Source organism: Flavobacterium sp. DSP2-3-1 (genome assembly GCF_049896865.1).
GTDB lineage: Bacteria > Bacteroidota > Bacteroidia > Flavobacteriales > Flavobacteriaceae > Flavobacterium.
The window spans coordinates 57,672-115,342 of record NZ_JAFCVD010000005.1; the positions used below are offsets into that span (position 1 = coordinate 57,672).

Annotated in this window: 50 protein-coding genes and 1 riboswitch (1 of these 51 only partly in view); of the genes, 36 read left to right on the plus strand and 14 right to left on the minus strand. The window is 33.2% G+C overall.

Annotated features, from left to right (window positions below; all coding sequences use genetic code 11):
• Window positions 1-275: 275 nt before the first annotated feature.
• The 3 genes from ACP7AT_RS07215 to ACP7AT_RS07225 are packed head-to-tail and all read right to left on the minus strand — an operon-like array spanning window position 276 to window position 2,633.
• Window positions 276-1,109 (minus strand): OmpA family protein, encoded by an 834-nt coding sequence (locus ACP7AT_RS07215; protein ID WP_426063670.1) that lies wholly within the window; start codon window positions 1,107-1,109, stop codon window positions 276-278.
• Window positions 1,110-1,161: 52 nt separating this feature from the next.
• Entirely contained in the window at window positions 1,162-2,166 is a 1,005-nt protein-coding gene (locus ACP7AT_RS07220; protein ID WP_426063832.1) for a glycosyltransferase family 2 protein, read from the minus strand.
• Window positions 2,167-2,177: 11 nt separating this feature from the next.
• On the minus strand, window positions 2,178-2,633 hold the full coding sequence (locus tag ACP7AT_RS07225) for a type I restriction enzyme HsdR N-terminal domain-containing protein (protein ID WP_426063671.1): 456 nt from the start codon (window positions 2,631-2,633) through the stop codon (window positions 2,178-2,180).
• A 49-nt stretch (window positions 2,634-2,682) separates the two neighbouring features.
• Between ACP7AT_RS07225 and holA the strand changes: the two genes are divergently transcribed.
• The 3 genes from holA (at window position 2,683) to ettA (ending at window position 5,689) form a co-directional block, all read left to right on the plus strand.
• Entirely contained in the window at window positions 2,683-3,687 is a 1,005-nt protein-coding gene (holA, locus tag ACP7AT_RS07230) for a DNA polymerase III subunit delta (protein ID WP_426063672.1), read from the plus strand.
• A 62-nt stretch (window positions 3,688-3,749) separates the two neighbouring features.
• Entirely contained in the window at window positions 3,750-3,932 is a 183-nt protein-coding gene (locus ACP7AT_RS07235; RefSeq protein WP_417960094.1) for a CAL67264 family membrane protein, read from the plus strand.
• A 62-nt stretch (window positions 3,933-3,994) separates the two neighbouring features.
• Entirely contained in the window at window positions 3,995-5,689 is a 1,695-nt protein-coding gene (gene ettA, locus ACP7AT_RS07240; protein ID WP_426063673.1) for an energy-dependent translational throttle protein EttA, read from the plus strand.
• Window positions 5,690-5,753: 64 nt separating this feature from the next.
• Here the strand turns inward: ettA and ACP7AT_RS07245 are convergent, their stop codons facing one another.
• From ACP7AT_RS07245 to ACP7AT_RS07255, 3 genes are all read right to left on the minus strand, one after another.
• The gene (locus tag ACP7AT_RS07245) at window positions 5,754-5,882 is read right to left on the minus strand and encodes a hypothetical protein (protein WP_426063674.1); all 129 of its coding nucleotides are present in this window, start codon (window positions 5,880-5,882) and stop codon (window positions 5,754-5,756) included.
• Window positions 5,883-5,960: 78 nt separating this feature from the next.
• Window positions 5,961-6,377 (minus strand): thiol-disulfide oxidoreductase DCC family protein, encoded by a 417-nt coding sequence (locus ACP7AT_RS07250; protein ID WP_426063675.1) that lies wholly within the window; start codon window positions 6,375-6,377, stop codon window positions 5,961-5,963.
• A 94-nt stretch (window positions 6,378-6,471) separates the two neighbouring features.
• The gene (locus ACP7AT_RS07255) at window positions 6,472-8,637 is read right to left on the minus strand and encodes an endonuclease MutS2 (RefSeq protein WP_426063676.1); all 2,166 of its coding nucleotides are present in this window, start codon (window positions 8,635-8,637) and stop codon (window positions 6,472-6,474) included.
• Window positions 8,638-8,783: 146 nt separating this feature from the next.
• On the opposite strand from ACP7AT_RS07255, the gene ung reads away from it, so the two are divergent.
• Window positions 8,784-9,464, plus strand: coding sequence for a uracil-DNA glycosylase (gene ung / locus ACP7AT_RS07260; protein WP_426063677.1), 681 nt, complete (start codon window positions 8,784-8,786; stop codon window positions 9,462-9,464).
• A gap of 201 nt (window positions 9,465-9,665) precedes the next feature.
• Here the strand turns inward: ung and ACP7AT_RS07265 are convergent, their stop codons facing one another.
• The 5 genes from ACP7AT_RS07265 to ACP7AT_RS07285 all read right to left on the minus strand — a co-directional run bounded on the left by ACP7AT_RS07265 (window position 9,666) and on the right by ACP7AT_RS07285 (window position 13,871).
• The gene (locus ACP7AT_RS07265; protein ID WP_426063678.1) at window positions 9,666-10,040 is read right to left on the minus strand and encodes a DUF4258 domain-containing protein; all 375 of its coding nucleotides are present in this window, start codon (window positions 10,038-10,040) and stop codon (window positions 9,666-9,668) included.
• A gap of 36 nt (window positions 10,041-10,076) precedes the next feature.
• On the minus strand, window positions 10,077-11,276 hold the full coding sequence (locus ACP7AT_RS07270; RefSeq protein ID WP_426063679.1) for an alanine dehydrogenase: 1,200 nt from the start codon (window positions 11,274-11,276) through the stop codon (window positions 10,077-10,079).
• A 93-nt stretch (window positions 11,277-11,369) separates the two neighbouring features.
• Window positions 11,370-11,843, minus strand: a complete 474-nt coding sequence (locus tag ACP7AT_RS07275; RefSeq protein WP_426063680.1) for a GNAT family N-acetyltransferase — start codon at window positions 11,841-11,843, stop codon at window positions 11,370-11,372.
• Window positions 11,844-11,851: 8 nt separating this feature from the next.
• Entirely contained in the window at window positions 11,852-12,259 is a 408-nt protein-coding gene (tsaE, locus tag ACP7AT_RS07280) for a tRNA (adenosine(37)-N6)-threonylcarbamoyltransferase complex ATPase subunit type 1 TsaE (RefSeq protein ID WP_426063681.1), read from the minus strand.
• Between the two features lie 58 nt (window positions 12,260-12,317).
• Window positions 12,318-13,871: a PglZ domain-containing protein gene (locus ACP7AT_RS07285; protein WP_426063682.1), complete on the minus strand. Its 1,554-nt coding sequence runs from the start codon at window positions 13,869-13,871 to the stop codon at window positions 12,318-12,320.
• Between the two features lie 404 nt (window positions 13,872-14,275).
• On the opposite strand from ACP7AT_RS07285, the gene ACP7AT_RS07290 reads away from it, so the two are divergent.
• The 17 genes from ACP7AT_RS07290 (at window position 14,276) to ACP7AT_RS07370 (ending at window position 33,501) form a co-directional block, all read left to right on the plus strand.
• Window positions 14,276-14,677: a hypothetical protein gene (locus tag ACP7AT_RS07290; RefSeq protein WP_426063683.1), complete on the plus strand. Its 402-nt coding sequence runs from the start codon at window positions 14,276-14,278 to the stop codon at window positions 14,675-14,677.
• 1,070 nt (window positions 14,678-15,747) lie between these two features.
• Window positions 15,748-16,029 carry a hypothetical protein gene (locus ACP7AT_RS07295; RefSeq protein ID WP_091207736.1) on the plus strand — a complete coding sequence of 94 codons (282 nt, stop codon included), beginning with the start codon at window positions 15,748-15,750 and terminating at the stop codon, window positions 16,027-16,029.
• A 184-nt stretch (window positions 16,030-16,213) separates the two neighbouring features.
• Window positions 16,214-16,753: a GNAT family N-acetyltransferase gene (locus ACP7AT_RS07300; RefSeq protein ID WP_426063684.1), complete on the plus strand. Its 540-nt coding sequence runs from the start codon at window positions 16,214-16,216 to the stop codon at window positions 16,751-16,753.
• A gap of 410 nt (window positions 16,754-17,163) precedes the next feature.
• A complete protein-coding gene (locus ACP7AT_RS07305; RefSeq protein WP_426063685.1) occupies window positions 17,164-17,958 on the plus strand; it encodes a 3-keto-disaccharide hydrolase in 795 nt (264 codons plus the stop codon).
• Window positions 17,959-18,082: 124 nt separating this feature from the next.
• Entirely contained in the window at window positions 18,083-19,312 is a 1,230-nt protein-coding gene (locus ACP7AT_RS07310; RefSeq protein WP_426063686.1) for an HD domain-containing protein, read from the plus strand.
• A gap of 130 nt (window positions 19,313-19,442) precedes the next feature.
• Window positions 19,443-20,486 carry a UDP-3-O-(3-hydroxymyristoyl)glucosamine N-acyltransferase gene (gene lpxD, locus ACP7AT_RS07315; protein WP_426063687.1) on the plus strand — a complete coding sequence of 348 codons (1,044 nt, stop codon included), beginning with the start codon at window positions 19,443-19,445 and terminating at the stop codon, window positions 20,484-20,486.
• Window positions 20,479-21,867, plus strand: coding sequence for a bifunctional UDP-3-O-[3-hydroxymyristoyl] N-acetylglucosamine deacetylase/3-hydroxyacyl-ACP dehydratase (locus ACP7AT_RS07320; RefSeq protein ID WP_426063688.1), 1,389 nt, complete (start codon window positions 20,479-20,481; stop codon window positions 21,865-21,867). Before lpxD ends, ACP7AT_RS07320 begins: the two co-directional genes overlap by 8 nt.
• 86 nt (window positions 21,868-21,953) lie before the next feature.
• Window positions 21,954-22,739, plus strand: a complete 786-nt coding sequence (gene lpxA, locus ACP7AT_RS07325) for an acyl-ACP--UDP-N-acetylglucosamine O-acyltransferase (protein ID WP_091207753.1) — start codon at window positions 21,954-21,956, stop codon at window positions 22,737-22,739.
• A 174-nt stretch (window positions 22,740-22,913) separates the two neighbouring features.
• Entirely contained in the window at window positions 22,914-23,480 is a 567-nt protein-coding gene (gene efp / locus ACP7AT_RS07330; RefSeq protein WP_131910327.1) for an elongation factor P, read from the plus strand.
• Window positions 23,481-23,568: 88 nt separating this feature from the next.
• Window positions 23,569-24,498: a UDP-3-O-(3-hydroxymyristoyl)glucosamine N-acyltransferase gene (locus ACP7AT_RS07335; RefSeq protein WP_426063689.1), complete on the plus strand. Its 930-nt coding sequence runs from the start codon at window positions 23,569-23,571 to the stop codon at window positions 24,496-24,498.
• Window position 24,499: 1 nt separating this feature from the next.
• Window positions 24,500-24,862: a nuclear transport factor 2 family protein gene (locus ACP7AT_RS07340; protein ID WP_426063690.1), complete on the plus strand. Its 363-nt coding sequence runs from the start codon at window positions 24,500-24,502 to the stop codon at window positions 24,860-24,862.
• 94 nt (window positions 24,863-24,956) lie between these two features.
• Window positions 24,957-25,829: a succinate--CoA ligase subunit alpha gene (gene sucD / locus ACP7AT_RS07345; RefSeq protein WP_091207776.1), complete on the plus strand. Its 873-nt coding sequence runs from the start codon at window positions 24,957-24,959 to the stop codon at window positions 25,827-25,829.
• A gap of 217 nt (window positions 25,830-26,046) precedes the next feature.
• A complete protein-coding gene (locus ACP7AT_RS07350; RefSeq protein WP_426063691.1) occupies window positions 26,047-26,469 on the plus strand; it encodes a hypothetical protein in 423 nt (140 codons plus the stop codon).
• 113 nt (window positions 26,470-26,582) lie between these two features.
• Window positions 26,583-28,856 carry a DUF7619 domain-containing protein gene (locus ACP7AT_RS07355; protein WP_426063692.1) on the plus strand — a complete coding sequence of 758 codons (2,274 nt, stop codon included), beginning with the start codon at window positions 26,583-26,585 and terminating at the stop codon, window positions 28,854-28,856.
• A gap of 11 nt (window positions 28,857-28,867) precedes the next feature.
• Window positions 28,868-31,399, plus strand: a complete 2,532-nt coding sequence (locus tag ACP7AT_RS07360; protein ID WP_426063693.1) for a DUF7619 domain-containing protein — start codon at window positions 28,868-28,870, stop codon at window positions 31,397-31,399.
• 11 nt (window positions 31,400-31,410) lie between these two features.
• Window positions 31,411-31,944: a hypothetical protein gene (locus tag ACP7AT_RS07365; protein WP_426063694.1), complete on the plus strand. Its 534-nt coding sequence runs from the start codon at window positions 31,411-31,413 to the stop codon at window positions 31,942-31,944.
• Window positions 31,945-31,977: 33 nt separating this feature from the next.
• Window positions 31,978-33,501 (plus strand): DUF7619 domain-containing protein, encoded by a 1,524-nt coding sequence (locus tag ACP7AT_RS07370; protein ID WP_426063695.1) that lies wholly within the window; start codon window positions 31,978-31,980, stop codon window positions 33,499-33,501.
• A gap of 195 nt (window positions 33,502-33,696) precedes the next feature.
• Here ACP7AT_RS07370 and ACP7AT_RS07375 read toward each other — a convergent pair whose 3' ends face one another.
• Entirely contained in the window at window positions 33,697-37,014 is a 3,318-nt protein-coding gene (locus ACP7AT_RS07375) for a choice-of-anchor L domain-containing protein (RefSeq protein WP_426063696.1), read from the minus strand.
• Between the two features lie 262 nt (window positions 37,015-37,276).
• On the opposite strand from ACP7AT_RS07375, the gene ACP7AT_RS07380 reads away from it, so the two are divergent.
• From ACP7AT_RS07380 to ACP7AT_RS07405, 6 genes are all read left to right on the plus strand, one after another.
• The gene (locus ACP7AT_RS07380) at window positions 37,277-39,682 is read left to right on the plus strand and encodes a DUF7619 domain-containing protein (protein ID WP_426063697.1); all 2,406 of its coding nucleotides are present in this window, start codon (window positions 37,277-37,279) and stop codon (window positions 39,680-39,682) included.
• A 180-nt stretch (window positions 39,683-39,862) separates the two neighbouring features.
• A riboswitch (SAM-I-IV-variant riboswitch) is annotated at window positions 39,863-39,959 on the plus strand.
• 54 nt (window positions 39,960-40,013) lie between these two features.
• Entirely contained in the window at window positions 40,014-41,336 is a 1,323-nt protein-coding gene (locus ACP7AT_RS07385) for a Na+/H+ antiporter NhaC family protein (RefSeq protein WP_426063698.1), read from the plus strand.
• Between the two features lie 182 nt (window positions 41,337-41,518).
• A complete protein-coding gene (gene fabG, locus ACP7AT_RS07390) occupies window positions 41,519-42,265 on the plus strand; it encodes a 3-oxoacyl-[acyl-carrier-protein] reductase (protein WP_426063699.1) in 747 nt (248 codons plus the stop codon).
• Between the two features lie 75 nt (window positions 42,266-42,340).
• A complete protein-coding gene (locus ACP7AT_RS07395) occupies window positions 42,341-44,368 on the plus strand; it encodes a hypothetical protein (protein WP_426063700.1) in 2,028 nt (675 codons plus the stop codon).
• A gap of 14 nt (window positions 44,369-44,382) precedes the next feature.
• A complete protein-coding gene (locus tag ACP7AT_RS07400; protein WP_426063701.1) occupies window positions 44,383-45,279 on the plus strand; it encodes a LysR substrate-binding domain-containing protein in 897 nt (298 codons plus the stop codon).
• Window positions 45,280-45,354: 75 nt separating this feature from the next.
• The gene (locus ACP7AT_RS07405; RefSeq protein ID WP_426063702.1) at window positions 45,355-46,332 is read left to right on the plus strand and encodes a YeiH family protein; all 978 of its coding nucleotides are present in this window, start codon (window positions 45,355-45,357) and stop codon (window positions 46,330-46,332) included.
• Here the strand turns inward: ACP7AT_RS07405 and ACP7AT_RS07410 are convergent.
• On the minus strand, window positions 46,325-47,065 hold the full coding sequence (locus ACP7AT_RS07410; RefSeq protein ID WP_426063703.1) for a YoaK family protein: 741 nt from the start codon (window positions 47,063-47,065) through the stop codon (window positions 46,325-46,327). The genes ACP7AT_RS07405 and ACP7AT_RS07410 overlap by 8 nt on opposite strands.
• Before the next feature lie 97 nt (window positions 47,066-47,162).
• Here ACP7AT_RS07410 and ACP7AT_RS07415 point away from each other — a divergent pair, with 97 nt between their 5' ends.
• Window positions 47,163-48,161: a zinc dependent phospholipase C family protein gene (locus ACP7AT_RS07415; RefSeq protein ID WP_426063704.1), complete on the plus strand. Its 999-nt coding sequence runs from the start codon at window positions 47,163-47,165 to the stop codon at window positions 48,159-48,161.
• A 56-nt stretch (window positions 48,162-48,217) separates the two neighbouring features.
• Here ACP7AT_RS07415 and ACP7AT_RS07420 read toward each other — a convergent pair whose 3' ends face one another.
• Complete coding sequence (locus ACP7AT_RS07420; protein WP_426063705.1) at window positions 48,218-50,317, minus strand: LTA synthase family protein; 2,100 nt, start codon at window positions 50,315-50,317, stop codon at window positions 48,218-48,220.
• A gap of 162 nt (window positions 50,318-50,479) precedes the next feature.
• Between ACP7AT_RS07420 and ACP7AT_RS07425 the strand changes: the two genes are divergently transcribed.
• The 8 genes in view from ACP7AT_RS07425 to ACP7AT_RS07460 are tightly spaced (at most 45 nt apart) and all read left to right on the plus strand, a layout consistent with a single transcriptional unit that may run on beyond the window.
• Entirely contained in the window at window positions 50,480-50,917 is a 438-nt protein-coding gene (locus tag ACP7AT_RS07425; RefSeq protein ID WP_426063706.1) for a thioredoxin family protein, read from the plus strand.
• Complete coding sequence (locus ACP7AT_RS07430) at window positions 50,914-51,897, plus strand: FAD:protein FMN transferase (protein WP_426063707.1); 984 nt, start codon at window positions 50,914-50,916, stop codon at window positions 51,895-51,897. Before ACP7AT_RS07425 ends, ACP7AT_RS07430 begins: the two co-directional genes overlap by 4 nt.
• A 15-nt stretch (window positions 51,898-51,912) precedes the next feature.
• On the plus strand, window positions 51,913-52,125 hold the full coding sequence (locus tag ACP7AT_RS07435; protein ID WP_426063708.1) for a DUF4266 domain-containing protein: 213 nt from the start codon (window positions 51,913-51,915) through the stop codon (window positions 52,123-52,125).
• A gap of 43 nt (window positions 52,126-52,168) precedes the next feature.
• Window positions 52,169-53,617: a DUF3570 domain-containing protein gene (locus tag ACP7AT_RS07440; protein ID WP_426063709.1), complete on the plus strand. Its 1,449-nt coding sequence runs from the start codon at window positions 52,169-52,171 to the stop codon at window positions 53,615-53,617.
• A gap of 26 nt (window positions 53,618-53,643) precedes the next feature.
• Window positions 53,644-54,306 (plus strand): response regulator transcription factor, encoded by a 663-nt coding sequence (locus ACP7AT_RS07445; RefSeq protein WP_426063710.1) that lies wholly within the window; start codon window positions 53,644-53,646, stop codon window positions 54,304-54,306.
• 6 nt (window positions 54,307-54,312) lie between these two features.
• Entirely contained in the window at window positions 54,313-55,701 is a 1,389-nt protein-coding gene (locus ACP7AT_RS07450) for a sensor histidine kinase (RefSeq protein ID WP_426063711.1), read from the plus strand.
• A 15-nt stretch (window positions 55,702-55,716) separates the two neighbouring features.
• Window positions 55,717-57,459 carry an HlyD family efflux transporter periplasmic adaptor subunit gene (locus tag ACP7AT_RS07455; protein WP_426063712.1) on the plus strand — a complete coding sequence of 581 codons (1,743 nt, stop codon included), beginning with the start codon at window positions 55,717-55,719 and terminating at the stop codon, window positions 57,457-57,459.
• A gap of 45 nt (window positions 57,460-57,504) precedes the next feature.
• Window positions 57,505-57,671 carry the 5' end (the start) of a hypothetical protein gene (locus ACP7AT_RS07460; protein ID WP_426063713.1) on the plus strand. 343 nt of this gene lie beyond the right edge of the window, so only the first 167 of its 510 coding nucleotides appear in the window; its start codon is at window positions 57,505-57,507; its stop codon lies beyond the right edge, outside the window.

Genomic DNA, 57,671 nt, shown 5'->3' on the forward strand with positions numbered 1-57,671 from the left:
CAAATCTTTGGCAAAATATTTGCGTATCTATTATAAAACTTTATATTTACCAATAAATAACAATTTCTTTAATTACAATATAATAGCATGTTATTCTTGATTATATTTAATTGGTTATTAAAAAACAATTGAGGATACATTAAGGCAGGTCAATTGGCCTGCTTTTTTTGTTTTTACACCAAATCAGTTTTTGAAAAACAGTTTACCACCTAAAAATAAATCATAAAAAAAACGCCCCAATTTTGAGGCGTTTACTTTTTGATAATTAAAACAAATTACGGTCTTTGTTTTTTCATTTCTTTTTCAATCATTTCATAGAATTGATCAATTTTAGGTAAAACTACAATACGAGTTCTTCTGTTACGAGATCTGTTTTCAGCAGAATCATTCGCCACTAAAGGAATATAAGAACTTCTTCCTGCAGCAATTAATTGCTCTGGTTTAACACCCAATTGATTTGTTAATACACGGATAATAGAAGTAGAACGTTTTACACTTAAATCCCAGTTGTCTAATAAAACACCTGAGCCGTTGTAAGGAACGTTATCAGTGTGTCCTTCTACCATACATTCGAAATCAGGTTTGTCATTGACTACTTTTGCAACTTTCGCCAAAACCATTTTAGCTCTGTCCGTCACTTCGTAGCTTCCGCTTTTAAACAATAATTTGTCTGCAATGGAGATGAAAACGACACCTTTTTCCACATTTATTTCGATATCCGGATCAGATATTCCTACTGAACTTTTCAAGCTGGTAACTAATGCAAGTGTTACGCTATCTTTTTTAGTTAGAGCATCTTGCATTCTACTTATTTTTAAATCTTTCTCTTTGATAGATTCTAATGCTTTTTCAATATTTTGAGCACCTTTAGTCGACAGTACCGTCATGTCTTTTGAAACACTAATTAAACCTTGATTTTGTTCTTTTAAAGCAGCCACTGTTGCTGCAAAACCTGCTTTTTCTTCTAAGCAAGAATTTAATTTTACAGTTGCAGTATTTAATAAATCTTGGGTTTCTTTATTTCTAGTTTCTAAATCCGTGTATTTCTTTTTAGAAACACAAGAAGTTAAAAGGGCTATTACTGATAAGGCAATTACGATTTTTTTCATAGATTGTTTAAATTTAGATAAAGGGTTAGTTACAAATCTAGCTTTTTAAAATTCATTTGATTCTAAATAAATCGTTAAAAACGTTTATTTTTCTAATAAAGTACAAGTAAATGATACTATTGACAGTATAATATGTTGGATGTTGAAACTCATTTCTCTTACTATAATTAATCGAAAAAAGGGTGTAAAAAGCACCATGAGCTTTCAATATTGCCCAAAAATGCTTGAACTTTCCCTGTGTTAAAAATTGAATTCCTGCAATTCCGTCCAAAATCATTCTGACTAAAAGTATCGAATATAATTTTTCTTTTGGAAGGTTTTTGGTTAACATCAGTAATGAATTTCTAAAATTTAAATACGTTTTAGTTGGGTGGCCTTGCTGCAAAGTGGCACCGCCTACATGATATACCACAGATCTTGAAATGTATTTTATTTTATATCCTTTGTTAATCGCACGCCAACACAAATCAATTTCTTCTTGATGCGCAAAAAAATCATCGTCAAAACCTTTTAATGCTTTATAAACAGAGCTTCGAATAAAAAAACATGCTCCTGATGCCCAAAATATCTCTCGTGTGTCATCATATTGTCCGTTGTCTTTTTCTAAAGCATCAAAAATTCGACCCCGACAAAAAGGATATCCGTATTGATCAATAAATCCGCCGGCAGCGCCTGCATATTCAAAATATTCTTTGCGTTTATAATCTAATATTTTAGGTTGGATAATAGCCGTTTTAGATTCATTTTCGAAAGTTTCAAGAATGGGTTGCAACCAATGCTCTGTTACTTCTATATCAGAATTCACTAAAGCATAAATATCTGCGTCAACCTGTTTTAATGCTTCATTGTAGCCACTGGCGAAACCAAGATTACTGTCATTTTTGATAATTGTTACCGACGGAAAAAAAGTTTTGAGAAAAGAAATAGAATCATCAGTAGAAGCATTATCAGCAACATAAATTACAGCTTCCGGAGAATATTGTACAACCGACGGCAAAAATTTTTCCAATAATAATATTCCGTTCCAATTAAGTATGACAACTGCTATTCTCATTATGAGGTTTTGTTTTATAGACTATTTAGTTTGTAATTGGGTAATTCTTCCAGAAAATGATATTTTTCATTCTCAAAATCCATTTGGCAAAAGTAATGATTCAAACCATTGGTCACCATCAAAAATTGGGACTTCATTGTCATATTATAACGGGCAATTTGGTCAAAGGTGGCTTGTGCAATTTTTATTTCGGGTGCTTTACATTCTATCAAAATGAAAATTGAACCATCCGGACTGTAAACCACGACATCGTATCTTTTGCGCAATCCGTTGACTTTTAATACTTTTTCTACATTAATCAAGGAGTGCGGATACTTTTTTTCTTCCAATAAAAATTGGACAACATGTTGTCTAACCCATTCTTCAGGGGTAAGAATGATGAATTTTTTCCTGATTGCATCAAAAATGGAAACTTTATTTTCGCTATTTTTGAACCGAAAGTGATAAAGTTGAAAATTGAGTTTTCGCATGAAGCAAAAGTAAGACTTTTAGATAATAGATTAAAAGAGAATAGATAATATGGACGAAGTATTAAAAATTGTAAATGATATAAAAAGTGGCAACATCAAACCCATCTATTTTTTGATGGGAGAAGAACCGTATTATATTGACAAACTATCGGATTATATTGAGAAAAAAGTTTTATCTGAAGAGGAAAAAGGTTTCAACCAAACCGTTTTATATGGAAGAGATGTGTCTATGGAAGATATTATTTCCACGGCTAAGCGTTATCCGATGATGGCAGATCGTCAAGTGGTTATTGTCAAAGAAGCACAGGATTTAATCCGAACCATCGATAAGCTGGAAAGTTATGCTGATAATCCTATGCCTTCAACCGTTTTAGTTTTTTGCTACAAATACAAAACATTGGATAAACGTAAAAAAGTAACGAAGTTATTGGCAAAAAACGGTGTTGTTTATGAGAGTAAGAAACTATATGAAAACCAAGTAGGAGAGTGGATTAAACGTGTTTTATCAGGCAAAAAATATTCAATTGAGCCTAAAGCAAATGCAATGTTAGTTGAATTTTTAGGGACAGATTTGAGTAAAATAAACAATGAATTAGAGAAATTGCAAATCATCTTGCCGATAGGAAGTACGATAACTCCAAAAGATATTGAAGAAAATATAGGTTTTAGTAAAGATTTTAACGTGTTTGAATTACGAAAAGCACTTGGTGAACGCAACCAGTTAAAAGCGTACACGATTGCTGAAAACTTTGCCCAAAATCCAAAAGACAATCCAATGGTGGTAACGACAAGTCTAGTTTTTGGATTTTTTATTCAATTATTAAAATATCATGGGTTAAAAGATAAAAACCCCAAGAATGTGGCGGCGGTCATAGGTGTTAATCCTTTCTTTTTGAAAGAATATGATGTAGCTTTGAAGAATTATCCGATGAAGAAAGTGAGTCAGATTGTTGGGGCTTTGAGAGATATTGATGTAAAAAGTAAAGGGGTTGGAGCCAGTGCCATGTCACAATCAGATTTATTAAGAGAAATGCTTTATAAAATATTCAATTAAAAGGCAAAATTTCCGATATTTGTATTCCAAAAATTAGTGATTTAAAAATAAATACCAGGACTATGTCAATGAATAAAAATACTATTTTAGGTTGGGCAACTTTGATTATGATTGTAATGGGTTTATTACTGATTGCATTAGGTGCATTTAGATATGATGACGTAGCAGGATGGGGATTCGCTGCAGTGGGTGTGGGTTTTTTGGCTAACGCTTGGGTTTTTAGTTCTCTGAAAGGAAGAGTCTAGAAGGTTTACAAATTGAGAAAAGAGCCTTAATGGCAGAATAGAAATAATTTTAAATTAAAAAAATGGCAGACGATAAAAAAGTGATATTCTCAATGTCAAAATTGAGTAAAACGTATCAAGGAGCAGATAAACCAGTCCTTAAAAACATCTATTTAAGTTTCTTTTATGGAGCTAAGATTGGTATTTTGGGTTTAAATGGTTCTGGAAAATCTTCCTTATTAAAAATTATAGCCGGTGTAGACAAAAACTACCAAGGTGACGTAGTTTTTGCGCCGGGTTATACAGTAGGTTATTTAGAACAGGAACCTATTTTAGATGATAGCAAAACAGTTATCGAAATTGTAAGAGAGGGCGTTGCCGAAACTATGGCAGTTTTAGATGAATTCAATAAAATCAATGATAGTTTTGGTTTGCCGGAAGTCTATGAAAATGCTGATAAAATGGAGCAATTGATGGATCGTCAAGCGCTTTTACAAGATAAAATAGATGCATTGGGCGCTTGGGAAATTGATACCAAACTGGAAATCGCAATGGATGCTTTGCGTACCCCGGAAGGAGACACGCCAATCAAGAATTTATCAGGTGGAGAGCGTCGTCGTGTAGCTTTATGTCGCTTATTGTTGCAACAACCAGACGTTTTGCTTCTGGATGAGCCAACGAATCACTTGGATGCTGAAAGTGTCCTTTGGTTAGAACAACATTTAGCACAATACGCGGGAACAGTAATAGCTGTAACGCACGATAGATATTTTTTGGATAATGTTGCCGGTTGGATTTTGGAATTAGACAGAGGTGAAGGAATTCCTTGGAAAGGGAATTATTCTTCTTGGTTGGACCAAAAATCAAGTCGTATGGCATTGGAAGAGAAAACGGCTTCTAAGCGCAGAAAGAATTTAGAGCGTGAGTTGGACTGGGTTCGTCAAGGTGCCAAAGGGCGTCAAACAAAGCAAAAAGCGCGTTTGCAGAACTACGATAAATTACTGAATGAAGATCAAAAACAATTGGATGAAAATCTGGAAATATACATTCCAAATGGGCCACGTTTAGGAACGAATGTAATTGAAGCCAAAAATGTTGCTAAAGCATTTGGAGATAAATTGTTGTATGATAATTTAAATTTCACGCTGCCACAAGCTGGAATTGTTGGAATTATTGGGCCAAATGGTGCCGGTAAATCAACAATTTTCAAAATGATAATGGGAGAAGAAAAGCCAGATTCAGGAGAATTCTCAATTGGGGATACCGTAAAAATCGCTTATGTTGATCAAGCACACTCGAATATAAATCCGGAAAAATCGATTTGGGAAAACTTTGCTGACGGTCAGGAATTGATTATGATGGGCGGAAAGCAAGTAAATTCAAGAGCTTATTTATCCCGATTTAATTTTGGTGGTGGAGAACAAAACAAAAAAGTGTCCATGCTTTCCGGTGGGGAACGCAACCGTTTGCACCTTGCAATGACTTTGAAAGAAGAAGGAAACGTATTGTTATTGGATGAGCCAACGAATGATTTGGATATCAATACACTTCGTGCATTAGAAGAAGGTCTGGAGAATTTCGCCGGCTGTGCGGTAGTAATTTCTCACGACAGATGGTTCTTGGACAGAATTTGTACACACATTCTGGCTTTCGAAGGGAACTCTGAAGTATACTATTTTGAAGGTGGATTTTCGGAATATGAAGAGAATAAGAAAAAACGCTTGGGTGGTGATTTAACACCAAAAAGATTGAAATACAGAAAATTAATTAGAAGTTAGTCATCTAATTATAGATTTATCAGCCAGAGGATGTCCCATAAAGACATCCTCTTTTTTTATGCTGTTATTTGATTTTTTTATCAGAGTTCATCATAATTAAAACTGCTGCAACCAGTCCTATGATTACTAACCCAAATACAACAACCATTATAATAGTTCCGTTATCCCAAGAAAAAAGTGTAGTGTCTTTCATGATTAATTAAGTTTTAAGATTATCCAAATTTATAATTCCTGCAAAATAAAAGGTATGATAATTATCATGATTATTATTTTATTCTAAAAACTTGGCTTGGATTTCTTTGGTGGGAATCAGACAAGCTTCTTTTTTCCCATACCATTTGTAGCGGTTTTTAGCGACATAATCGTAAATATAGTTGTTAAAAGAAGTGGGTAATATCGTAAACAGTGTCGCAAAATAAAATATTCCTCCCAAATTTCTAGCAATTTCTAAAGCAGCTTCTGATTTTAAGTAGTAAGCAAAACCAGGGTGATACAGGATAATACTGTCTGTTTTTTGAATATCAATTCCCAAATGTTGGATGATTTTTTGACCCAAATCAGATTGTAAAGCTACAAACCGAAAAATATCTTTTATATCATGCTTAATTATCATCTGCACTGCTGAATCACACAGGTTGCAAACGCCGTCAAAGAGGATGATTTTTTTGTCTTTAGGAATATTGAGCATAATTTAAACTTTATAATTCAACCGGATAGATATTTCTCCTTCGTCGAAATGACAAAACGTGAGACGAGACTGAAAACTGCAAACTAAATACTTTTTATTTCTTCCCGGCTTCTACAAACTCCAGCGCTTCCATACTCACTTTTGAAGTAAATACACCATAATTTACAGTTGCTTTATTTTTTTCGATAGCATCAATCGTTCCCACCGCTTTTCCATCAAACATTCTTACGCGATCGCCTAATTTTAGAACTGGTTTTGGTTTTTCAATTACTACTTTTAATTTCTTCTCTTTCTTTTCTTTTCTAATTTCCTCAACCTGAACTGTTATTTCTTCAATTACTTCTTTTTTCTTTTCTGTCAGTGCTTTAGTTTCTTTAACGGTTGCTTTTTTGCGTTTTGAATTTTCTATTTCGATAATTTTCAAAAATTCACCAAGCAACTCTTTCTTGTTTTTATTATTAAAATATTTCTCCGAAATGTCTTCAATTTTTTGACCGATGTATATTGTTTTCTGGTTGCTGTCATATAATTCCTGATAACTTTCCAGTTTTTGTTTTATTTTTACATTGATAGTCTCCATCTTCTTGCCCTCTTCGCGTGCTTTTGTTTCTTCTTCTTTGAGGTTTTGTGATGTTTTTTCCATCTTTGAACGCTCTTTTTGAAGTGTGGCAATCGTTTTATCAAAACGTACTTTTCCAACTTCAATTTTCTTTTTGGCTCGATTTATTAAACTAAATGGAATTCCGTTTTTTAAAGCGACTTCAAAAGTAAAGGAACTTCCCGCTTGACCCATTGCCAATTTATACATGGGTTCTAATGATTTTTCATCAAAAAGCATATTCGCATTGGTGGCAAAAGGCAATTCATTGGCCAGAATTTTTAAGTTTGAATAATGAGTGGTAATAATCCCAAAAGCTTCTCGGTGATAAAACTCTTCTAAGAAAATTTCGGCTAAAGCACCTCCTAATTCTGGATCAGAACCGGTACCAAATTCATCAATCAGGAACATGGTTTTTCTATTGCACTTCTTTAAGAAGTAGTTCATGTTCTTTAGTCGGTAACTATAAGTACTTAAATGATTTTCAATAGATTGATTGTCTCCAATATCTGTTAAAATTCTATCGAATAAAAACGTTTCACTTCGTTCATGAACTGGAATTAACATCCCAGATTGCAGCATCAGTTGCAACAATCCAACGGTTTTCAAAGAGATTGTTTTTCCTCCTGCGTTGGGTCCGGAAATTACAATAATTCTGCTTTCCTGACTGAGTTCAATAGTCTGCGGATGTGTTATTTCGTTTTTCTGTTTGTTATTCAAATATAAAATAGGATGGTACGCATCTCTAAAATAAACACGACGTTCCTCGGTAATTGTTGGCAAAATTCCGTTAATTCTGTTGGCGTATTTTGCTTTGGCAGCGATTACATCAATATCACTCAAGAAATCCTGATATTGAATCAATAACGGTAAAAAAGGACGAATGTAATTGGACAGCTGTTTTAAAATCCGGGTGATTTCTTCTTTTTCTTCATATTCTAAATTACTCAACTCACGAGAATATTGTAAGGTAGCTTCAGGTTCAATATAGGCAATACTTCCAGTCTTAGAACTACCCAAAATAGAACCTTTTACTTTACGACGGTACATTGCCATAACAGCGAGAACACGTCTGTTTTGTACAAAACTTTCTTTAATGTCATCTAAATATCCCAAAGCAGCGTATTGCGTCAACGCAGATCCGAAACTTTGATTGACTTTGCCTCGAACCGCATTCATATTTCTGCGGATATTCAGTAAATCCGGCGACGCATTGTCTTTTATTTCACCATATTTATCAACTACTTCGTCGACCATCGTGATGATTTCTTTAGTAAGTTCGACTTGGTTCGCCCTCGCATTTAAATTTGGATAATAATCCTCGAATTTTCTCAAAAAAGTCAAAAGGAAATTTACCGTTGAAGAAATAGTTGCAATCTTTCGAAAACTGCCCACTTCTAAAAAACTATCCTCTATTGCAAGAAATTTTATCTCGTGCGTGATGGCGTCAAAACCGTGATTGGGAATGGCATTGTTATTTTGAAAAGACGAAACATACTCTGATGTTTGCATTAATGCTTGCATTAACGTTTCCTTATCTTTAAAAGGGGTTATTTCGAAAGCTTTTTGTTTTCCAATATCAGTGTTGCAAATGGTAGAAATGGTTTCGAGTACTGTAGGAAATTGTAAATCTTGTAATGTTTTTTCGGTGATGGATATCATTTATCGTATAATTCTTTTCAAGACAAAAATAGCTAATAGTTAAGACTATTTAACAGACTTTCACAAAGAATTAATGAATGTTTATTATCCTTTTTTAGGATTCAAAAAAAAATTCTCTGTGTATCTTTGCTATCTTATACTTAACTATGCAAATCAATCTCAATCCTTCTTGGAAATCCATTTTATCTGATGAAATCAAGAAACCCTATTTTTTAGATTTAGTGGAAACTGTTGATGAGGAGTATAAAAATCACACTTGTTATCCCTCAAAAGAATTAATTTTTGCTGCGTTTAATTATTGCAGTTTCAAAGACGTACAAGTGGTTATCATTGGCCAGGATCCGTATCACGGCAAGGGAGAAGCCAATGGTTTGTGTTTTTCTGTGAATGAAGGTGTGCGAATTCCTCCTTCGTTGCGCAATATTTTTCGAGAAATGAGTGAGGATTTGGACACTATTTTCATGCCAGCTTCCGGGAATTTAGAAACTTGGGCAAAACAGGGCGTTTTATTGTTGAATGATTCTCTGACCGTTAGAGAAGACAATGCGAACAGCCACAAACACTTAAAATGGAATGTTTTCACGGATGCTGTAATTCAAAAAATTTCCGAAGAAAAAGAACATGTCGTTTTCTTGCTTTGGGGTAATTTTGCCCATAAAAAAGGGCTGAAAATCGATCGAAACAAACATTTAGTTCTAGAATCCGGGCACCCGTCGCCTATGAGCGCAAATCAGAGAAAATGGTTTGGGAATAAACATTTCAGTAAGACGAACGCGTATTTAGAACAAAACGGGTTAGAGTTAATTAACTGGATTTCAGTAGATTAATTACGTGATTTGAAGATGTAAATAATTGTTTTAAACAGCTTTGCGTGAGTGATGGAAGTGGAGCTCTTTTTTAAGAGGCGTTTCAGCCTGTAAAAAAAGCGGGAACGTGCAGCACGACCTGAAGTTTTTACGTAAGGTCATGCCCAAATTAAAATAATGTTATTGGAAAAATTAAATGATAAGTACGACTAATTCTATGTCTTACTTTTTAACAATATCCTCTAAAACAGCTTTATCGGAGTAGTTAATGACTTTCAGCGTAACCTCTTGGTTTTTAATTGTTTTACCTTCGATGATGTATAACTTTCCTTTTTTTAGTTCAATATTGCTTTTGTCAAAATCTACATCACCAAATTGTAGTGTGTTTTTTATATCGGCAGTATCAATCCATTTTTCAGCCAAAATCACAGAAGCCTTATCCGAATAATAAAAAGGTTTGTTCCTTAAATCATTTAAAACTCTTGCATTTGGAAAATAATTACAGCGGGTGTCTTTGCCACTGAAAACTAACGCTACAAAAAACAGTCCTATTACTAAACCTACCAAATAATAGGCAAAACGATGTATAAACTTCATGAATTAAATTTTTTGCAAAGGTAGAAGAAAGTTTTCTTAAAAAACAATTAAATTGATGTCGTTATAAGGTAGATCGAACCATTCGCCAATAGAACAATTAGCAAGGATTCCGTGGTACATGTAAACGCCATTTTTTAATCCTTTATCACAACGGATGGCGCTTTCGATGCCGCCGTCCTCCGCAATTTTCATCAAATAAGGGGAAATTATATTACTTATGGAAAGTGATGCAGTTTTTGAATATCGGGAAGGGATATTAGGTACGCAATAATGTACAACATTGTTCTTTATAAACGTAGGTTTCTCATGTGAAGTCACTTCTGAAGTCTCAAAGCAACCGCCGGTATCAATACTTACATCGACAATTACGGCACCATTTTTCATGTGTTCCACCATCGTTTCCGTAACAATTACAGGACAACGTTCTTTGCCTCGCATAGCGCCAATAGCCACATCACAACGTCTCAACGCTTTGAGTAAAGCTTTAGGTTGAATTGTGGAAGTAAAAATCCGTTCATTTAAATTATTTTGCAAACGACGTAATTTGGTAATAGAATTATCAAAAACTTTTACACTGGCACCTAAACCAATAGCGGTTTTGGCAGCAAATTCTCCAACGGTTCCTGCACCCAAAATTACTACATCAGTAGGAGGAACGCCAGTAATGTTCCCAAATAATAGTCCTTTTCCAAATTCATTGGTAATCATCAACTCGGCAGCAATTAAAATCGAGGCCGTTCCCGCAATTTCGCTTAAGGATTTAACAGCAGGATACGTTCCGTCCTCATCCTTTATGTATTCAAAAGCGAGAGCGGTAATTTTCTTTTTGGTCAAAGCTTCAAAATACGTTTTCTTGCGGGTTTTCAACTGAATCGCCGACAGCAAAATCGTCTGCGGATTCATCATTTCTATTTCCGCAAGGGTGGCCGGTTCCACTTTCAAAATCATGGGGCAACTGAAGACTTTCTTGGTGTCATTAGTGATTTGGGCGCCTGCATCAGAATATTCTTTATCGGTATAACTTGAACTCAATCCCGCCCCTGCTTCAATCATTACGCGATGGCCATGATAGGTAAGCGAGTTAACAGCATCCGGGGTAAGACAAATTCGGCGTTCCTGATGACTCGTTTCCTTTGGAATACCAATAAAAAGTTCGCTTTTTTGTCTTGCAATTTCCAGTTTTTCTTCTTGTGGTAAAAGCTGTTGTTTGGTGAATGGCGTTATAGTTATTGACATTGATGTTGTTAAATTAAGGGTACAATTTACGTAAAAAGATCCATAAACGGCACAAATTCTATCTTGTTAAAATCATTTGGAATGCAACAAATCTCAGAGAATGATTTTTTCCATTTTTATATCGGCTCGCTCATAAACTCCATCCTCTAAAGGAATTTCTACGAAACCAAATTTTTCATACAAATGTATCGCTGACAGTAATTTCCGGTTTGAATATAAGATCAGTTTCTCTATTCCTTTTGCTTCAGCAATATCAAAACAATGCAAAATCAGTTTTTTACCAATTCCTAATCCTTGTGCGCTATCTGTTACGCCCATTTTGCTCAATTCGAAGGTTGTGCTGTCGGTTTTTATCAAGGATACGGTTCCAACGATTTCATCTTTATATTTCGCGTAAAAAATCATTCCGCCTTTGTCAATAATCTGACCTTGCGGATCCGAAAGTACGATTTCATCTTTGGGTTCAACCCTGAAATATTTTTGCAGCCATTCCAGATTTAATATTTTTACAGCTTCTTTGTAAGTTGGAGAAAAAGGAATTATTGCTACAGTATTGTCTACATTCATAATTACTTTTAGCTTAAAGTTAATAAACGTTTTCCGTCCGCGAGCAGTGAAATACTGATAACGGAATGGGTTTTCGGAATCAAATTTGGAATCTTCTCTGCCCATTCTATAAAACACCAATTGCCGGAATACAAATAATCGTCAATTCCCATATCTAGCGCTTCCACTTCATCATTCAATCTGTAAAAATCAAAATGATAAACCAACTGATTGTCATTAGCTTCATATTCATTAACTAAAGAAAAGGTTGGGCTGCTCGTTGCACCGGTTACTCCAAGCGTTTTGCACAATTGCTTGATTAAAGTTGTTTTTCCAACGCCCATTTCTCCGTGAAAAAGAATCACTTTTTTGGGGTTATTTGCTATTATTTTTTGCGCAACTTCCTCGAGTTGATCTAAAGAAAAAGTAACATTCATTCTTTTATATTTGTTTAAAAGTTTAAGGCTCTCGCCGAAAACTGAGACTAGAAACTTCCTATCGCGGGTTAAAAACTAAAAACGGAATAATCATTTCTTCCAATGAAATTCCACCGTGCTGATACGTGTTTTTGTAATAACTCACATAATGATTGTAGTTATTGACATACGCCAAAAACAAATCATTTTTTGCAAAAATATAAGAACTGCTCATATTTATGGTAGGCAAACCAATATTTTTTGGTTCTTTTACCGCATAAACATCTTTGTGCTCGTACGTCAAACTGCGTCCGGTTTTGTAACGTAAATTCAAACTGGTGTTTTTGTCACCCACGACTTTCGATGGATTTTTTACATTTATCGTTCCGTGATCCGTAGTCAAAATCAATTTGAAACCCATTTTTTGAGCCTGTTGAATGATTTCTAACAGCGGGGAATTCTTAAACCAACTCAACGTCAATGAGCGATACGCTTTGTCATCGGAGGCCAATTCTTTTACGACATCCATCTCCGTTTTGGCATGCGAAAGCATGTCCACAAAGTTGTATACTACTGTCACTAAATCATTATCTTTTAATGATTTAAAACTCTCAGCTAATTTTTTTCCGCTGGCAAGACTGGTTATTTTAAAATATTCTTGCTTGATATTTAAACCCAATCGTTTCAAGTGTGCCGTCAAAAATTCCGCTTCAAAAAGATTTTTTCCGCCTTCTTCCGGGTCATTTTTCCAGTATTGTGGAAACTGTTTTTCCATTTCCAATGGTGTCAAACCGGAGAAAATAGCGTTTCTCGCGTATTGCGTCGCAGTAGGAAGAATAGAGTAGTAAGGCACTTCTTTTTCCAGTTTGTAATAATTTCCAACTACACTTTCAAAGGTTTTCCACTGATCGTAACGCAGATTATCAACCACGACAAATAAAATGGGCTTGTCTTTTTTCTTGAGTTCAGGAAGCACTAATTCTTTGAATAAGGTATGCGATTGAACGGGTTTGTCCGCTTTTGGTGCAAACCAATCCTCATAATTGCGCTCAATAAATTTTCCAAATTGGGAATTAGCTTCCGTTTTCTGGGATTCCAAAATTTCAATCATACTCTGATCGTCAATATTCTCCAATTCCAATTCCCAAAAAATCAATTTCTTGTACAACTCTATCCAATCTTCATAGGAATTCACCATTGCCATTTCCAACGTGATTTTTCTAAATTCTTTCTGATAATCCAGCGTAGTTTTTTGCGAAATCAATCGGGAATGATCCAGATTTTTCTTCAAACTCAACAAAATTTGGTTTGGATTCACAGGTTTGATTAAATAATCGGCAATTTTAGATCCTATGGCTTCCTCCATAATGTATTCTTCCTCGCTTTTTGTAATCATAATCATTGGAACCGAAGATTTTTTTTCCTTCATTTCTGACAGCGTTTCCAAGCCGCTCATTCCGGGCATATTTTCATCCAGAAAAACAATATCAAAATTATTTTCTTCAAAAATACCAATGGCGTCCAACCCGTTATTGCAGGTTGTTACCTCGTAATTTTTCTTTTCCAAAAATAATATATGTGGTTTCAAAAGGTCGATTTCATCATCTACCCAAAGTATTTTTATTTTATCCATAATTGAATCAACAAGTGTTCTAACATACTAAATTAAAGTGCCAAATTACATTTTTTTGCAACGGCTCCCTGCTAATATTATGATAATTTTATAACACACTTATGCTGTATTTTATAAAATTACAATTCGCTTCCGTTTTGCTTTATATTTACTTTTGGGCGTGCCCCATCCTCCGTAAACTACGTCTGGGTCGGGCTGTACGCTGTATCTTTCCTTTTTAAAGAGAAAAGGAAAGGATGCCGCTTCCATCCCTTACGCAGTTGATAGAATGATTTCGGTTAACAACTACTTTTGAGAAGAAAATTGTTCTGAAAATTAAATCGAATTGTGTTATTTGTAATTAATTTATTATAATTTTGAATGTAACGTATTTGTCCAAAATTATTAATCATTAAAATTTAATTATGAAAAATATTATTTTAATTTTATTTATTATGACAGCTTTAAGTTGTAAATCGCAAAAAATTGAAGTTAAAGAAGTAAACAATTTTGAATTAAATAATTTAATTGGAAATCTAAGTGCTTTCAAAACATACACTTTAACTAATAATTTAGTCAATATTGTTATTGTTAAAAACCTATCAGGGAGCGCAAAAAACGAAGAATCAGATGAAGTTTCAAATAATCTGTACGTGTCAAAATGTGAATTTGGAGAACTCCCAATTTGCAAATTATACATATCTGAGGATTTTATCAATTTAAATATTGAAAAGGTATATGAAGATAAATCAAACATCAAAATTGATATTACATATGGAAATTACAATAGACGTAAATTAAATACAATTCTAATCTCAAAAAATTAATAGATGCAATACTTTTTAAGTTTTTGGTTAAAGAGAGGTTTTCCGAAAAGTAATTTTCGGGCATTCTTTTTTTTATATTCTTAATTATTTGTGTTTTTAAGTACTAAAAGCAACGATTATGAAGCCTTTTTCAAGTCCAATTCGGTTCATCAATAAGTACTTTTCCCATTATATTTACATGATTAAATTTCAAAAGATCATTCCTTGTGCTGGTACGAGCGATTCTTTACCATTTATTTCGAGCTTTTAACACGTCCTCGGAAATAATAATGAAAATTATGTACGAGAAGAAAATATAAGTTTGGATAAAAATCTAACACTTATTTTAACGGTTTTGCTACCAATAATCAAATATTTGGGATTGGTATCATTTAGTTTTTTTTAGGACCAAATATAAACATCGAATTTTAGCTAAAAAACAGTATGTGAACGGATAAATCGCCCATGAATTAAATGGGAATTATTTGACTTATTTATTCAAAAACAGAAAAATGAAAGCTAAAGATTCTTTTATCAATGGACTGATGGAAGGCGAATGGATCTTTTATCGTGAATCCGGACAGCTTTGGTAAATTGGAAATTTCAAAAACAGCTATTATAATTTATTTTACAATAAATAAATCTTATTATTGTAATTCTTTATTTTTAACTACGATCATTTATTCTTTTAGAATTATTTAGGAAAAACAGTAAATTTATTGAGCGTCGAAAAAATACAAATTAGTAAAATTCGATTTTTACATTTTTATAAAATAGTTTGTATAATCAACTTAATTTTTTTATCTGTTTTGCCGTTTCCAGTCATATTTATAAGGAGAATTACTTACTACTAATTAGATTAATGATTGATTTAACCATTTTTAATTTTTGGAACAACACTGAATTGAGAGCAATTCTATAGAGAAGATAAAAAAGTAATTGTTAAGAAAGACAAAAAATTAATATAAAATTGGCAGTAACAAACTTGGGAGGTTTTATTTTTGTAATGTAGTATTATGGCGAATAAAATAGGTCAACTTTTTGATTTTCCACAGTACAGCAATTTATTATTAATTAAATTTTTTACTATTATGACAGAAGATTACAAAATCATTGATAAAGAAGATATTGCGCTTCTTAAGTTTCCAAAAACAGATGTTTTAAGCGACGTTGACGAAATAAAAACAAGAACTGGTGAAATCAACAGAGCTTTATCACTGGGCAATTTAGAGCATTCAAAAATTAAAATTTTCTTTGAAGACGTTGAATCCAAGAAAGTTGTAGACACCACGGTTTGGGGTGTCACTGACAAAAATGTTATCTTGAAACAAGGTGTGATGATTCCAATTAACAGAATATTTAAGTTGTTTTAGGACTTATTAATTTAAATGACTCGAACTTTTTTTTGTTTTGGTACTGAATAAATTTTTTTGTGCCCATGTTGATTAGTCGGAAATTATAAGGTTACATAATTACAAAAAGACTGGTTTTAGTGGGCACAAAATTCTAATTTGAGTTTTACTACTTATTACTCGAATAAAATTATAATAGTCAATAATGAATACTACAATTCTCAAAACGCGACGATTAATTATACGACCAATCGCACTGTTGGATCTGGATTATATTCATGAATTGCATTCTTTGAAAGAAACAGATGAATTCAATACTTTAGGAATTCCATCAGAACTCGAAGAAACAAAATTACTTTTAGAAAAGTGGGTTTTTGAAAACAACAAAGAATTTGCGACCCATTTTACTTTTGCAGTCGAATTGAATACCGGAAACCAAACTATAGGATTAACAGGAATCAATTTGGGGAAGGTAAAATATAAAAATGCGGAAGTTTGGTTTAAATTCCACAAGAATCATTGGAACAAAGGATACGCTACAGAATCTTTAAAAGAAATTCTCCGTTTTGGTTTTGAAGAACTTCATCTGCATCGGATTGAGGCGGGTTGCGCGGTTGGGAATATTGGTTCTATCCATGTTTTGGAAAAAACTGGAATGATTAGAGAAGCACACACCCGAAAATTATTGCCGTTATCATCTGGCTGGTCCGATAATTACGGCTACGCTATTTTAGCAAACGATTGATATCAATAGAAAAACAAAATTGATTTTTTAAATCCTAAAATCAATTTTTTTGGGATGATTTCGGGTGAAATTTAGAGTTTAAAAACCCATGAGTTTTATTTAACTCCTTGTGCGCAATTATATGAAATTGCAAATTCCGCAAAAAACATTAAAATAAACGCATAAATTCAAAGGGAAAAAAGATTAAGATAGCTTAATTCTAGGATTCGTAAAGCTGCGATGCGCTATAATATTGTAAAACGTCTTAGAATGAATTTTTAAAACTATGATTTTATGCCCTTAAAAAATTTGAATTATACCCAATTAGTTATAATTAGATTAAAAGTTAGTTCATGAAAAAAAAATGCTTAATATTGAAAAGAGAACAATAACCCTAAATTTATATTTTATTAAACCAAATGAATTCAACCATGAACGCTAAAAATTTCAAGAACTCTTTTTTAATAATTGCCATTTTTTCCGCTACAGCAACTATTGCGCAACACAAATATGTAAATACTCCGCCAGAGGTTTCCCCAATGTTGATGCAACCCGAAATGACGGAAATTTGGGAACCGTTAGTAAAAGTTATTACGCCTGCTAAAATCCTTGGCAATGCACCTTCGGATGCGATAATCTTATTTGATGGTAAAAATCTTGACCAATGGGTAAACCAAAAAGATGTAAGTAAACCTGCCGGTTGGAAAATTGTTGATAAGGATTACATGGAAGTTGTTCCAGGCTCAGGAGCCATTCAAACCAAAATGACCTTTGGCGATTGTCAGTTGCATCTGGAATGGAGTGCACCGGATGTCGTTTTAGATGGCGGACAGGCAAGAGGAAACAGTGGTGTGTTTTTCCAAAACAGATACGAATTGCAAATTTTAGATTCCTACAATAATAGAACATACAGCAATGGTCAAGCGGGAAGTATCTATAAAGATCATCCACCATTAGTAAACGCCGTAAAAACGCCGTTAGAATGGAATGCTTACGATGTAGTTTATACTGCGCCACGATTTAAAGCTGATGGCAAAATTGATGTTCCAGCTAAAATTACCGTATTTTTGAATGGTGTTTTAGTGCAAAATAACACAACTATAAACGGATTGACACTTTACATCGGTTTGCACAATTATCCGTCGTCTCATGGCGATGATGTAATTTCGCTTCAGGATCATGATTCAAAAAATCAATTTAGAAATATTTGGATCAGAAAACTTTAAAAATAAAATAGATTAACGGAGCGCCATAAACGCTTCGTTTTTTTTGATTCAAAATCAGCAGTGAGACGTTTCTGTTTTGAAATCTAATTTACTTATATTTGTTGACCTTAAAAACAAACGTGAAGTGAGTCAAATCAATAAACTAAAAATATTCAATGATCCCATTTATGGGTTTATTACAATTCCAAATGCGTTAATTTACGATTTAGTTCAGCATCCTTATTTTCAACGTTTGCGCCGAATTTCCCAAATGGGATTGTCGTACTTAGTTTATCCTGGAGCAAATCATACTCGTTTTCATCACGCTTTAGGCTGCATGCATTTGATGCAAAAAGCTGTCGATGTGTTGCGTTTTAAAGGAGTTTTTATCTCTCTGGAAGAAGAAAATGCACTGTATATTGCTATTTTATTGCATGATATTGGGCATGGTCCTTTTTCGCATGCGATGGAAAAAAGCATTGTAGAAGATGTTCATCACGAAGAAATATCGTTGTTATTCATGAACCAATTAAATGTTGAATTTAACGGTCAGTTGAGTTTGGCAATTCAGGTTTTTAAAGGAGAATACAACAGAAAGTTTATGTTGCAATTGATTTCCAGTCAATTGGATATGGATCGAATGGATTATTTGAAACGCGACAGTTTTTACTCGGGAGTGGCAGAAGGAAATGTCAATTCGGAACGATTGATTCAAATGATGAACGTGGTGGACGATTATTTAGTAATTGAAGAAAAAGGAATTTATTCCGTCGAAAAGTTTTTAATGTCCAGACGCTTGATGTATTGGCAGGCGTATTTGCACAAAACGAGTTTAGTGGCAGAGTTAATTTTGATGAAAATCTTAAAACGCGCCAAAGAATTAACTCTAAAAGGAGTGCAATTGCCGTGCAGCGAGCCGCTATTGTTTTTCATGCAAAACAAAGTCACTATTGATACTTTTGATGCTGAAACCTTGGATTTATTTGCTCAACTGGATGATTTTGATATTATTGGAGCTTTAAAAGCTTGGCAAAAACAAGATGATTTTATTTTGTCGTCGTTAAGTAAAATGATTGTCAACAGAGATTTATTAAAAATAAAATTAACTAGTGAAAAAGTAGGGATTGAAGAATTACAGCCGCTAAAAGAAAGATTCGCAGTAGAAAATAATATTTCATTACTAGAAACTAATTATTTTATTTTTAAAGGTAAAATAAAAAATCAAGCGTACAGCAAAGAAGCGGAACCGATACGAATTTTGAAAAAAGATAGCACAATAGAGGACGTTATAGAATCTTCTGACCAGCTGAATTTAAAATCGTTATCTAAATTAGTGACGAAGTATTATATCTGTTTCCCAAAACAACTGCTATAAAAACGTCGTTTAAAATCTATTTTTTTATATTTTTGCCACAATGAAACGAGCCAAATCATTTTTTTTAATTCAAAAAGAACTTTACAAAGCGAGTTCCATCTTACTTTTTTTAAAAATATGATCCGATAAGATGAAATTTACAGCAGAACAAATAGCGGGAATTTTAGAAGGAGTAGTTGTAGGAAATCCCATGGCTGAAGTTTTTAGATTGTCAAAAATCGAAGATGGCTCTGAGGGATCGCTTACTTTTTTATCAAATCCTAAATATCTTAATTTTATCTATTCCACAAAAGCTTCCGTTACAATTGTTAATGAGACTTTTGAGCCAGAATTGCCCTTAACCACAACATTAATAAAAGTACATGATGCGTATGCCGCATTTTCAAAATTATTAGAGTTTTATAATCAGGTAAAATTGAATAAAACCGGAATAGAACAGCCTTCTTTTCTTTCACAAAGTGTAAAATACGGAGATAATTTATATCTTGGTAGTTTTAGTTATGTTGGTCAGAATGTAGTTTTGGGCGAAAATGTAAAAATATATCCTAATTGTTTTGTTGGGGATAATGTGTCAATTGGGGATAATGTAATATTATTCGCTGGCGCAAAAATATATTCGGAAACCGTGATTGGTAGCAATTGTACCATTCATTCTGGTGCTATTATTGGCGCTGATGGTTTTGGTTTTGCACCAAATCCAGACGGAACGTACACTAAAATTCCGCAAATAGGAAATGTAATTATTGAAGATAATGTTGATATAGGTTCTTGTACCACAATTGACAGAGCTACCATGGGATCTACCATCATCAGAAAAGGAGTCAAGCTTGACAATCAAATTCAGATAGCCCATAATGTTGAAATAGGGGAAAATACAGTGATAGCCGCGCAAACAGGAGTTGCAGGTTCTACAAAAATTGGGAAAAACGGCATGATTGGCGGACAAGTTGGAATTTCAGGCCATTTAACCATTGGTAACAATGTGCGAATCCAAGCGCAGTCCGGTGTGGGAAGGAATATAAAAGATGATGAAATCTTGCAAGGAAGCCCTACATTTGGTTACAATGATTTTAGTAAGTCGTATGTTCATTTCAAGAATTTACCGAAAATTGTTGCAGAAATAGAAGAATTAAAAAAACAAATATTAAACCAAAAAAATGGAAACAATGGTTAAACAGAAGACCATCAAAACAGAAATTTCGTTAACTGGAGTTGGATTACACACAGGAAAAGAAGTAAAAATGACTTTTAAACCTGCTCCAGTGAATAATGGTTTTACCTTTGTCAGAGTAGATCTTGAAGGACAACCTATTATTGAGGCAGATGCAAATTATGTTGTAAATACGCAAAGAGGAACTAATTTGGAGAAACTTGGCGTTAAAATTCAAACTCCTGAGCATGTTTTAGCAGCGCTGGTTGGTTGTGATTTAGACAATGTGATCATCGAATTGAATGCTTCTGAACTTCCTATCATGGATGGTTCTTCAAAGTATTTTGTTGAAGCACTTGAAAAAGCAGGTTTTGAAGAGCAAAATGCGAAAAGAAACGTATACGTTGTTAAGGAAGTGATTTCTTTTACCGATGAAGCATCAGGAAGTGAAATCTTAGTTATGCCAAGTGATCATTATTGTGTAACAGCAATGGTTGATTTTGGGACTAAAATTCTAGGAACTCAGAATGCAAATATGAAAAGTATTGCTGATTTCAAAACTGAAATATCAAAGTCCAGAACATTTAGCTTTTTACACGAATTAGAATCTCTTTTGGAAAATGGTTTGATAAAAGGTGGTGACTTGAATAATGCGATTGTTTATGTTGATAAGGAAATTTCAGCCGCAACGATGGAAAATTTGAAAGTTGCTTTTGGAAAAGACGAAATTACGGTTAAACCAAATGGAATCTTAGACAATCTAACATTACATTATCCTAATGAAGCTGCAAGGCACAAACTGCTTGATGTTGTTGGTGATTTGGCTTTAATTGGAACAAGAATTCAAGGAAAAGTAATCGCTAATAAACCAGGGCATTTTGTAAATACACAGTTTGCCAAAAAAATGGCGAAAATCATAAAAATTGAACAAAGAAATTACGTTCCTGTTTATGATTTACACCAGGAGCCATTAATGGACATTCATAAAATTATGGCGGTACTTCCTCATAGACCTCCGTTTTTATTGATTGACAGAATCATTGAAATGTCTGAAACGCATGTTGTGGGAATGAAAAATGTTACGATGAATGAAAATTTCTTCGTGGGTCATTTTCCTGAAGCTCCAGTGATGCCAGGTGTTTTAATTGTGGAAGCCATGGCACAGACCGGTGGAATTCTGGTTTTAAGCACTGTTCCAGATCCTGAAAATTATTTGACGTATTTTATGAAAATTGATAATGTCAAATTCAAACATAAAGTGCTGCCAGGAGACACTTTAATTTTTAAATGTGATTTAATAACGCCGATCAGAAGAGGAATTTGCCACATGCAAGCAAATGCTTACGCAAATGGAAAACTAGTTGCTGAAGCGGAATTAATGGCGCAAATTGCAAAAAAACAATAGATTTAGATTGAAAACGTTACAATTGAATCGCAACAAAAATCGATTGGAGTTTTTATTCTGATAAATATAAAAATAAATAATAGCTGATGAATCAACCACTAGCCTATGTTCATCCAGGCGCCAAAATAGCCAAAAATGTTGTCATCGAGCCATTTACAACCATCCACAATAATGTAATAATTGGAGATGGGACTTGGATTGGTTCGAATGTTACGATAATGGAAGGCGCAAGAATTGGAAAAAATTGTAATATATTCCCTGGTGCGGTAATTTCAGCAGTTCCTCAGGATTTAAAATTTGGAGGAGAAGATTCTTTAGCAATAATTGGTGACAACTGTACGATTAGAGAATGCGTAACTATAAACAGAGGTACAATCGCTTCTGGACAAACAACTTTAGGTAACAATTGTTTAGTAATGGCAACAGCGCATATTGCGCATGATTGTCACATAGGTGATAATGCTATTATTGTAAATGGAGTTGCTTTGGCAGGTCATGTTACAGTTGGTAAATATGCGGTTATTGGAGGATTGGCAGCAATTCATCAATTTATTCACATTGGAGATCACGCAATGATTTCAGGTGGTTCTTTGGTAAGAAAAGATGTTCCGCCTTTCACAAAAGCAGCAAAAGAACCGTTATCATATGTTGGAATTAATTCAGTTGGATTAAGAAGACGTGGTTTTACCACTGAAAAAATTAGAGAAATTCAGGATATTTACAGAATTCTGTACCAAAAAAATTACAATACTACTCAAGCCTTGGGTATTATCGAAGCTGAAATGGAAGCAACACCCGAAAGAGATGAAATCATTGATTTTATTCGAAATTCGTCAAGAGGAGTAATGAAAGGATATTCTGGGAATTATTAATCCCCTCCCCAGACCTCCCCGAAAGGGAGGGAGTGTAAACGTGCCTATATTATAAAAAAATTTAATGTAGTACAAAATGTAAAATATAATAAAAATAAATAAGTAACTAATTTCCATTCTGAGCTCCCTCCCCTTCGGGGAGGGTCGGGGTGGGGAAAATAAATAAAAAATATAATGGCATCTACATCAGATATTAAAAACGGATTGTGTATCAAATACAACAACGATATTTACAAAATTATTGAATTTCTTCACGTAAAACCAGGAAAAGGGCCTGCTTTTGTCAGAACAAAATTGAGAAGTTTAACAAACGGAAAAGTATTAGATAACACCTTTTCGGCAGGTCATAAAATCGAAGAAGTTAGAGTTGAAAACCATAAATTTCAGTTTCTATATCCGGAGGGTGATGATTTTCATTTTATGAATACTGAAACTTTCGAACAGATTACTTTAAACAAAAATATTCTGGATTCTCCTGATTTATTAAAAGAAGGAGAAAATGTAATGGTAAGTATTAACACAGAAACTGATTTACCGCTTTCAGTAGATATGCCGGCATCAGTTATTCTTGAAGTGACTTATGCTGAACCAGGAATTAAAGGAAATACTGCGACGAATGCAACAAAATCAGCAACAGTTGAAACTGGTGCCACTGTAAATGTTCCTTTGTTTATTAATGAAGGGGACAAAATCAAAATAGATACGACTTCCGGAAATTACATGGAAAGAGTTAAGGAATAGTTTTTATTGGTTTTCAGCCTCAATGACATTTCGTGTAGGTAAAGATTGAAAACAGAGACTGGAAACTAAGAATAAAAACTAAAAGAAAATGAAATTCCAAAAAGTTTACACTTTAGAAGAAATTGCAAGCATCATCGATTGTGAATATGTTGGTGATGCTAGTTTTCCTGTTGCAGGAATGAATGAAATTCATGTTGTTGAATCCGGAGATATTGTCTTTGTGGATCATCCTAAATATTATGATAAAGCATTACAATCTGCAGCAACGATTGTTTTGATTAATAAAAATGTAGTTTGTCCAAAGGGAAAAGCATTGTTGATTTCTGAAGATCCTTTTAGGGATTTTAACAAATTGACAAACTATTTCAAGCCATTTCAATATTCAAATGTTTCAATATCTGCCACAGCTTCCATAGGAGAAGGAACTGTAATCCAGCCAAATACGTTTATTGGAAACCATGTAGTTGTAGGAAAGAATTGTTTGATTCACTCTAATGTTTCCATTTATGATTATACTGTAATTGGCGATAATGTGATGATTCATGCAGGAACTATTTTGGGTGCCGATGCTTTTTATTACAAGAAGCGACCTGAAGGATACGATCAATTACTTTCAGGCGGAAGAGTGGTTATCAAAGATAATGTTGGAATTGGAGCTCTTTGTACCATTGACAAAGGTGTTACTGGCGATACCACCATTGGCGAAGGCACAAAAATTGACAACCAGGTGCACGTTGGTCATGATACCGTTATTGGAAAAAAATGTTTAATCGCATCACAAACCGGAATCGCGGGTTGTGTTATTATTGAAGATGAAGTTACTATTTGGGGACAAGTAGGAACCACGAGTGGGATAACAATAGGAGCAAAGGCGGTTATTCTTGGTCAAACGGGCGTAACAAAATCAGTAGAAGGTGGTAAATCGTATTTCGGTACTCCAATTGAAGAATCAAGAGAAAAATTGAAACAACTGGCTAATATCAAGAAGATTCCAGAAATTCTAAATAAACTAAAATAATATGTCTGCAAAAGAAATCGTTCAGAAATTTTATAAATCAGATGCCTTAATTGACAGCGAGGTTATTAAAGATTTTTTGCATCCGGAAGTAATTGTGGAATGGAACAGCAGTAAAGGATTTGTGGAACTCAACTACGATTCGTTAGTAAATTTATCTGTTGAGTTGAGCAAAGCGTACGTTCGTTCTAAAGTTCGTATCAGTCATATTTTAGCTGAGAATGATTTAATTTCAGTTCGCTATTCTCATTTTGTGAAAACGATTGAGAATCCAAGAGAAGAGATGCTGCTGGCACATTTTTTTGTTATTTGGCAAATAAAAGACAATAAATTATTTCGAGGGTACCAAATGAGTCAATTATCATAATTTAGTGTCAAAAAACTGAACGCTGAATACTGATTACTGATTACTATTTTATACTTTTGCATAACCATTTTAAAAACTACATAAAAAATATATCATGAGTGTTTTAGTCAATAAAGATTCCAAAATAATTGTTCAAGGATTTACAGGAAGCGAAGGAACTTTCCATGCTTCTCAAATGATTGAGTACGGTACTAACGTTGTTGGTGGTGTAACTCCAGGAAAAGGGGGAACAACTCACTTAGACAGACCAGTTTTCAATACTGTTAAAGATGCTGTAGAACAAGCAGGTGCTGATACAACAATTATTTTTGTACCGCCGGCTTTTGCTGCTGACGCAATTATGGAAGCTGCAGACGCTGGAATAAAAGTAATTATTGCAATTACTGAAGGAATTCCTGTTGCTGACATGATAAAAGCAAATAGTTATGTTAAAGAAAGAAACGCTCGATTAATAGGACCTAACTGCCCAGGAATAATCACTCCAGGTGAAGCTAAAGTTGGTATCATGCCAGGTTTTGTTTTCAAAAAAGGAACTGTCGGTATTGTTTCTAAATCGGGAACATTAACGTATGAAGCAGCTGACCAAGTAGTAAAACAAGGACTAGGAATCACTACTGCAATTGGTATTGGTGGAGACCCAATTATTGGAACCACTACAAAAGAAGCAGTTGAATTATTGATGAACGACCCAGAAACAGAATGTATCGTAATGATAGGTGAAATTGGTGGACAATTAGAAGCTGATGCTGCTCATTGGATCAAAGCTGATGGTAACCGTAAACCAGTTGTAGGATTCATTGCAGGAGTTACCGCTCCAGCAGGACGTACAATGGGACATGCAGGTGCAATCGTTGGTGGATCTGACGATACTGCAGAAGCTAAAAAACAAATCATGAGAGAATGTGGAATTCACGTAGTAGATTCTCCAGCTGAAATTGGTAAAAAAGTAAAAGAAGTTTTAGGTTAATCTGAACTCCGATTAAATATTTTTAAAAGCCTCACATTTGTGGGGCTTTTTTATTATAAATTGAATTAAAGAAATATCTTTGCACTTTATTAAATGGATTTGTTTTTTTCAGATTCAATACTAATAAAAGTAAATACAAACGAATGGTTTCTAATGGGCCTCACGATTTTGTGGGGTATTTTTTTGCCGAAGCCAGTTCAAATAAAAATAAAATAACATGTACAAAGAATTAAAAAAATTTAAAGTTACCAATCAGTTTTCATTTACTACAGAAGATAGTTTAGCAGAAGTTTGTAATGCTTCAGAAGGATCTGGAGTATTTTTAGTGTATTCCGTTGGAGATGAAAAAGAATTAATTATGGTTGGTTCTACTGGAACTATTCAAAATAACGGAACTTTGAAAATTAAAAATGGTGGCTTGAAAGATAAAATTGTAGAAGGACACCAATTTGCAAAAACTGGAAGAAAATATTCTTGGCCAGCACAAATGAAAATAGAAGATATCAGCACGCTTGAAGTGGTTTGGTATGAAACATTCAATGACAATACGAAAGTAATCCCAACATTTGTAGAAGGACAAGTTTTGCAAAATTTCCTTGACGAAAATGGAAGATTACCAAAATGGAATGTAGCTTTCTAGGACATTTCAATCAATATATTTATAAATGAGCTTTACTCCGGTAAGGCTTTTTTTGTAGGAAAACAATTTATTACTAATTGATTTCTATATATTTGATTACTTTAATTTATGAAATGAAAAAACTTTACTTTTTACTTATTGGATTTTGTTTATTTGGAACTGTTAATGCTCAGGTTATAAATATACCGGACGGCAATTTTAAGAATAAATTACTAGAATCAAGTGCAGACAATTACATTGCAACTAATAGTGATGGTAAAGGAATTAAAATTGATAGTAATAATGATAATGAAATACAAAGAGACGAAGCTTTAGTAGTACAAGGATTGAGACTTGATGGTGCTGGCATTTCTGATTTTGATGGTTTAGAATATTTTATAAATATTAAAATTTTAGAATTCAACTTTAATAAAATCACTAGCTTCGATGCAAGTAAATATATTTTTATTAAGGAACTGAATTGTTTTGGAAACGAATTAATTGATTTGAATTTGACAGGCCTGAAAGATCTTGAAACTTTGAGATGCTCGTCAAATAAAATAGAAATATTAGATCTATCTGGATTAACTAATTTAAAATTTTTAGATTGTAATAATAATAGTGTTACTCATTTGGAATTTACAGACAATTCTAATATTGGATATATAAATTGTTCTGTAAATCCGATTAAATCTTTAGATGTATCAGGACATACCAAATTAATTTCTTTGTTATGTATTATGAATAATTTAAGTGCAATTAACTTATCAAACTGTACCTACTTGTCTCAGTTAGATTGTTCTGATAATAAACTTACAACACTTGATCTTTCAAGTTGTTATAATTTATCTCAACTTAACTGCAGCTTTAATCTCCTTGAATCTTTATATATTAAAAATAATTTTACATCAAACTACAATTATTATATTAGTTTCAATCCAACATTAAAATATATATGTGCAGATGATAGTGAAGTACTCGATTTTCAATATAGGGCTAATAATTTAGGTTATAACTGCACTGTGAACTCCTATTGTTCTTTTAGACCGGGCGGAGTTTCTTATACAATTAAAGGAAAATCTAAAGTAGATGCAGATAATAACGGTTGTACTATAAATGCTGCTGTTTATAATAATTTGAAGTTTAAAATAACTGAGGGGACTAATACAGGAAACTTTATTTCAGATTCATCTGGAAATTATTCAATGCCTATTCAAGCAGGAACTCATACAATAACTCCAATTATTGAAAATTCTAATTATTTCAACATTTCTCCAAATTCCATAAATGTTACTTTTCCAGCACAAACGAGCCCTTATAATCAAGATTTTTGTGTTACTCCTAATGGCGTTCATAACGATTTAGAAGTGACAATTTTACCGCTTATTCCTGCAAGACCAGGATTTGATGCAACTTATAAAATCATATATAAAAATAAAGGAACAACAATACAATCTGCTATGGTGGTTTTAACCTTTAATGATGAAGTTTTAGATTACGTTTCTGCAACACCAAATTTTGATAATCAAATAACCAACAAATTAACTTGGAATTATTCTGACTTACGATCTTTTGAAACCAGGGAAATCAATGTTACATTGAATGTAAATTCTCCTATGGAAACTCCTGCGGTGAATAATGGAGATCGATTGAGTTTTAATGCGTTGATTACTCCTATAACCTCTGATGAAAGACCAGTAGATAATTCATTTGCTTTGCGCCAAAGCGTGGTGGGTTCTTTTGATCCTAATGACAAAACCTGTTTAGAAGGAGATGTTCTCACTCCAGAGTTGATAGGGGATTATGTGCATTATTTAATCCGATTTGAAAATACAGGGAATTATGCTGCTCAAAATATTGTCGTGAAAGATTTAATTGATTTAAGCAAATTTGATATTTCAACTTTAGTACAGACAAAAGCCAGTCACGAATTTATGACTAAAATATCCCATGGAAATAAAGTAGAATTCATTTTCGAAAACATCAATTTACCTTTTGACGACGCTACAAATGATGGGTATATAGCTTTCAAGATTAAAACATTGCCAACGCTGGTAACTGGAGATTCATTTACTAATGAAGCTAATATTTATTTTGATTATAATTTCCCGATTATTACAAATAAAGCGACATCTACTTTTAAAACGCTTGGAACTCAAGATTTTGAGTTTTCAGATTATTTTAGTGTATATCCAAATCCAGTTCACGATATTTTAAATATTGGAACAAAAAATACTATTGAGCTTAAGACCATGACGATTTATGATCTTTTAGGACAGTTAGTTATTGCAGTTCCAAATGCTCAGAGTATTTCAAAAATAGATGTTTCAAAATTAACCATTGGAATTTATTTCTTAAAAATGAATACCGATAAGGGAACTTCCAGCTTTAAATTTATTAAAAAATAAAAATTCAATTTATGAAGCAAATCTACTTTTCGGTTTTCTTATTATTTATATGTGCTTCCCTTCAGGCGCAAATTGTTACTATTCCAGATGTTAATTTTAAAAATAAATTACTTTCATCAAATAGCACAAATTCGGTTGCATACGATAGTAGTTTTAATTTTATTAAAATAGATGCTAATAATAATGGCGAAATTGAGGTCGAAGAAGCGTTAAAAGTAAGTAGGCTGCAAATTGCTAATTCAAATATTTTTGATTTTTCAGGAATTGAGAAATTTGCTAATTTGAAGTATTTATACTGTTCAAATAATAAGGCAACAACTTTAAATATTTCAGGTTTAAAAAATTTATATTTATTGGATTGTGAAAACAATATGTTGTCACAGTTAATTACTTCAAATTGTTCCAATCTATTTGATCTTAAGTTAGGAAGTAATCCACTAACATCATTAAATTTATCAGGTTGTAGTTCAATAGTAACATTAAACTATTTTGGTTCAAAATTAGAAGATTTAAATGTTACAGATTGTGTGAGCTTATTTACGTTAAATATTGGAAATAATTTATTAAAGACACTTGATTTGAGGACATTATCTTCTCTTACAAATCTGAATGTAAATAATAATAAATTAGAAAATATTCTTTTTAATGAAACCGATAGTGTCCTTACTTATATAAGTTGCTCGGGAAATTTACTTACAGATATTAGAATTTCAAATATGCAATATTTGACTGAAATAGATTGCTCCTTTAATAAAATCATTGCAATAACTTTGAAGAATTTGTCGAAATTTACTACTATAAATTGCGTAAATAATCAATTAGTAACTTTAAATGTTGAGAATACTAAAATTTTGGAGAATATATATTGTAGTAATAATCTACTTGAAATTATCGATTTGACTTCATTCTCAATGTTAAGACGATTATATTGTGACAGTAATCAATTAAAAACGATTAATGCTAATAATTTAAGTCATTTAGAAGTTTTTCATTGCAGTAATAATATCATTGGTTCATTATTTTTAAAAAATGGAAGTTATCAATATGATACTGATTTTAGCAACAACCTAAATTTGGAATACATATGTACAGATGAAGGATTGGAAGCTTCTACTTTTCAAAGATTAATTGATTCCTATGGTTATAAAAATTGTGAAATTAATTCGTATTGTAATTTTAATCCTGGAGGAATTTTCTTTGAGATGCAAGGAAAAATTATTTTAGACAGCAATAAGGACGGATGTAATGCTTCGGATTTTGGGTATTCAAATTTAAAGTTTTCCGTTTCAGATGGAAATGAGGTAGGTAATGTTATTACAAATGCATTAGGTAAATATTACATTCCTGTGCAAAAGGGAAATTACACGATTACTCCAATCCTTCAAAACTCAAATTATTTTACAATTTCACCAACTTCTATGTCTATTGCTTTTCCAGCGCAAACCAGTCCTTTTAATCAAGATTTTTGTGTTACTCCAAACGGTATTCATTACGATTTACAAGTGACGATTTTGCCGCTTATTCCAGCAAGACCAGGATTTGATGCAACTTATAAAATCATATATAAAAATAAAGGAACAACGATGCAATCTGGTTCGGTTGTTTTAACTTTTAATGACGAAGTTTTAGATTACGTTTCTTCAATACCAATTTTTGATAATCAAATTACCAACAAACTAACTTGGAATTATTCGGAATTACGATCTTTTGAAACTAGAGAAATCAATATCACGTTAAATGTAAATTCTCCTATGGAAACTCCCGCAGTGAATAATGGAGATCGTTTGAGTTTTAATGCTTTGATTACTCCTGTAACTACGGATGAAAGGCCAGTAGACAATTCATTTGCTTTACGCCAAAGCGTGGTGGGTTCTTTTGATCCTAATGACAAAACCTGTTTAGAAGGAGATGTTCTCACTCCAGAGTTGATAGGGGAATATGTGCATTATTTAATCCGTTTTGAAAACACAGGAAATTATGCCGCTCAAAATATTGTAGTAAAAGATTTAATTGATTTATCCAAGTTTGATATTTCAACTTTAGTACCAACAAAAGCCAGTGACGAATTTGTGACTAAAATATCTGAGGGAAATAAAGTGGAATTCATATTCGAAAACATCAATTTGCCTTTTGACGACGCTACAAATGATGGTTATATAGCTTTCAAAATTAAAACATTACCAACGCTGGTAACTGGGGATTCATTTACTAATGAGGCTAATATATATTTTGATTACAATTTCCCAATCCTGACTAATAAGGCAACATCTACTTTTAAAACGCTAGGCACTCAAGATTTTGAATTTTCAGATTATTTTAGTGTGTATCCAAATCCACTAATTGATGTTTTAAATATTGGAACTAAAAATACTATTCAGCTAAAGACCATGGCGATTTATGATGTTTTAGGACAATTAGTTATTGCCGTTCCAAATGCTCAGAATATTTCAAAAATAGATATTTCAAAATTGTCAATTGGTAATTATTTCTTGAAAATGAATACTGATAAGGGAACTTCAAGCTTTAAAATTATTAAAAAGTAAAAATTATTCAGATGAAAAAACTATACTTTCTACTATTGTGTTTTTTATTTTTCACTACTGCAAAAGCACAAATTGTTGCTTTGCCTGACGCTACATTTAAAGAGAAATTAGTGTTATCTGGAAAAGGTCAATATTTATATGTTGCTAAAAATTTAAGTGGTGTTTATTTTGAAGTTGACGCAAATAAAGATGGAGAAATTCAAACTATTGAGGCTTTACAAGTCAGTTATTTGAATGTTATTGGTTCGACAATTATTGATTTAACGGGTATTTTGAGTTTTAAAAATCTTGAAATTTTGTGTTGTAATAATAATAAAATTGCAGCATTAGACATTAAAGGTTTAGCGAGTATGAAAGATGTAATATGCAGTAATAACCAGCTAAAATCATTAAATATTGATGGATTGATTAATTTGACACATATTGATTGTTCTTACAATCAACTGAACTCTTTGAATTTAGATAATTTACCAAGTATGACCGAATTAAATTGTGGTAAAAATAATATTACTACACTAAATACAAACGATTTAATTAATCTATAGGGATTAAATTGTTGGGGAAATCAACTAGAGTCTTTGTTTCTGAAAAATGGGAAAGAACAAGGAAGTGTTAACTTTAATGAAAACCCAAATCTTGAATTTATTTGTGCAGATGAATCAGAATTAGGTTGGTTGCAAAAAAATGTCATTGCTATGGGATATGAGTATTGCGTGGTAAACTCCTATTGTTCATTTAATCCCGGCGGTACTTTTTATACTATTAAGGGAAATAGCAAATTTGATGTCTTCGGTGATGGTTGTGATGAGACAGATAAAAATTATCCCAATTTAAACTTTTCCGTTTTTAACGGGGCAACCAAAGGGAATATAATATCTTATAAGTTGGGTTTGTATGCGATTCCAGTACAAGCAGGGAATTATACAATTACTCCAATTTTAGAAAACTCATCCTATTTCAATATTTCACCTGCTTCTTTGAATGTGAATTTTCCATCACAAACGAGTCCTTATACTCACGATTTTTGTATTGCCCCAAACGGTGTTCATAAAGATCTTGAAGTGACTATTTTATCAACTATTCCTGCAAGACCATGCTTTGATGCTAACTATAAAAACATTTATAAAAATAAGGGAACAAGTACACAATCTGGTTCCGTTTCTTTGACCTTTAATGATGCTCTTTTAGATTTTGTTTCGGCTGAGCCAAATGTGAATAGTCAAATCATAGACAAGCTGAGTTGGGATTATAGTAGTCTTTTACCTTTTGAAACTCGTGAAATTACAGTAATCCTAAATGTAAATTCTCCTATGGAAACTCCTGCAGTGAATATTGCAGATCGTTTGAGTTTTAATGCCTTAATCACTCCTGTAACAGGAGATGAAAAGCCGGTAGACAATTCATTTGCTTTGCGCCAAATTGTAGTGGGGTCTTTTGATCCTAATGATAAAACCTGTTTAGAAGGCGATATAATTACTCCAGAATTGATTGGGGAATATGTCCATTATTTGATTCGTTTTGAAAATACGGGAAATTATCCTGCTCAAAACATTGTGGTGAAAGATTTAATTGATTTAAGTAAATTTGATATTTCAACTTTAGTACCAACAAAAGCGAGTCACGATTTTGTAACCAAATTATCCCAAGGAAATAAAGGCGAATTTATATTTGAAAATATCAATTTGCCTTTTGACGACGCTACAAACGATGGGTATATCGCTTTTAAAATTAAAACCTTGCCAACGCTTGTAACGGATGATTCTTTTACCAATGAAGCTAATATTTATTTTGATTATAATTTTCCAATTCTCATTAATAAAGCGACTTCTACTTTTAAAACTTTAGGGATTACGGATTTTGCGTTTTCGGATTATTTTAGCGTGTATCCAAATCCTGCGAATGATATCTTAAATATTAATAATAAAGGATCTATTGAAGTACAATCAATTGCTGTTCTGGATATTTTAGGACAATTAGTTATTGCTGTTCCAAATGCTCAGAATATTTCAAAAGTAGATGTATCAAAATTGTCAACTGGTAATTATTTCTTGAAAATGAATACTGATAAGGGAACATCAAATATGAAGTTTATAAAAAACTAAAAAAGAAATAATTTTCAAATAGCTAAACTGCTTGGTCAATTCGAGCAGTTTTTTTGTGTTTTGAAATCAAAAAGTCATCTCTAGCCCTGATTGAAGCAAGTATCCTTTTGTGGCGTTTTCGTAACAAAAGATACTGTGGAAAGCAGGAGGGAAGTGGATTTAAAGTAAAATGTTGTGCTCCTAAAAAATCAGTTGCTATCTCTTTAACGAGAAATGAGATTTGAATTCTTTATTGATTCCGTCCTCAAGATAGATTACCCTAAACCAATAATCAGTGGCAGGCATGGCTTGACTATTGTAGGTTCCGTCCCAACCGAAATCAATGGAGTTTATTTGTTTTAAAAATTTCCCATAACGGTCAAAAATGGTAATCGAAGGATTGTATTTACTGTTGAAACCAGTGATTTTCCAAGTGTCGTTATGGCCATCTCCGTTTGGTGTAAAGAATTTTGGATAGCCTATTACGATGACTTGGTAACTTAAATCAGTACAGCCTTCAGTATCTACAATTCGTATAGTATGTGTCCCTGGAGTAACTTCAGAGAAAACGTTTGATTCTTGAAAAGGACTTTGGTCCAGCTGATACTCATAGTTTGCAGTTCCTTCAACAACTGAAATAGTCAGGTTTGCATAATCAGTAAAGGCATTCGTTTGTGTTATTTTAAATGTTGTTGTGTTAGACAAGGTTTCAGTAACTATTGCTTCAACGAGTGTTGAACTGCAATTAGTAGATTTATTTGTAGCCAAAACAGAATAGGTTCCTTTTTGGGTAGCTTCAAAAGTGCTTTGTGTAGCATTTAATATTATAATCCCATCTAAAAACCATTCAAAATTATGAGTTGCATTATTTAGTTTGCTGTCTAGAGGGTAAGACTGGATTACGCGATTTGAGTTTTTATCGACACATATTTTACCATCTGTCAAAAGCGGAATTGGTTTTGATTTTACTGAAATCGTCAGTTTTGTTTGATTCGCACATTTTCCTGAGTTTGGGGTAAATGTGTATTCAGTAGTTGTAGTATTGTTTGGAGCAGGCGACCAAGTCCCATTGATGTTGTTAATTGATTGTGATGGAAGTGCGACAAGTGCTTCGCCAGAACAGATAGGAGCGATGGCTGTAAATGTAGGAGTTGTTTTTTGATTTACAACAATCGTTAGTTTGGCCGTATTAGCACATTGTCCTGCATTTGGAGTAAATGTATATTCGGTAGTTGCAGTATTGTTTAAAGCAGGCGACCAAGTTCCACTGATGTTGCTAATTGATTGTGATGGAAGTGCAGCAAGTGCTTCGCCAGAACAGATAGGAGCAACAGCAGTAAATGTTGGCGTTGTTTTTTGGTTTACAACAATCGTTAATTTTGCCGTATTAGCACATTGTCCCGAATTTGGAGTAAATGTATATTCAGTAGTTGCAGTATTGTTTAAAGCAGGCGACCAAGTTCCATTGATGTTGCTAATTGATTGTGATGGAAGTGCAGCAAGTGCTTCGCCAGAACAGATAGGAGTAACAGCAGTAAATGTTGGCGTTGTTTTTTGATTTACAATTATGGTTAATTTGGCTGAGTTAGCACATTGTCCCACATTTGGTGTAAAGGTGTATTCAGTAGTTGCAGTATTGTTTAAAGCAGGCAACCAAGTTCCATTGATGTTGTTAATTGATTGTGATGGAAGTGCAGCAAGTGCTTCGCCAGAACAGATAGGAGCAACAGCAGTAAATGTTGGCGTTGTTTTTTGATTTACAATTATGGTTAATTTGGCTGAGTTAGCACATTGTCTCGCATTTGGTGTAAAGGTGTATTCAGTTGTGGCAGTATTGTTTAACGGAGGCGACCAAGTTCCATTGATGCTGTTATTGGACTGTATTGGCAAAGATGCGAGAGTTTCTCCTTCACAAACAGGAGCAACAGCGGTAAATGTTGGAATCGTTCCTGGATTTACAGTAATGGATCCATTTAAAGTTGCATTTGGAGAACATCCTCCTGATGTAGTTATCGTATAATTATAGGTTCCCGAAACGCTTGGGGTACCTTCAATTTTAAATTGATTTCCAACTAAACTTGTCGTTACACCATTAGGCAAACTTCCAGAAGTAATAGATACAGTAGTTGCGCCACCGCCAATTGTATAAATAACATTCGAAATAACTTCGTTCTCACATATTTGCTGCGAACTAGGACCTTGAGTGAGACTTAATGTTGGACTAACTAAGCAACTATCAAGTGCACAGGTTATTGAAGTGGGGCCAAAACATTCTGCTGGTGTTCCAATTGGAGTTACTGTTATTACAACAGTTTCACCCAGAGGAACATTTTGAACAGTATAGGAATAAACTTTGCCAACGAATCCAACGTCAACAGCTGTACTGCTTCCTATTTTATAGGCGACAGAAAACTCCGCTTTTCCTAAAGCCAGCCAATCAAAAGTGATAGAATTAGAAGTTTTTGCTCCACAATAAAGATAGGGAGCTGCAAGGGTACTGAATTGAATATTTATTTCATCATTTACAGGACAAGTCGTCCCAAAAGGAAAGGCTTGAACAGAGTATAAACCTGATTGATTTACCGTAATTTTTGGTCCGTTTTGTCCTAGAATTATGTTCCCATTATAACGCCATTCATGAATTTCAGTAGCACTTAATCCCGAATTTAACTCATAGTCTGAAGTACTACATATTTTCAAGTCTGGGCCTAAGTTAATCCCTGATGAACTAAAACTTGCCCCTTTTATAAATACGGCAGAATCGTAATTATTATCTCCAACATTAGCGATGGCTAATTTGATATGATATGTTTGGCCGCATTGTAAATCTGAATTTGCTGATAAAACTTTTGTAAATCCATCGTATTGAATAGTAGTTCCTCCGTCATTGTTTACATAATACGAGCAGTATTCACAAGGACCTAAATTTGCATTTCCATTATTCAAATTATTAATAGACACGGGTAATGTAGTGCTGGGTATCAAAGCTATATTTTTTGCGCCTCCAGAAAAAGTTCCAGTGATTCCCGGACCACTCAAAAAGAAACCAAAATTATCATTATAAGAATCATTAACAAATTCGGGATATTCCTCAGAAGCAAAGACAAAATTAAAGCTTAATTTATTTCCGGTGGGAACGAAATCGAATTCCAGAATTGCAACGTTTTTAATCAATTGATTATTAGATAAAGTGTACAAATCAGTATCACCTTCTAATGGATCTGAAGTCGGTAAAGTCGCTAGACTTCTATCATTTGGACCCACAGCAATTGCAGCATTTCCAGTACTTAAAATGATTCCTTTGTCAATTCCAATCGCAGTAGAAGCTCCATTAGTAAACAAGCCTAATTGATCGGTAATAGTATTGCCCTTCACTATTGAACCATTAAATTTAATATTCGAAACATTAATTCCTTGTCCTACCACCACGCTCTTTACTAATTGTTGTGGAGTTTGTGAGGTAGTATTGATTACTAATTGCGCATGGACGATACAATTAACAAGTACTAAAAATAAAAGAAGAATTCTTTTCATTCCTTAAATATTGGGCTATTGATATTATTACTGCTAAAATGGAATGCCCCGAAACCTCATTTTACGAAGACAAATATAGGTAACAGAATAATGCTATTTTTCTGATTTTTATAAATTATAATAAAAACCGTCAAATAAAAGGCAATGGAAAGTGTTTGTGAAAAAAAATGCACTTACACTTGCCAATATACTAACGCAGTTCATTTTTATTTAGCTTTTTTTAATGACAATTTTCTTATATTTACGATCACGATACATTCCTATGAAAAACAGCTACTTTATAATTATTTCTCTTTGCATTTGTGCAATTGCCAATGCTCAAACAATTAATTTTCCTGATGCAAATTTTAAGGCAAGATTGCTGGAATCTAATTCGGCTAACAACATTGCCAGGAATTCGCTAAACAACTATTTCAAAATAGATGAAAATAATGATGGAGAAATCCAAAAATCTGAAGCTTTAAAGGTTTTCTCGCTGGATGTCTCTAACTATAGAACTATTACTACTCTTTCTGGAATTGAAAATTTTACAAATTTAAAATTTTTAGACTGTTCCTCTAATGTAATTGAAGATTTAGATGCTAGGCCGCTTACTAATCTGCAAACTTTAATATGTTCTTCGAATAGATTTATATCCTTGAATATTGCAGGATTGAGTAATCTAAACAGATTGGTTGCAGAATCTATATTATTAACGAATATCGATTTATCAGGGCTTCAAAACCTAAAAGAAATTGAATTTAATAATGGCACGTTGACGAGTTTAGATTTAAAAGGGTTAATTAGTTTAGAATCTATTAGTTGTAGATATAATCAATTGAAGTCAATAAGTAATATTTCAGATTGTATAAATTTGAAAAAAATGTACACTGAAAATAATTTAATTGAAAATCTAAATGTGCAAGGTTGCGTAAATTTAGAAAGTTTGATTTGCCGGTATAATAAAATTACAAGTTTGAATATTTCCGGATTACCAAAATTAAGGTATTTGGAGGCTGGAGGTGAATCTTTAACCGCTATTGAATTGAACGGGATAAGTAATATTGAACAATTACATGTAGACTATAGTAATTTAACCACTTTAGACCTCTCTCAATACATAAAATTGAAGTATGTAAGTAGTCTTTTCAATGCTAAACTTACTACAATTTTTGCCAAAAATGGAATGTCTGAAAGTATCGATTTTTACAGATGTCCAGTTTTGAAATATATTTGTGCTGATGAAAGTCAATTTGAAAACATAAAAAATACAATTGATTTATATCAAGATAAGAATGTCAATTATAACTCCTATTGCTCTTTTACACCTGGTGGTATATTTTACACCATTAAAGGTAAAACCACTTTAGATAGCAACAACAATGGTCAGGATAATTCTAATGTAAATTATCCGAATTTAAATTTTTCAATCACAGATGGAACTACCAAGGGAAGTATAATTTCAAATAGTTCTAAAGAATATGCTATTTATGTGGGGGAGGGAACGCAAACTATTACTCCTATATTAGAAAATATAAACTATTTTAAAGTTTCTCCCGCAACGGTCAACATCAGTTTCCCAGCATTAACAAGTCCATTTACTCAAGATTTTTTGATTGCTCCTAATGGAAATCATAATGACTTAGAAGTAAAATTATTACCACTCCTACCTGCTAGGCCAGGATTTGATGCTACTTATACTATTGTATATAAAAACAAGGGTACTACAACACTTTCGGGCACTGTTGTTTTAAACTTTAATGATGCTGTTTTGGATTACGTCTCCGCCGTTCCAGTTATCAATAGACAAGTTATGGATCAACTTACTTGGGACTACAGCAATTTAAAACCCTTTGAAATCAGGGAAATTACCATAACGCTTAATGTTAACTCTCCCATGGAAACGCCTGCAGTAAATATTGGAGACCGTTTGAGTTTTAATGCGCTAATTAATCCAGTTACTACTGATGAGAAAATAGTTGATAATTCTTCGGCTTTACGCCAAAGTGTGGTTGGCTCTTTTGATCCAAATGATAAAACATGTTTAGAGGGAGATATTGTCACTCCAGATTTGATAGGAGAATATGTAAATTATGTAATTCGTTTTGAAAACACAGGTACCTATCCAGCCGAAAATATTGTAGTAAAAGATATAATTGATTTGTCAAAATTTGACATTTCAACTCTGATTCCCATCAAAGCGAGTCACTCCTACAGTTCTAAAATTTCTGAAGGTAACAAAGTTGAATTTATCTTCGAAAAAATTAACCTTCCTTTTGACAATGCCAACAATGATGGATATATCGCTTTTAAAATAAAAACGTTACCAACATTAATGCTTGGTGATTCTTTTGCAAATGAAGCTTCTATTTATTTTGATTATAACTTTCCAATAGTGACCAATAAAGCTACATCAACATTCAAATCATTAGCCGTAGAAGATTTTGATTTTTCTAGTTTTTTTAAAATTTACCCTAATCCAGTAGATACCGAATTACATATTACTGCAAAAAATGAAATTGAGGTTCAATCTATAGCAATCTATGATATTTTGGGACAAATAATACTCGCATTGCCTGATGCTCAAAAGAGTTCCACCATTGATGTTGCGAAATTGACAACCGGTACTTATTTTTTGAAAATCAAAACCGATAAAGGATTCTCCAATTCAAAATTCCTTAAAAAGTAAAAAGCGACAAAATAATAAAGAGCATCTAACCGTATTGTATTCCAATAGAAGACGAGCGAAACGGCTTATTTTCAAAAGAATACATTCAATTGCTAGACCTCCTTAAGTATTACCATTTACTGATTTACTAATTTTTTGGATAAAATTTTTATTTTTTCATAAATAATCAATTACTTTTGCACCCGTTATCACGAATCCTGCAATAGGATAGCAACCTGCAACAACAAGCAAGGTGCTAAAACGATAAGCCAAATCCTTTGGAAAAAATGTTGTTTACATTCCCATTTTTAGCTTTGTTTTTCGTCATAATTTTTAATTGTAAATTATTTTTATGACTTTATTTTCAAAAGACAAAGGAAATGCCTTTGCATTAATTCCTTTATTTATTTTTATTTTTACTTTTTTAGGAGCAGGAATTATTCTAAAAGATTTTTATGCTTTTCCATCGCCAGTGGCTGTTCTGGTGGGTATTATTGCTGCTTTTTTGTTATTCAAATCTTCAACTGACGTTAAAGTTGCTACACTAATTGCAGGATGTGGAGAAAGCAAAATCATGACTATGTGTTTAATTTATTTATTGGCCGGCGCTTTCGCGGTGGTAAGTAAAGCGATGGGCGGGGTTGATGCCGTAGTTAATTTTGGAATAAATACTATCGACGTAGCTTATTTTCCTTTAGGAATTTTCTTGATTGCTTCTTTTTTATCAACTGCTACAGGAACTTCAGTAGGTGCGATTGTAGCTATTGGTCCTATAGCGGTTGCATTAGCTGATAAAAGTGGTGCCTCATTACCTTTGATTTCAGGTGCTTTATTGGGCGGCTCGATGTTAGGTGACAATCTTTCCATGATTTCTGATACTACGATCGCAGCAACGCAGTCATTAGGATGTGATCTAAAAGACAAGTTCAAAATTAACTTGTTTATTGCTTTTCCAGCTGCAGTTTTTACTATTCTGGTTTTCTTTTATCTTGGTTTGAAGTCGGATATTGTGACCGTTGCCATTGCAAAAAATGATTTTTCATGGATAGCAATTGTACCTTACATTTTAGTAATCATATTAGCGGTTGTGGGTGTTAATGTATTTTCAACATTGCTTATTGGTACTTTATTAGCAGGTATAATTGGATATTTTAGTGGTTCATTTACGCTAATGGAGTTTACGCAAAAGATATATGAAGGCTTTACTAGTATGACTGATATTTTCTTATTGTCTATGCTTACCGGAGGTTTAGCTGCCATGGTAGATAAAGCGGGCGGAATAACGTATTTATTAGTTCAGATTAAAAAAAGAATTAAAAGTAAAAAATCAGCTCAAGCGGGAATTGGCGCTATAGTTGGTTTTGCTAATTTAGCGATAGCGAATAATACGGTTTCTATTGTAATTACAGGGCCGATTGCTAAAGAAATTAATGATGAATACAATTTAAATCCTAAAAAAACGGCTGCAATTCTGGATATTTTTTCGTGTATAATTCAAGGGATTTTACCTTATGGTGCTCAAGTATTGCTTATATTGAGCTACGCTAACGGGAAATTAGATTTCTTTGATTTAATTAGTAATGCTTGGTATCATTTATTTTTATTAGTTTTCACATTAGTGGCTATTTACAGTTCGTTTTGGGATAAATGGACAAAACGATTCTTTAAAATTTAAGAATTGAATTTTGACTGTTATTGCTTTTGAATTTTTTTTAAAAAGGGAATTATTATATATTTGACGAGTGTTAGATAGCCCTGATAGCAGTGAAAATCCTTTTATGTGAGCGGGAGCGATCATAAAAGATTGAAACGGATAGCAGGAATAGCTCCAAATAAAATTTAAACTAATTTTTAAATATGAAATTACTAGAAGGAAAAGTTGCCATAATTACAGGTGCGAGTCGCGGAATTGGGAAAGGAATTGCTGAAGTTTTTGCAAAACATGGTGCAAATGTTGCCTTTACTTACAGCTCTTCTGTAGAATCGGCTTTGGTATTGGAAAACGAATTGAACGCTCTTGGAATTAAAGCTAAAGGATATCAATCAAATGCTGCCGATTTTAATGAGGCCCAAATTTTTGTTGATGCTGTTTTAGCTGAATTTGGAACGGTTGATATTCTAATAAACAATGCTGGAATTACTAAAGACAATCTATTGATGCGTATGTCTGAAAGCGATTTTGATCAAGTAATTGATGTCAACTTGAAATCGGTTTTTAATATGACAAAAGCCATTCAACGTACTTTCCTGAAACAACGATCTGGCTCGATAATAAATATGAGTTCAGTTGTAGGTGTAAAAGGAAATGCAGGACAGACTAATTATGCTGCTTCTAAAGCGGGAGTTATCGGTTTTTCTAAATCTGTAGCACTAGAATTAGGATCACGTAACATTCGTTGCAATGTAATTGCTCCAGGTTTTATAGAAACAGAAATGACAGCTAAATTAAACGAAGATATTGTAAAAGGATGGAGAGACGGAATTCCGTTGAAACGTGGCGGAACGACTAAAGATGTTGCCAACGCCTGTCTTTTCTTTGCCTCAGATATGAGTGCTTACGTGACTGGACAAGTTATGAATGTTTGCGGAGGAATGCTTACTTAAAAAAGTTATCAGTTTTCAGTAATCAGTAAGATGAGAACTGAACACTGAACACTGAACACTGAACATTGCTAAAATATGACAACAACTACCTTGCTACTATTACTTCTTTCTATACTATTAGCTGGCAGTTTGTCGTTTTTTCAATACATCTACAAAGCTAAAAACAAATCGAAAATCGGTTGGTTTTTGGCTTTTTTGCGTTTTTCATCCATTTTTGTAATTTTATTGTTGTTGATCAATCCAATAATAACCAGAAATACATTGGAAACTGTAAAAACACCTTTACCGATTGTTGTTGACAATTCAAGTTCTATTTCTTTTTTGAATGCCAATGAAAAAGCATTGGTATTGTATAAAAAAATACAATCAAACTCGGATTTACAACAGAAATTTGACGTGCAATCGTATCAATTTTCAGATGATTTTGAACCAACAGAAATATTTGATTTTAAAGGAATCCAAACGAATATTGATGTTGTAGCTAAAAATCTAAAAAGTATTTATAAAAACGCAATCTATCCAACTGTTTTAATTACGGATGGAAATCAAACTTCGGGGAATGATTATATCTATAGTTTTGATGTTGCGAATAAAGTATTTCCAGTGATTGTAGGTGATACAACGACTTTTTTAGATTTTAAAATCAATCAGCTGAACGTTAATAAATACGCTTTTCAAAAAAATAAATTTCCTGTAGAAGCTTTTTTGCACTATTCAGGAACTAATAGTATAACTGCTGAATTTGTAATATCTCAAGGCAAGTCGGTATTTAGTAAACAATCGATTACCTTTTCTCCCTCCAAAAAAACGGCAAAAGTAAGTGTTCTTTTACCGGCTGATAAAATAGGATTACAGGTTTTTAAAGCTACTATCACATCAAAAGAAAAGGAAAAAAACACGTATAATAACACCAAGAATTTTGCGGTTGAAGTTATTGACCAAAAAACAAATATTGTCATAATTTCAGCCATAAATCATCCTGATTTAGGTGCGCTAAAAAGAGCGATTGAATCCAATGTACAGCGTAAAGTAACAATCGTTAAACCAGATGAAGTCAAAACATTGCAGGATTTTAATGTTTTAATTTTATACCAGCCAACAACTGAATTCAAAACCATTTTTGAGAATAATAAAGGTGCGGGAATCAATACGTTTATTATTACTGGTAACAACACCGATTTCAATTTTCTGAATCAGCAACAGAATAATTTGAGCTTTAAAATGAGTGGACAAAAAGAAGATTATTTGTCAGTTTTTAATGCGCAGTTTAATTTGTTTGCAGCTGACAATATCGGGTTTGAAAATTTACCGCCTTTGCAAAACGCTTTTGGAAACGTAACTACAAAAGGAGCGGTGTCTGTTTTGCTTTCGTCCAAAATTAGAAATATAGATACTAATTCACCTTTATTGGCTTTTACAGAAAATCAAGGCAGGCGAGACGCTTATCTTTTGGGAGAAAATAGTTGGAAATGGCGTTTGCAAACGCATGTCAACAATCAATCTTTTGAAAAATATGATATTTTAATCGATAAGATTATTCAATTTTTAGCTTCGAATAATTCTAAAAAATCACTGGTTGTTGAGCATGAAAGTTTTTATAATTCCGGTGAAACCATTGAAATAACTGCGCAATTTTTCAATAAAAATTATGAGTTTGATGAAAAAGCCCGTTTGACTATTGCGGTAACAAATACCAAAACCAGGCAAACAAAAAATTACGATTTACTAAAAGATAATAATTCCTTTAAAGTCAATCTTGACGGATTGAAAGCCGGTTCTTATGCGTTTACAGTAAAAGAATTGAATTCTAAAACGACCTATTCCAGTAGTTTTGAAATTCTTGATTTTGATATTGAAAATCAATTTGTCAATCCCGATGTCGAAAAATTAACACAATTAGCGACGCAAACACAAGGAAAAGTATTTTTTCCCGATCAAGTCGATGCATTGGTTAAAATGCTTTTGGAAAACGACGAATATAGAGCAGTACAAAAGAATAGTGTTACTAAAACGCCTTTAATTGATTGGATTTGGTTATTGGTTTTAATTTTAATTTTGCTGGCAACTGAATGGTTTGTTCGAAAATACAACGGATTACTGTAATACAATTAAATACTATGGATTTTAGACTGAAAGTGTTTTATACCGTTGCCAATCGTTTGAGTTTCACAAAAGCTGCAACGGAATTGTTTATCACGCAACCCGCGATTTCAAAACACATTCAGGAATTAGAGGAGCAATATAAAATTAAATTATTTGATAGAAATGGTTCTAAAACCACACTGACTACTGCTGGTGAAGTTTTATTAAAGCACACCAAAAACATTTTTGAAGTTTACCGCGAAATAGATTTTGATATGAGCACGCTGATTAATCAACGTGCAGGATTGTTGCGATTAGGAGCCAGTACAACTATTTCACAGTATATAATTCCGCCACTTTTAGCTCGTTTCCATAAAAAATTACAAGATGTAAAAGTGAATTTACTAAATGGAAACACGGAACAAATAGAAAATGCTTTGTTAAAACAGGAGATTGAAATAGGTATTGTAGAAGGGCAATCAAAAAATAAATCCATTAAATATACGGAGTTTTTAAAAGACGAATTGGTTTTAGTCTGTAAGAGTTCCAATCCATTAGTTAGTATTGAAGAAGTGACTCAAAATGATCTTAAAAGGATGCGTTTTTTAATGCGGGAACAAGGTTCAGGAACACTTGAAGTAATTGAACATGCGTTGAAACCATTTAAAATTAAACTATCAGAACTACAAATCGAAATGCAATTAGGTAGTACCGAAAGCATAAAATCCTATTTGATGAACTCTGATTGTGTGGCTTTTATATCCATTCATGCGGTAAGAAAAGAACTTGCAAACAATGAATTGGCCATACTTGACATAAAAGACCTAATTATAGAACGATTCTTTTATATCATTACGTTACAAGGAAAAACGGATTCTCTATCGGATTTGTTCATCCAGAATATTTACAATAATTATAATTTAAAGTTATAGCAGATCATAATTTACGATTGGCATAAATAGATTTATCTTTTCACCTTTGTGATGTAATAATTCAACAACTTTACATTGGAAACGCATCAAAAAGTAATTCAAAAAGAATCTTTTATTTTTTTTAAAGTAAATGCCACATTGCAGCAACTCATTTTTGTTGTGTTGCTGTTGTTTTGTACCACAATTTTTGTTTCCCCGCCAATTGCTTTAGTGTTGGGATTAATTGTCGCCAATCTTTTTGGACATCCATTTTTAGAATTGAATCATAAAGCCACAAATTACTTATTGCAATTTTCAGTAGTTGGTTTAGGATTTGGAATGAATGTTCACAGTGCTGTTGCTGCAGGAAAAGAAGGCTTCTTATTTACGGTACTTTCTATTTTTAGTACTTTGATTTTAGGAACTTTTCTTGGTAAATGGTTTAAAACCGAAAAGAAAACAACGCATTTGATTTCTTGTGGCACTGCAATTTGCGGTGGCAGTGCCATTGCAGCGATTGCTCCTATTATCAAATCCAATGAAAAACAAACCTCAGTTGCTTTAGGAGTGATATTCATTCTGAATTCGGTTGCACTTTTTTTATTTCCTGCCGTGGGTCATTGGTTGGATTTATCACAAAAAGAGTTTGGATTATGGTGCGCCATTGCCATTCATGATACCAGTTCTGTGGTAGGAGCAGCCAGTAAATTTGGTCCTGAAGCATTGCAGATAGCCACTACAGTAAAATTAGCCCGTGCTTTGTGGATTATTCCTGTGGCATTAATTACTGCATTTTTTTTCAAAAATAAATCGGGAAAAATAAAAATCCCTTATTTTATTGGATTTTTTATTGTGGCTATGATTGCCAATACGTATTTGCCACAAATAAGTAATTTTGGACCGCATTTGGTTTCAGTTGCTAAAATAGGTCTGACAGTAACTTTGTTCCTAATTGGAGCGGGATTGAATAGAACTGTTCTAAAATCGGTAGGATTTAAACCGCTCTCGCAAGGAATTTTGCTGTGGACATTTATAGCAATCGCAACTTTGATCTCAATTATTTATCTTAAATAGTTTTATGATGAAAGGTTTTTCGCTTTATAACATGAAATTGCAGTCGGAGATAATCATACAAAAGGGCAAACAATAGAAAAGTGGCGGCCACAAAAAGTGTTTTCATTTTCAATAAATCATAAAGAAAACCACCTGCAAAACAGCCGATAAAAAAGAATAAAATAATGGATAATCTCAGATAGATACTGGTTTTTAATTTTTTCTTTTCTTCGGGTTTTTTATAGAAAAACAATTGAGATAATTCAATACCTAAATCGGTAAAAAGCCCAGTTAAATGTGTTGTTCGGACCGTTGATTGAGAGATTTTGGTTACCAAAGAGTTTTGTATTCCCATAGCAAAAAGCATCGAAAAAGCAATCCATTTTCCATCAATGCGGGATAAGTCGGATTGTGTTCCAAAGATTCCAACACCAATCAAAACAATCATTTCCAATGCAATAGGAATGACGTGAGATAAATTGGGGTGTTTTTTGGAAATTAATTCCGCTAAAAAATTAGAAATAAAAGCACCAAACAAAAAGAAAATAGTGAATACAAAAAAGGTAATGGCGGCGGTATAATCCCGTTTCATGAATTCTTCTGCGAAATAGGCGAAATGTCCCGTAACATTGGTAGTTAAAGTTTGAATAGACAAAACACCCGTAACATTTACAATTCCGGCAACAAAAGACAATAAAGTGGCTAAACGAAGATTGTGAATAAAAGTTCTGTTTTTTCCTTGATGTCGAAACATATATGTAGTTTTCTTTTTTAATTAACAGAATCTTAAACCCAATTTTTTTTAATAACGATTTAAAGAAATACATTTGTACTTCAAAAAAATAAATTTAATGAAAAATTTTAAAATTAGACCTACACTTATTACTTTATCTGTTCTTGGAGTTGCTATTTTTCTTTTGTCATGGGGCGTTATTGGTCATGAACGAATCAATAGAGCGGCAGTAATGGCACTTCCAAAACCATTACAAGCATTTTTTTACAATCACATTGATTTTATCACACAAGGATCTACCGTTCCGGATTTGAGAAGAAATGTTTTGAATGATAAAGCGGAGCCTCCACGTCATTATTTTGATATGGAGAATTTTGGTGCAGTGGAAACTTTTCCTAAAACAATGGAAGAAGCGAACCTGAAATATGAGGAGAAATTTTTGACGAAAAACGGAATTTTACCTTGGTACATTCAGGATATGATGGTCAAATTGACTAAAGCTTTCAAGGATAAAAGAAAGAATGAAATATTATTCATCGCAGCTGATTTAGGACATTACATTGCTGATGCGCACATGCCATTGCATACTTCGGACAATCATGACGGACAAAATACCAATCAAAAAGGAATTCATTCTTTGTGGGAAAGTCGTTTGCCTGAATTGTTTGCCAAAGATTATAAGCTTAATGTACCGCAAGGAAAATATTTAGAGAATGTAGAGAAAGCAACTTGGGATATCATTTTTGACACCCACAGTTTAGTAAAGCCTTTATTGGATACTGATAAAAAATTAAGAACTGCAACTGCGGAAAACAAAATGTATGTAACGGATGCAGCTGGAAATGTGGTGAAAAACAAATACGGCGGAACGTTATATTCTGATGAATATGCTGCTAAATTACACACGGATTTGAATGGAATGGTCGAACAACAAATGAAAAAAGCCATTACTGCCACAGCAAGTTTTTGGTACACAGCATGGGTAAATGCGGGAAAACCGGATTTAAGTAATCTTGATGCTACTGAACTGACAAAGCGCAATAGTAAAACTTTAAAAAAGGATTTAAAAACTTTTGAAAAAGGAAACCTTTTTGGTTTGACAAACGAAAAAGAATAACATTATATTTCCAATTAGAAAACGGGTGAGACATTGATTTCACCCGTTTTTTTATGCTAATTAATTTTTTGATAATTCTTTTTCTTCAATATATCCGATGCCGTTTGATAGTAAGAAATGGTTTCGTTAACTAAATCAGCTCTTTCTTTTTTAAGCGGTATTTGATCATAAAATATTTGAAAATCAGGAGCTACTTTTTGGTTGGGTTTTAAAGTCAATTGAAATTGTTTTACGGTTTGTTTTGGGGAGATAATCGTCAAAACATTGTCTTTTATCAATCCTAAATCCTGGTATGTGGCAATCAAAGCTCGTGGTTTATAGTCTTGTTTTAGAACATCCTGTCCATAAAATTTACTTTGATAATCAAAATTTAACAAACCGAATAGAGTTGGCATTACATCAATTTGCGACATCAGATTGGTGTATTTTCTTGGTTCAACAAAACCTGGACTATAAATTATTGCCGGAATTCTATATTTATCAGCAGGAAGTTCTGTTTTTCCTGCACTGGAAGCACAATGATCAGCAAGAATTACAAAAACGGTATTGGTAAACCAAGGCTGTTTTTTGGCCATTTCAAAGAACTTTTTCATCGCATAATCGGTATACTTTACACCGCCATCACGTGATTTTGCATCTCCGGGAATGTCAATTTTTCCATTTGGATACGTAAATGGTCTGTGATTGCTCACAGTCATAATGTGGTTGAAGAACGGCTTATTTGCTGTTGCTTCTTTATTCATTTCCTTAATGGCTTTGTTGTACATATCGTCATCACATACACCCCAAATATTAGCGAAAGTTATTTCATTGGGTTCAAATGTTTTTTTATCTACAATTTCATATCCATTTCCTGAAAAGAAATCTCCCATATTATCAAAAAAGGAATCGCCGCCGTACATGAATTTTACAGCATAACCTTTTTGTTTAAAGATGCCTCCGGTAGAAAATTTGTTTTTATTGTCTTCTCGTTTTACCACACTTTCACCAGCTGTAGGAGGAAAGCATAAAGTAACGGCTTCAAGACCGCGAACCGTTCTGTTTCCAACGGCATAAAGGTTGGTGAAAACTAAACTTTTGGTTGCTAAACTGTCTAAAAACGGAGTAATATTCTTTTCGTTGCCATACATTTTCATAAACTCAGCGCTGTAGCTTTCAATAGTAATCAAAACCACATTTTTGTGATTTTCGGCAGCTTCATTTTTTATTTCTCTTAAAGTTGTTTCTCCTGAAATATTAGGAATTTGTTTTTGTAATTGAGCAAAAGCTTGATTATTTGGAACTGTTTTATAAAATTTAAAATAATCCAATTCGCTTTTCATAAATGCTACATAAAATTTATACAAACCGTTGGCCTGTAATTCATTGGCAAATATATTTTGAGAATTTTCTTTGACAGATAAAGCGGGAATTGCTAATAATGATAATCCGAAAAGCAGCAGGTAAATTCCGGAAATTTTGATTTTTTGTACAAAAACAGGAATACTTTCAATATAATTTTTTGATTTTTTTACAATAAAATAAGTTACAATTCCTGCAATAATAAATAGCGCTGAAAACAACGGAATAACAGGATAAGATTCCATGATATTTCCGATAACTTCATTAGTATAAACCAAATAATTTACTGCGATAAAATTATATCTCACCCCAAATTCATTCCAAAAGAAATACTCGCTGATTGCGTTTTGCAGAATTAAAATTACGTAGAGGAAAATGACGAAGGAAAATAACCAAAGTCTGATTTGGTTTCTATATTTTGGTAAGAAAAGTAACAGTCCAAACAATATTGTTTTTATCGAAATAAAGACAGTTACAATTTTTGGTAAAGCACTACCATATTCGTTGAGTATCGTGTTTCCAAATGAAACGTAAAGTATCAAGGCTATTAATAATCCAAAAATTAGATATCCGTAGGGTTTGTAATATTTTGCATTGGATATGAAAATAAGATACAACCACAAAAATCCACTGACTAAAATAAAAATAAAAATATCAGAAATCAATCCTAAAACAAATAGGGAAAGCGTATCTACCCAAATAAATGATGTTTGTGTTATGGGATGAAAGAAAAGTGTAACTCTTACAATAAAACTTACACTAATGTAAAACAGTAATAAATAATAAAATGGATTGGCTTTTTGCAACAATTTCATAATGATAAATTTAAAAACAAAAGTATACATAATTTTTATTGTTATTTTTTAAGAACTGCTTAATATTTTATCAAAATTAATATTAGCTTAAAATCAAATTTAGTGAGGTTTTTTTAAGAATAAAATGAATAAGTTTACTTCACATTTTAAAAGGATTTCACAATGAAAAAAAATATAATGATTTTGTTTCTTTTCATAGGAACATTAAGCTACTCTCAAAATTGGGAGACGAATTTTGAAGAGGCAAAAGCACAGTCAATTTTAGAAAACAAAAACATTCTACTTGTGTTTTCAGGATCAGACTGGTGTGCACCTTGTATTAAATTAGAAAATACGATTTGGAAATCAGAAGATTTTAAAAAAGAATCAAAACAGAAATGGGTGCTTTATAAAGCTGATTTTCCCAAGAAAAAAGCAAATATGTTATCCGCTGAATTGACTGCGAGCAATAAAAAATTAGCAGAACAATACAACAAATCCGGAAATTTTCCTCTAGTGCTGTTACTGGATAAAACGGGAAGCATATTAGGAATCACTGGTTACAAAAACATAACTCCGCAAGAATACATTCAAATTATTCATTCCTTTGAAAAATTATGAAAAAAATACTCTTCATAGGTTTTTTATTCACAACGGTATTAGCAACTTCTCAAATTACGCACAAAAGAAAGCTGATGATGTTAGGAAGTCCTTTTGAGGTTACTGCTGTTGCAAATGACACTATAAAAGCCAACGAATATATTGATTTGGCTGTAGCCGAAGTAAAACGAATTGAGCATTTAATTTCCGATTGGATTCCAACTACACAAATTTCAGAAATTAACCGCAATGCGGGGATAAAACCGGTAAAAGTCGATATCGAAGTTTTTGAATTGGTCGAAAGATCTATAAAAATCTCGCAAATAACCAATGGCGCATTTGATATTTCGTATGCTTCGATGGACAAAATATGGAAATTTGATGGTTCCATGAAAGTAATGCCAACCGAAGAAGCGGTAAAGGAATCAGTGGCAAAAATTGGATACAAAAACATAATTCTAAACCCAAAAGAACAAACTGTTTTTCTTAAATTAGAAGGAATGAAATTAGGTTTGGGCGGTATTGGACAAGGTTATATTGCTGATAAAGTCAAAGATCTATTGTTTTCGAAAGGGTGTCTTTCAGGGATTATAAATGTTTCAGGCGATATTAATGTTTGGGGAAAACAACCGGATGGAAAACCTTGGACTGTAGGAATTGTAAACCCTTTGAATAAAAATAAAATTTTCGCCACTTTTCCGATAGAAGATGGCTCCGTGGAAACTTCAGGGAGTTATGAAAAATATGTTAATTTCAACGGGATCCGGTATTCTCACATTATTGATCCCAGAACAGGTTACCCGGCAAGTGGCATTGTCAGTGTCTCCGTTTTTGCCAAAAAGACAGAAATCGCGGATGCTATGGCAACGGGAATTTTTGTGCTTGGAGTAGAAGTAGGGTTGGATCTTGTTAATCAAATTAAAGGCCTAGAATGCATTATTGTTGATGATAAAGGCAAAATCCATTCTTCAAATGGAATTGACATCAAAAAATATAATTAATTAAAAACTACAGTCATGAAACAGAAAATAGCCTTTGTTTTTTTTACACTACTCGTTTTACAATCGTGCAGTTCCGTCAAAGAATATGAAAAAGAGAAAATAAATGATCCTGACATGAAGCTTTCAGCACGAACGGCGGAACGGTATGAAACGTCTTTTCAAATATATCGTGAAGCTGCTGCAGGAGCCAATGGTGGTAAATCGGGAGGTGGTTGTGGTTGCAATTAGTCAAATACATTATTCCAGATTGTAAATTTCAATCCAGTAAAAAATGAAAATAAAAATTTTATCTCTTTTTATCTTAATTACGGCAACGGCTTTTTCTCAGGAAAATAGTAAAGAACCGGTTTTCAAAAAAAGGGTATTAGAAAGTACGGAAGTTGACTTTTTAGCCAGTTATTACAATCAAGACGGATCAAAATCAGCCGTTTCTGGTGGAATTGGTTCGGAGAAACTTACCGATGTAGCTTCTAATATTGTCGTGGCAATGCCTTTGAATGATGATAATGTTTTGACTATTGATTTAGGAATATCGGCCTATTCATCAGCTTCTTCCAGTAACATAAATCCATTTAATTCCACTGGCGCTTCTGGCGGCGCAGAAAAGGGTGATTATGGTAAAATAACAGGAAATAAAGCAGTGGCCTCCGGACCTTATGGAACGCCTTGGCAAGCATCATCCGGTGCTTCAAAAAGTGATCAATTGGTTTCTGTTACGGCTAATTACAGTCACAGCAGCGACTCTAGAAATTTTATATGGAATGCAGATGTTTCTTTTTCGAATGAATACGATTATACTTCTGTTGGTTTTGGTGGAGGAATTGCAAGTCTCTTCAATGAAAAAAACACGGAACTGAGCTTGAAAGTAAATGCATATTTGGACCAGTGGAGACCTATTTATCCCACTGAATTGCACGAATATTCAAAATATGGTTCTAATTTTTTAAATCAAGGCTATTTTAGCGGGGTATCGGTTTTGGATCAAAACGGTGTATCCACAACAAATTATTTGCCCTCAGCGTTTCAAACAGTAAATGCGGTTAACCGAAATTCTTTCTCAGCTTCGCTAGGGTTTTCTCAGGTTTTAACCAAAAAATTACAAGTTTCCGTTTTCTTTGATGTGCTGCAACAGCAAGGATTATTATCGTCTCCTTATCACCGAATTTATTTTGCTGACAAAGCCAATTTTTACATTGGACAGCCAGAATATATTAGCAATTACGAAAGTACAAGCAACGCCGGAGTCTACAAATTAGCGGACGATATCGAAAGATTGCCCGATTCTCGTTTTAAAATTCCGGTGGGAGCGCGTTTGAACTATTACTTCAGTGACCGATTTATATTACGAACCTATTATCGTTTTTATTCTGATAACTGGGACATTCAATCGCATACCGCCAGTTTTGAGCTTCCTGTAAAAGTCTCGGATAAGTTTACTGTTTTTCCTATGTATCGCTATTACACACAAATGGCTTCAAAATATTTTGCGCCTTATGAAACGCATTTGTCAACAGAAAAGTTTTACACCTCTGATGCTGATTTAGCAACATTTGATGCGAATCAATACGGTTTTGGTGTAAATTACACCGATATTTTTACGGCGGGTAAAATTTGGAAATTTGGTTTGAAAAATATTGATTTTAGATTCAATCATTACAAACGAAGCGATAACCTGAATGCTAATATTGCTACAATTGCTTTCAAATTTGTAATGCAATAAAACCTAAATTTACAAAAACGATAAAAATGCATATACTAATTGTAGAAGATGAAGCAGGAATTATTCAATTTCTGCAACAAGGATTAGAAGAAGAAGGGTATACAATCACGGGTGCTTCTGATGGTTTAAAAGGATTTGAGTTGACTCAAAAACATAATTTTGATCTGATTTTATTGGATTGGATGTTGCCCAAAATCACCGGATTAGAACTTTGTAAATCCATTCGATTAAAAAACACTACAACTCCGATCATTTTTTTAACTGCAAAAGATACCGTTCAGGAAACAATTGAAGGTTTGAAAGCAGGTGCGAATGATTATATCAAGAAGCCCTTTAGTTTTGATGAATTAGTGGAACGCATCAAAATTCATTTCAGAAACCAAAATGTCGACGAAGTGCTGACTCTTGGCACCATCAAAATTGACACGGCGCAACATCGTGTTTTAGTAAATGAAATTCAAGTGGCATTGACCCAACGTGAATTTGAACTGTTGACTTATTTGGTAAAAAACAAAGGTAAAGTTTGCACTAGGACTCAGATTATAGAAGATGTTTGGGACATTCATTTTGAATATGACACTGGTGTAATTGATGTTTTTATGAATGCAATTCGTAAAAAATTAAATTTAAAAATTGAACAAGACTACATAAAAACAGTTCGCGGTGTAGGTTATATCGCTAATGACTAGATTAAGATGCAACAACTTTCCTTTAAAAATAGAATTGCTTTCAATTATATTGTTACCACAGCTTTATTGATTTTTGTGGTTTTTTTTATCATCTTTTCTATTGTTAAATTTAGTGTTTACAGCCATGTCAACAATGACATTACTAGTGAAGCTGAAAAACATTTCAATGAAATTGAATTTGTAGGCAACAGTTTTCATTTGATTCATGAACAGGAATGGATGGAGCGGGAGCACAATACGCTGGACGTAAATCCGGTGTTTATTCAATTTATAGATCAAAATAGCAATGTGATTGAAAAATCGCCCAATCTTAAACAATCTACTTTAACTTTTGACAAAGAGAATGCTGATAATAAACTCTTTGATACCAAATTAGTCGACAACGCGATTCGTCAAATTCAGGTTCCCATTTATAAAAAAGCAAAAATTATTGGCTACATAATAATTGCCATGTCACTGGAAGATGCTACGAGGGTGCTTGATAATATATTTGAAGTGCTGATTATTTCCTATCCCGTAATTCTTATTTTGCTGTTTTTTATCGCTCGATTTATCGCTGGAAGAAGCATAAAACCAATTAGTACCATTATCACGACTTCTAACATTATTACCAAAGATAATCTGAGGTCCCGAATTCCGTTACCGCAAAACCGTGACGAATTGTTTATTTTATCGCAAACCATCAACAATTTATTAGACCGAATAGAAACTGCCGTTGAACGAGAAAAGCAGTTCACTTCGGATGCTTCTCATGAATTAAGAACGCCATTAACGGTGATCAAAGGAACTTTGGAAGTTTTGATTCGTAAACCCAGAAACCACGCTGAATATGAAGTAAAAATTAATTTTTGTGTTACAGAAGTTAATCGCTTAAATCATTTAGTGGATCAATTGCTTTTATTGGCTCGATTTGAAAACCAAAAGCAAACCTTAAAAACGGAGAAAGTATATCTGAATGCATTATTTTTAGATACAATTGCTCGATATTCTACGGTAATACAATCAAAAAACATCACTGTTTTGACTGAATTCCTTAAAGATTATTACTTGGAAACCGACAATTATTTGTTTTCGATAGTGATCAATAATCTAATATCAAATGCGTTAAAATATTCAAATCAAAACGGAAATTTAACTGTCACCATAAAATCTATCGGTTCTAAAATTGAATGTCAGATCACTGATTCCGGAATTGGAATACCAGCTGAGGACTTAGAAAAAATATTCAACCAGTTTTATCGTTCAAAATCCAGTAATCATCCAGAAATTAAAGGAACAGGATTAGGATTGTCTATCGTAAAAAGATTGTGCTCCTTGCTCAACATTGATATTGCAATTACCAGTCAGGAACATAGCGGAACCACCGTAATTTTAAGTTTATATGAAGTGAAATGAGCCAAATTAGTGCTTTTGAATATTAATCCGAGAAATGTGGAGAGAGGAAATCTTACTTCAACAATCACTATTTTTTCTCCAATAGTGATAGATATTGTGATTATGAATGCCAATGTGGGAATGTATGTGGCGCCTTCGGATGTTACTTTAGAAATTGTTGATAAGGATCATTTACATTTAGAATTAGCTGTTTTTGAAAAAGATATTTTAAATGTTAAAATAGGACAGAAGATTCATTTTAAAGTTCCTAAAGCAACGAAAGATGTTTTTAATGCAGAAGTACATTTGGTTGGAAAATCAATTGAAGGAAATGACAGAACGATTAATGTTCATGGACATTTAGACGATGCTATACAGCAAAAGTTATTAACAGGAATGTTTGTTGAAGCTGAAATTATCATCAATTCCAAGAAAGGTTTGGCGATTCCTTCTGAAGCAATGATAACTGAAAATAACAAAAATTTCGTACTTTTATTGGATAATAAAAAAAATGGATATTCATTCAAGAAAATAAGCGTTACTGTAGGCGAAAAATCTGAAAATTTCGTCGAAATACTTCCGAGTGTAATCATTAATGCTTCTTCAAAAATTTTGACAAAGGGTGTTTTCGATTTGGCTAATTACAAAACAGTAAATAAAATGGACCTGAATAAATTAAAAGATCAATTGCAAACAGAGGTTGATACTGCCTTTTTGTATGATAGTATTGCTGCCATTCAGTCCGACGATACGCTGACACGAGTATTGCGTAGTCTGAGTGAAATCGAAAAAGGACATGCGAAACATATGTTTGATAAAGTTTTGACTCTGGAGCCAAATTACACAATGCCTTTGCCTTCTACAAGAGCAAAATTTCAATTGAAGTTGGGCAAAATCTTTGGTTATACTTCTATTATTAGTAACCTTGCGAGTATAGAAAAGCAGTTTGCGGTAAATTCAATCAAGAATAAAATCAAAAGCGGGGAAAAACCAACAGGTTTTGAGCACAATCATCTAAATATTATTGAAGCCGTAAACAATAATGCCGCCTTGAATGTTTCCGGCGGGTTTTTGTCAAAATTTGAAAGCAGACACAAATCAGTGGGCGGAAACGCGTTGCGAGCTGCCGTTTTAGGTTCTAATGACGGATTGGTTTCGAATTTGAGTTTAGTAATGGGCGTTGCCGGAGCAGCCGTTTCTAATGATACAATATTGTTAACGGGGATTGCAGGACTTTTGGCAGGAGCAATTTCAATGGCTTTGGGCGAATGGCTTTCAGTGCAAAGTTCAAGAGAATTAAACCAGCGCCAAATTGAGTTGGAAACCGAAGAATTAGAAGCTTCACCCGAAGAAGAGAAAAAAGAATTGGTATTGCTGTATCAAGCCAAAGGAATGAATGCTGTCGAAGCACAGAAATTAGCTGACAAAGCCTTTGAAAATCCTCAAACGGCAATTGATGCTATTATCACAGAGGAATTGGGAATAGACAAAGAAGAATTAGGTGGTTCGGCCTGGGAAGCGGCAATAGCTTCATTCGTACTTTTTGCTATTGGAGCGATTATTCCATTGTATCCATTTATGTTTTTAGATGGAAAAAATGCCATTTTATTAAGTGTCGGAAGTAGTGTGGTTGGGCTTTTTGGTATTGGCGCCGCAATAACATTATTGACCGGAAAAAGCGTTTTATTTTCCGGATTTAGACAAGTTTCTTTTGGATTAGTCGCCGCAGCTGTAACTTATGGAATAGGTTCCGTAATCGGGGTTTCATTGGCGGGATAAAATAATTAATGTACGAGAACATATTAAACTTTAAATAAAAAAATTATGAATGATGCTCATTTACACATGGTTGTAAACCATTTTCCAATTATCGGAACCTTTTTTGGAATTGGAATTTTAATTACAGGAATATTTTTAAATAACAATTCCGTAAAAAATACTGCTTACATTCTATTTATTGTAGCAGCTATTTTTGGTGCATTCAGTATGGG

What these genes read in the sequence shown, in the direction of transcription:
- ACP7AT_RS07215 (WP_426063670.1), bottom strand. Translation starts at nt 1,109, where the DNA reads ATGAAAAAAATCGTAATTGCCTTATCAGTAATAGCCCTTTTAACTTCT.
- ACP7AT_RS07225 (WP_426063671.1), bottom strand. Translation starts at nt 2,633, where the DNA reads ATGCGAAAACTCAATTTTCAACTTTATCACTTTCGGTTCAAAAATAGC.
- holA (WP_426063672.1), top strand. Translation starts at nt 2,683, where the DNA reads ATGGACGAAGTATTAAAAATTGTAAATGATATAAAAAGTGGCAACATC.
- ACP7AT_RS07235 (WP_417960094.1), top strand. Translation starts at nt 3,750, where the DNA reads ATGTCAATGAATAAAAATACTATTTTAGGTTGGGCAACTTTGATTATG.
- ettA (WP_426063673.1), top strand. Translation starts at nt 3,995, where the DNA reads ATGGCAGACGATAAAAAAGTGATATTCTCAATGTCAAAATTGAGTAAA.
- ACP7AT_RS07245 (WP_426063674.1), bottom strand. Translation starts at nt 5,882, where the DNA reads ATGAAAGACACTACACTTTTTTCTTGGGATAACGGAACTATTATAATG.
- ACP7AT_RS07250 (WP_426063675.1), bottom strand. Translation starts at nt 6,377, where the DNA reads ATGCTCAATATTCCTAAAGACAAAAAAATCATCCTCTTTGACGGCGTT.
- ACP7AT_RS07255 (WP_426063676.1), bottom strand. Translation starts at nt 8,637, where the DNA reads ATGATATCCATCACCGAAAAAACATTACAAGATTTACAATTTCCTACA.
- ung (WP_426063677.1), top strand. Translation starts at nt 8,784, where the DNA reads ATGCAAATCAATCTCAATCCTTCTTGGAAATCCATTTTATCTGATGAA.
- ACP7AT_RS07265 (WP_426063678.1), bottom strand. Translation starts at nt 10,040, where the DNA reads ATGAAGTTTATACATCGTTTTGCCTATTATTTGGTAGGTTTAGTAATA.
- ACP7AT_RS07270 (WP_426063679.1), bottom strand. Translation starts at nt 11,276, where the DNA reads ATGTCAATAACTATAACGCCATTCACCAAACAACAGCTTTTACCACAA.
- ACP7AT_RS07275 (WP_426063680.1), bottom strand. Translation starts at nt 11,843, where the DNA reads ATGAATGTAGACAATACTGTAGCAATAATTCCTTTTTCTCCAACTTAC.
- tsaE (WP_426063681.1), bottom strand. Translation starts at nt 12,259, where the DNA reads ATGAATGTTACTTTTTCTTTAGATCAACTCGAGGAAGTTGCGCAAAAA.
- ACP7AT_RS07285 (WP_426063682.1), bottom strand. Translation starts at nt 13,871, where the DNA reads ATGGATAAAATAAAAATACTTTGGGTAGATGATGAAATCGACCTTTTG.
- ACP7AT_RS07290 (WP_426063683.1), top strand. Translation starts at nt 14,276, where the DNA reads ATGAAAAATATTATTTTAATTTTATTTATTATGACAGCTTTAAGTTGT.
- ACP7AT_RS07295 (WP_091207736.1), top strand. Translation starts at nt 15,748, where the DNA reads ATGACAGAAGATTACAAAATCATTGATAAAGAAGATATTGCGCTTCTT.
- ACP7AT_RS07300 (WP_426063684.1), top strand. Translation starts at nt 16,214, where the DNA reads ATGAATACTACAATTCTCAAAACGCGACGATTAATTATACGACCAATC.
- ACP7AT_RS07305 (WP_426063685.1), top strand. Translation starts at nt 17,164, where the DNA reads ATGAACGCTAAAAATTTCAAGAACTCTTTTTTAATAATTGCCATTTTT.
- lpxD (WP_426063687.1), top strand. Translation starts at nt 19,443, where the DNA reads ATGAAATTTACAGCAGAACAAATAGCGGGAATTTTAGAAGGAGTAGTT.
- ACP7AT_RS07320 (WP_426063688.1), top strand. Translation starts at nt 20,479, where the DNA reads ATGGTTAAACAGAAGACCATCAAAACAGAAATTTCGTTAACTGGAGTT.
- lpxA (WP_091207753.1), top strand. Translation starts at nt 21,954, where the DNA reads ATGAATCAACCACTAGCCTATGTTCATCCAGGCGCCAAAATAGCCAAA.
- efp (WP_131910327.1), top strand. Translation starts at nt 22,914, where the DNA reads ATGGCATCTACATCAGATATTAAAAACGGATTGTGTATCAAATACAAC.
- ACP7AT_RS07335 (WP_426063689.1), top strand. Translation starts at nt 23,569, where the DNA reads ATGAAATTCCAAAAAGTTTACACTTTAGAAGAAATTGCAAGCATCATC.
- ACP7AT_RS07340 (WP_426063690.1), top strand. Translation starts at nt 24,500, where the DNA reads ATGTCTGCAAAAGAAATCGTTCAGAAATTTTATAAATCAGATGCCTTA.
- sucD (WP_091207776.1), top strand. Translation starts at nt 24,957, where the DNA reads ATGAGTGTTTTAGTCAATAAAGATTCCAAAATAATTGTTCAAGGATTT.
- ACP7AT_RS07350 (WP_426063691.1), top strand. Translation starts at nt 26,047, where the DNA reads ATGTACAAAGAATTAAAAAAATTTAAAGTTACCAATCAGTTTTCATTT.
- ACP7AT_RS07355 (WP_426063692.1), top strand. Translation starts at nt 26,583, where the DNA reads ATGAAAAAACTTTACTTTTTACTTATTGGATTTTGTTTATTTGGAACT.
- ACP7AT_RS07360 (WP_426063693.1), top strand. Translation starts at nt 28,868, where the DNA reads ATGAAGCAAATCTACTTTTCGGTTTTCTTATTATTTATATGTGCTTCC.
- ACP7AT_RS07365 (WP_426063694.1), top strand. Translation starts at nt 31,411, where the DNA reads ATGAAAAAACTATACTTTCTACTATTGTGTTTTTTATTTTTCACTACT.
- ACP7AT_RS07375 (WP_426063696.1), bottom strand. Translation starts at nt 37,014, where the DNA reads ATGAAAAGAATTCTTCTTTTATTTTTAGTACTTGTTAATTGTATCGTC.
- ACP7AT_RS07380 (WP_426063697.1), top strand. Translation starts at nt 37,277, where the DNA reads ATGAAAAACAGCTACTTTATAATTATTTCTCTTTGCATTTGTGCAATT.
- ACP7AT_RS07385 (WP_426063698.1), top strand. Translation starts at nt 40,014, where the DNA reads ATGACTTTATTTTCAAAAGACAAAGGAAATGCCTTTGCATTAATTCCT.
- fabG (WP_426063699.1), top strand. Translation starts at nt 41,519, where the DNA reads ATGAAATTACTAGAAGGAAAAGTTGCCATAATTACAGGTGCGAGTCGC.
- ACP7AT_RS07395 (WP_426063700.1), top strand. Translation starts at nt 42,341, where the DNA reads ATGACAACAACTACCTTGCTACTATTACTTCTTTCTATACTATTAGCT.
- ACP7AT_RS07400 (WP_426063701.1), top strand. Translation starts at nt 44,383, where the DNA reads ATGGATTTTAGACTGAAAGTGTTTTATACCGTTGCCAATCGTTTGAGT.
- ACP7AT_RS07410 (WP_426063703.1), bottom strand. Translation starts at nt 47,065, where the DNA reads ATGTTTCGACATCAAGGAAAAAACAGAACTTTTATTCACAATCTTCGT.
- ACP7AT_RS07415 (WP_426063704.1), top strand. Translation starts at nt 47,163, where the DNA reads ATGAAAAATTTTAAAATTAGACCTACACTTATTACTTTATCTGTTCTT.
- ACP7AT_RS07420 (WP_426063705.1), bottom strand. Translation starts at nt 50,317, where the DNA reads ATGAAATTGTTGCAAAAAGCCAATCCATTTTATTATTTATTACTGTTT.
- ACP7AT_RS07425 (WP_426063706.1), top strand. Translation starts at nt 50,480, where the DNA reads ATGAAAAAAAATATAATGATTTTGTTTCTTTTCATAGGAACATTAAGC.
- ACP7AT_RS07430 (WP_426063707.1), top strand. Translation starts at nt 50,914, where the DNA reads ATGAAAAAAATACTCTTCATAGGTTTTTTATTCACAACGGTATTAGCA.
- ACP7AT_RS07435 (WP_426063708.1), top strand. Translation starts at nt 51,913, where the DNA reads ATGAAACAGAAAATAGCCTTTGTTTTTTTTACACTACTCGTTTTACAA.
- ACP7AT_RS07440 (WP_426063709.1), top strand. Translation starts at nt 52,169, where the DNA reads ATGAAAATAAAAATTTTATCTCTTTTTATCTTAATTACGGCAACGGCT.
- ACP7AT_RS07445 (WP_426063710.1), top strand. Translation starts at nt 53,644, where the DNA reads ATGCATATACTAATTGTAGAAGATGAAGCAGGAATTATTCAATTTCTG.
- ACP7AT_RS07450 (WP_426063711.1), top strand. Translation starts at nt 54,313, where the DNA reads ATGCAACAACTTTCCTTTAAAAATAGAATTGCTTTCAATTATATTGTT.